This is a genomic window from Thioalkalivibrio thiocyanoxidans ARh2 (assembly GCF_000385215.1).
GTDB lineage: Bacteria > Pseudomonadota > Gammaproteobacteria > Ectothiorhodospirales > Ectothiorhodospiraceae > Thioalkalivibrio > Thioalkalivibrio thiocyanoxidans.
In genome coordinates this window covers 1-43,327 of sequence record NZ_ARQK01000031.1, presented here as the reverse complement: position 1 = coordinate 43,327, position 43,327 = coordinate 1, and the positions used below count along the sequence as shown (strand labels likewise).

The window sequence follows — 43,327 nt, the reverse complement described above, 5'->3', positions numbered from 1 at the left end:
AGCCGCGGGCAGTAGACATGTCCGGGGCCGCGATCAGCTGGATGGTGAACGCATCGGAGGACTGGTTGCCGAGCCACTCCAGGTCGCCGCGCAGGCGCTCGCTGTCACCATCCTCGTCGGCCAGGGCCTCGGTCGTCGTCTCCGGTTCCGGCTCGGGCTCTGGCTCGGGCTCTGGTTCTGGCTCTGGTTCTGGTTCTGGCTCTGGTTCTGGCTCTGGTTCTGGCTCTGGTTCTGGTTCTGGCTCTGGTTCTGGCTCTGGTTCTGGCTCTGGTTCTGGCTCTGGTTCTGGCTCTGGTTCCGGCGCAGGCTCGGGTTGTGGCTCAGGTTCCGCGGCTGGTTCGGCCTCGATGCCGGCGATTGGGTCACCGCTCGGGGGTTCCCGGCCAGGCAGGGGCTCGACATCCGGGCCGGTCAGCGTGTCGTCGGTATGCTCCAGCGGGTCGGGGGCGACCTGGTCGTCCTCCCCCGGGGATGCTGGGGGCCTGGTTTCGGGTAGCGGGAGTTCGACGACCTCCTGTTCCGCCTCGGTTTCGCGGCCGTCCATCAGCTGCAGGGCGACAGGGGCGGCGATACCGATCGCGACCGTGGCCGCGACCGCCGGCACGAACCATCGCTGATTCCAGAAGGGGGCGGTGCGCTGGTCCCCCTTGGGTTCGTCCAGTTCGTGCTCGGATTCCGGTGGTCGTTCCGGCTCGTCCTCGCTGTCGGTTTGTGCAAGGGCCTCGGCGGCCGGGGTGAACTCGTCTTCGTCGCGCTGGGCCCGCAGCATCGGGCCGCTGTCGCGATCGAGGTCGGCGTCGGAGTCGAGGGTGACGCCCGTGGCCTCCGATGCCGTGGGCGACGGTTCATCCTCGCGTTCGGCCTCGTCACCCAGCGCGATGCCGGAAGCGGTGGCGCCCGGTGCCGTGGATGCGCCGGCCGCACTGGCTGCATGGCGCTCACTGCGGCAATGGCGTTCCAGGACCTGGTTGGCTTCGCGGTTCAGGTTGCCGGGCAGGCCCTGGCTGGTGGTCTGCAGGTGGTGGATCGTGTCCTGGTCGAGCAGGCGCTCCGGATCGTCGAGGCCTGCCGCCTGCAGACGGTGACGCAGGTACGCGGCTGTCTGCTCCAGATTGAAGGCACGCAGGTTGACGCGCGTGACCTGGTCTTCGTCGGAGGGGTCCGGCAGGTACAGGCGGCGGCGGAGCAGGCCGCCGGAGCCCACCAGCACGATGCGCGGTGCGCGGCCCTGGGACTCGAGTACCTCGCTGCGCATGCGCATCAGGTTGTTCACGATGTCGGTGCCCACCAGATGGGCGTCGTCCATCGCGATTACCGGGTCCATGCCGATCGCCACGCGTTCGGCCAGCAATTCGGTCAGGGGTCGATCGGGGTCGTCCGCGTTCTGCGAGCGCAGGTAACTGCGAATGGTGTGATCGACCGACTCGAACTGGGTGTTGATGCGCGCGCGAAAGGCGATCAGTTCGAAGGGTTCTGGCAGCATGGCCAGCAGGCGCATCAACTGCAGGCTGCGCCCGGAACCGTTCTCGCCGGTCATGATCACGATGGCGCCCGGGGCATCGAGGGCGGCGCGCGCCGATTCCAGCAGGCCGTCCAGCAGCGGATCGGTGTAGATGAAATGTTCGTCGGGCGTCTCGTCGAACGGCGCCGTGTGCAGGCCGAGCTGTTTCAGGCATTGGTCGGAAAGCGCCATGGGTCTCAGTCTCAGGTCAGCGTGCCCAGATCGAACAGGCGGTGGTGTTCACGGATGGCGTGGCGGTCGGTCATGCCCGCGATGTAGTCGGCAATCGCGCGCTGCGGCGCATGCGGGTCGGTGCCCGCCAGTTGTTCGGCGTGCCGCTGGAAGCGTTCCGGCATCAGCCGCTGCTCGGAGTCGAACGCGGCGAACAGGTCCTGAATCAGCTGGCGTGCCTTGTGCATCACCGCGTGCACCTGATGGTGGTGGTACAGGTTCTCGCGCAGGAAGACCTTCAGCTCGTGCGCCTGGTCCGCCATCTCCGGGCTGAAGCGGATCAGGGACTGGCCAGCCTGACGGACATCGTCCGGGCTTTGCACCCGCTGATCATCAATCGCGGCCTGGCTGGTCTCGATCAGGTCGGAGACCAGGGCGTCGATCATGCGGCGAACGGTTTCGTGCTGAACCCGTCGCGGCTCGAGGCCCGGGTAGCGTGCGTGCACTGCCTCCAGGCATTCGCGGAACAGGCTCACCTCGGTCAGCTGGTCCATGTCGAGCAGTCCGGAGCGCAGGCCGTCGTCGACATCGTGGTTGTTGTAGGCGATCTCGTCGGCCACGTTGGCGAGCTGCGCCTCCAGCGAGGGCTGCTGCTTCTCGAGAAATCGCCGCCCGATTGCGCCCAATTCCAGCGCCCGTTGCGGCGAGCAGTGCTTGAGGATGCCCTCGCGTGTCTCGAAGGTCAGGTTGAGGCCGTCGAATTCCGCGTAGTGGCGCTCCAGCAGGTCGACGATGCGCAGCGACTGCAGGTTGTGCTCGAAGCCGCCGTACGCCTTCATGCAGTCGTTCAGGGCATGCTGGCCGGCATGGCCGAACGGGGTGTGGCCGAGGTCGTGCGCCAGGGCGATGGCCTCGACCAGGTCCTCGTTCAGGCGCAGGGCACGGGCGATCGAGCGACCGATCTGCGCGACCTCCAGCGAGTGGGTCAGGCGGTTGCGGAACAGGTCGCCCTCGTGGCTGATGAAGACCTGGGTCTTGTATTCCAGGCGGCGGAACGCGCTGGAGTGCACGATGCGGTCGCGATCGCGCTGGAAATCGCTACGGTGGCGTGGCGGCGCTTCCGGGTGGTTCCGGCCGCGCGAGGCCGCGGGGTCGGCGGCGTACGCCGCGAGCCCGGAGGCCCGGTCGACCCGGGGTGTGGTGGCCAGGGCCTCAGGCGACACGGGTGCCCTCGTGCAGGGTCGCGTCCAGCGCCGACACGTCGAACTGGTCGGTGAGTTCGGCCTGGCCGATCCCCCGCAGCAGCACCAGACGCAGACGGCCGCTGGCGACCTTCTTGTCGATCGCCATCAGCTCGCGGAAGCGCTCCGCGGTCATGGGGTCCGGCGGATCCAGTGCCAGGCCGGCGCGCTGGATCAGGGCCTCGGCGCGTTCGCGCTCGGCCGTGCTCAGCCAGCCCATGCGCTCCGACATGCGCGCGGCCATCGCCATACCCGTGCCCACGGCCTCGCCGTGCAGCCATTCGCCGTAGCCCATGCCGGCCTCGATTGCGTGGCCGAAGGTATGGCCCAGGTTCAGCAGGGCGCGGATGCCGCCTTCGCGTTCGTCGGCGGCGACGATCTCGGCCTTGCAGGCGCAGGAGCGGTGAATGGCCCGGGCCAGCGCCTCGGGCTCCAGGGCGCGCAGCTCGTCGATATGCGCCTCCAGCCAGGCGAAGAACTCGGCGTCGCGGATCAGCCCGTACTTGATGACCTCGGCGAGCCCGGCCTGCAGCTCGCGCTCGGGCAATGTCTTCAGGGTGTCGGTGTCGATCAGCACCGCGCGCGGCTGGTGGAAGGCGCCGATCATGTTCTTGCCCAGCGGGTGGTTGACCCCGGTCTTGCCGCCCACCGAGGAGTCGACCTGGGCCAGCAGGGTGGTCGGCACCTGCACAAAGTCGATCCCGCGCTGGTAGATCGCCGCGGCGAAGCCGGCGATATCGCCCACCACGCCCCCGCCCAGCGCGACGATGCGGCTGCCTCGGTCGAGCCGGGCCTCCAGCAGGCGGGTGATGATCGATTCCACCGTGGCCAGGGTCTTGTGGGCCTCGCCATCGGGCAGCTCGATCCAGAGGGGCTCGCCCGCGATCCCGCACTGGCCGAGCGTTTCGCGCAGGGCCTCGCCGTACAGCGGACCCACGGTGGTGTTCGTCACCACCGCCACGCGGCGGCCCTCGAGCGCCGGGCGCAGGGTGTCGGCGGCGGCGAGCTGGCCCGGTCCGATCCGGATGGGGTAGCTGCGCTCGCCCAGCTCGACGTTCAGGTTTTGCGTGCCGGGTGCGTTCATCAGGAGCATCATAGCGTGCGTGCCGCTTTGGGCGTAAGCGTGCGCGCGGTCAGGATGGGCATCGCTTCACGGACTTTTGCAAATGGCGCCGGTTGGATTACCATAGGGAGTTCTGCATGGCTGCCCGGAGTGTTTCGGGTGGCGTTTTTGTTTTGGTAGACGAATCAGCATTCGCATCCGGAGATTGTATGCCGCACGTACGAGTTCGCGAGAATGAGCCCTTCGAGGTTGCCCTGCGCCGTTTCAAGCGCACCTGTGAGAAGGCCGGCGTGGTCGCGGAAGTCCGCCGCCGCGAGTACTACGAGAAGCCGACCACCGAGCGCAAGCGCAAGGCCGCCGCAGCGGTGAAGCGCCAGCTGAAGAAGAACTCCCGCGACATGACCCGTCGGGTGCGTCTGTACTAAGAATCGCCTTTCGGGCGTCAGGCCCGGATCGAGGACCCTTCCAATGTCGCTCAAGGCCCGGTTGCAGGATGACGTGAAGCAGGCCATGCGGGCCCGGGAGAAGGAACGCCTTGCGGCGCTGCGCCTGATCCAGGCCGAGGTCTCGCAGTTCGAGGTCGACGAGCGGCGCGAGGCCGACGACGACGCGGTGCTGGCCATCCTCAACCGGATGCTCAAGCAGCGTCGCGACTCCATCGACCAGTACCGCAAGGGTGGCCGCGAGGACCTGGCCGAGCGCGAGGCCGCCGAGATCACGGTGATCGAGGCGTACATGCCCGAGCCGCTGGGCGACGCCGAGCTGGAGCAGATGATTGGCGAGGCGATTGCCGAAACCGGCGCCGCCGGTCCCAGCGACATGGGCAAGGTAATGGGCGTGCTCAAGCCCCGGGTCTTCGGCCGCGCGGACATGGGCGTTGTCAGCCAGAAGGTCCGTGCAGCGCTAGGGTAACGCGGGTGAATGTACGCATTCGCGTTGGTGCTGCCTGTTTCCCGAGACAAGGCGCGTCGTGCAGCGGGTAGTGGTTCTACCCGCAAGTGGCGCAACGCTGTATCGGGGAACAGGCAGCTCCAACCCCACCATTTTGTTGGGCGAAGGGGCTCGGCCGATTTTGCCTGCTGACGGCGTTGCGGCTCGCTTATGTAGCTCGGCTACACCGCGCTCACCGCGCCTTGTCAGCAGGCAAAATCGACTCGAGCGCGAATGCGTACATTCACCCGCGTTACCCTGGAGATTTCTTGACCGTTGCGCTTGGTTGAGCGAAACGTTCCTTTCCTGAACGCATGAACGGTTGAACCCCGTGGCGTCATGCCGCCGGTTCCCGTCGGAGCGAGTGATCCATGGCTTCCAATCCGATGCAGTTCCTGGACCTGCCGCGCCAGGACCCTCAGAAGACCCCTGCCGAGATCCGTATCCACGAGTTCGGCGAGATCATCGGTCAGTTCGATCCGGCGACCGCGGGTCAGCAGGCGGGCCGCTGCCTGGCGTGTGGCAATCCGTACTGCGAATGGAAATGCCCGGTCCACAACTTCATCCCGAACTGGCTGAAGCTGGTGGAAGAGGGCAACCTGTTCGCCGCCGCCGAGCTCTCGCACAAGACTAATTCCCTGCCCGAGGTCTGCGGCCGAGTCTGCCCGCAGGACCGCCTGTGCGAGGGTGCCTGCACGCTGAACGACGGTTTCGGTGCGGTCACCATTGGCTCGGTGGAGAAGTACATCACCGACGAGGCCCTGAAGGCCGGCTGGCGCCCGGACCTGTCCGATGTCACCCCGACCGACAAGCGCGTGGCCGTGATCGGCGCCGGGCCGGCCGGCCTTGGCTGCGCCGATATCCTGGCGCGCAACGGCGTGCAGGCAGTGGTCTATGACCGCTACCCGGAGATCGGCGGCCTACTGACCTTTGGCATCCCGCCGTTCAAGCTGGAGAAGCAGGTGATCCGCACCCGCCGCGAGATCCTCGAGGGCATGGGCGTGGAGTTCCGCCTGAACACCGAGATCGGCCGCGACATCCAGATGGAGACCCTGCTGGAGGAATACGACGCCGTGTTCCTCGGTATGGGCACGTACACCGCGATGCAGGGTGGCTTCCCCGGCGAGGACCTGCCGGGCGTGTACCCAGCGCTGCCGTTCCTGATCTCCAACATCCGCCAGGTGATGGGCTGGGAGCACGATGAAGACGGCTTCATCGACGTGGCCGGCCAGCGTGTGGTGGTCCTCGGCGGTGGCGACACTGCGATGGACTGCAATCGCACCTCAATCCGCCAGGGTGCGGCCTCGGTGACCTGCGCCTATCGTCGCGACGAAGAGAACATGCCCGGCTCGCGCAAGGAGGTCGTCCATGCTCGCGAAGAAGGCGTGCAGTTCGAGTTCAACGTGCAGCCGGTCGAGATCGTCGGCGACGGCAAGGTCGAGGGCGTGAAGGTCGTGCGTACCCAGATGGGCGCGCCGGACGAGCGCGGCCGCCGCCGTCCCGAGCCCGTGCCGGGCTCCGAACACGTGATCCCGGCCGATCGCGTGCTGATCGCCTTTGGTTTCCGTCCGTCCCCGGCGGACTGGTTCGCCGAATACAAGATCGGCGTAGACGAGGGCGGGCGTGTACAGGCCGTCGGTGAGCACGCCTTTCAGACCGGCAACCCGAAGGTCTTTGCCGGCGGCGACATGGTGCGCGGCTCGGACCTGGTCGTAACCGCCGTCTTCGAGGGTCGCGAGGCCGCCGAAGGCATTCTTGAATACCTCGGCGTTTGAGCTTTTCGATGTCCCAGACCCTGAAGAATGACCGTCTGCTGCGTGCGTTGCTGCGCGAGCCCGTGGATCGCCCACCGATCTGGATCATGCGCCAGGCCGGCCGCTACCTGCCGGAGTACCGCGAGACCCGCGCCCAGGCCGGCAGCTTCATGAACCTGTGTCAGAACCCGGAGCTGGCCTGCGAAGTCACGATGCAGCCGCTGCGCCGGTTCCCGCTGGACGCGGCGATCCTGTTCTCGGACATCCTCACCATCCCGGATGCAATGGGGCTGGGACTGTACTTCGAGACCGGCGAGGGGCCGCGTTTCCGCGACCCGGTCCGTTCGCTCGAGGCGATCGAGAACCTGCCGGTGCCGGATCCGGAGCAGGAGTTGCGCTACGTAATGGACGCGGTGCGCCTGATCCGCCGCGAGCTGAATGGCGAGGTGCCGCTGATCGGCTTTGCCGGCAGTCCGTGGACGCTGGCCACCTATATGGTCGAGGGCCAGGGCTCGCGCGACTTCGCCGAGACCAAGCGGCTGATGTACGGCGAACCGCAGGCGATGCATGCGCTCCTGCAGAAGGTCGCCTCCTCGGTCACCGAATATCTGAACGCGCAGATTCGCGCCGGTGCGCAGGCCGTGATGGTCTTCGATACCTGGGGCGGCTCGCTGACGCCGCGTGGCTATCGCGAGTTCTCGCTGGCCTACATGCAGCGCATCGTCGATGGTCTGATCCGGGACCACGACGGCCGCCGCGTGCCGGTCACGCTGTTCACCAAGGGTGGCGATGCCTGGCTCGAGGCGCAGGTCGAGACCGGCGCCGATGCGCTGGGGCTGGACTGGACGATCGAGATTGGCGAGGCGAGCCGCCGCGTGGGCGACCGCGTGGCGCTGCAGGGCAACCTGGATCCGTCGGTGCTGTACGCGCCGGATGCGGTCGTGCGGGAGGAGGCCCTGCGGGTGCTGGACGGGTTCGACCGCGATACCGGGCATGTCTTCAACCTGGGGCACGGGATTCATCCGGGCATCGACCCGGATCGGGTTGCGACACTGGTCGAGACCGTCACCTCCTACCGGCGCGATTGATTCAGTGCATTCTCAAGCCTGGAGCGCCCTGATCAGGGCGGCCTGATCAGGGCGCGCTGGCGGTCGCGGGTGCGTCGGCGTTTGCGACCGCCAGCAGCTGATCGACCTCCGCGCGCCCGGCGCGGGGCATGGGTTTGCCATCCACCGGCGATGGCGGCGCCTGGCGCAGCCCGTCCAGCGGGAACACGGTCAGTTCGATGTCCGTGTCGTGTGGCCCGCGAAAGCTCAGAAACGGCACACGCTGTTCGCGCCCCTGGCGACTGCGATAGCGGCGTTCGCCGGTCTGACACCGGATCCCGCGCTCGCCCAGATCGAGGATGACCTCCTCCACCGTCTCCGCAAACGCGTGCAGATTGACCAGTGGCTGGCGCTCGACGATACCGTCCAGTAGCGGCCCGACCAGGCGCGGTTCCAGCTCCGCCAGCCGTTCCATCACGATCCGAGCGGCCTCGAGGCGGTCGCGATAGGCCTGACGACTGTCGTCGGTTGCGAACAGGCGACTGCGCTCGATCGCGGCCGCCTGGATCTCGCTGTTGCGCGGCATCTCGTGGCGGGAATCGACACCCAGATGCTCGGCCGCCTTGCGCTTGGCCAGCGCAAAGTCCCGGACCCCATCGTCCAGCAGGATCCTGGCGGCCTCCTGGGCCAGTTCCTGACGTATACGAGAAGGATTCATCAGAACACCGATTCGGGTGGGCTTTGGCCGTTCTCCCCGCTGGGACCCGAGGGTGCCTGGCCGCGCTCCGGCACCTGTTGCGGGATCAGCCACTGGATGTTGGCTCCCGGGGTCTCCTCGCTTGGTGCGCGACGGCCGTCGGGCAGGATGGCTACACGCTGCAGGTCATCCGGCCGCTCGACCGGTCGCTCCGGCGCGTCGGTCAGGACCGAGTCCATGAACCGTACCCAGAGCGGGAGCGCTGTGCGTCCACCGCTCTCGCGCCGGCCCAGTTCACGGTTGTCGTCGAAGCCGACCCAGGCGGTGGCCACGATGTCGGCGTTGAAGCCCGAGAACCACGCATCGCGATAGCTGTTGGTGGTGCCTGTCTTGCCTGCCAGGTCCGAGCGCCCCAGCTGCTGCGCCTGGCGCCCGGTGCCGGCGGTGATCACGTGCCCCAGCATGTTGCTCATTTGCCAGGCGGCACCCGGCTCCAGGACCTGTGCCGGGTCGGTGTACTGCAGCGGGCCCCCGCTGGCGTTCAGGTACAGATCCTGGCCGGGCGGGTCCTCGCAGGGGTCGGGGCAGGCCCGCTCCGTTGGGGCCTTGTAGAGCAGTTCGCCGTCGCCCGTCTCGATGCGCGTGATCATCCACGGGCTGTGCAGTTTGCCGCCGGAGGCGAACACGCTATAGGCATTGTTCAGTTGCAGGGGTGTAACCCCGCCGGTGCCGAGCACCATTGACAGGTTGCTCGGGTGCTGGTCCGGGTCCAGGCCGAAGCGTGGCAATTGTTCGTGCACGCGCTGCGGCCCGAGGCTGTTGAGCAGGCGGATCGATGCCAGGTTGCGCGACTGGGCCAGGGCATCGCGCATGCTCATCTCGCCCTGGAACTGGCGAGAGTAGTTCTGCGGTCGCCACTCGGCCCCCAGCGCGGGATCGTCGAAGACCATCGGCGCGTCCACCAGCATACCTTCCGGGCGATAGCCTTCCTGTAGCGCCAGCGCGTACACCAGCGGCTTGAACGCGGAGCCTGGCTGACGCTGGGCCTGGGTGCTGCGGTCATACCGGTTCTCGAAGAAGTCGAAACCGCCGGCCAGGGCGACAATGGCCCCATCCTCGGGCGACTGGGCGATGACTGCGCCGGTTACTTCCGGTTTTTGTGCCAGACGCCAGCGCCCATCCGTGTAGGGGCGGACGCGAACCACGTCGCCCACCTCGAACTCGGGGTTGCGTGCCCATTCCTGGTCGCGCGGTTCGATGGTGAGCTCGCCGATCTGGCCGCCGTCGACGTGCAACGTGCCGTCGCCTTCGCGTTCCATGACGACCACCGGGAACAGCAGGCGCCCGTGCACGCCGCGCGCCTTCAGGGCGCGCATGCGCGACTCGGCGTCGGCCATGCTCTCCTCGCCCAGTCGATCCTCCGGCCCGCGATACCCGTGGCGTTCGTCGTATTGCAGCAGGCCCTCGCGCAAGGCCTGGTTGGCGGCCTCCTGGTAGCGGGAGTCGATGGAGGTATGCACCTGCAGACCGCGCCGGTAGGCGTCGTCGCCCCAGAGGTTAAACACAATCTGGCGGGCCGCCTCCGCCACCCAGTGGGCATCGACCTCGGTGGCGGCCACGTGCCGCTCGGACGATACCGGGCGGGCCACTGCCTCCTCGTATTCCGACTCGCTGATCGCGCCAGTATCCAGCATGCGCCGCAACACATAATTGCGACGAATCTCGGCGCGCTGGGCGCTGGCGACCGGGTTGGTCGTGGAGGGGGCTTTGGGCAGTGCCGCGAGGACAGCGATCTCGTCCAGCTCCAGCTCGTCGACCGAGCGGTCGAAGTAGACCCGTGCGGCTGCCTCGATCCCGTAGGCGCGCTGGCCCAGGTAAATCTTGTTGAGGTACAGCTCGAGGATCTCGTCCTTCGTCATCTCCTGTTCCATGCGAATGGCCAGGAAGATCTCGCGCAGCTTGCGTTCATAGGTACGGTCGCGTGTCAGAAAGACATTGCGCGCCAGCTGCATGGTGATCGTGGATCCCCCCTGACTGCGGTCGCCGCGCGTGGAAATCTCGTTGATCGCCGCCCTTGCCAGACCAACAATGTCGACCCCGGGATGATCGTAGAACCGCTCGTCCTCGGCCGCGATGAAGGCCTGGCGGACGCGTTCGGGGATTTCGTCGATTGGCAGCGGGATGCGGCGTTCCTCTGCGAATTCGCCCATCAGCAGACCATCGGCGGTGCGGACCTGTAGCGGGGTTTGCAGACGTACATCACGTACGGCCTCTGCCTCCGGGAGGGTCGGGGCATAGTGCACGTAGAGCGCCGCAATGGCCGCGGATACGCCGATTCCGGCCGCCAGAACCAGGGCCAGTAACGCCGCAAAAATCTTGAGAATCGGCTTCATGACTGTAAAAAAAGTGGGGCCAAGGTAAGAAGTAGCTTTCAAAGCAACTTGCAACCCGGATTTCGCAGTGTATATTGTGAACGAGCTAGCATACTTGATTGTAACGCTACCAGTTACTTTCATCGGGGTATACAGGGGGACGTGTGCTGAGTCTCGGAAAGAGCAAGCAGGGACTGCTGGGTGTGGATGTCAGTTCCGCCGCGGTGAAGGTGCTGGAGCTCGCCCGCCAGGGTAAGGGCTACCGGGTCGAAGCCTTTGCGGTGGAGCCACTGCCGGACGGTGTGATGGTGGACAAGGTCTGCCAGGACACCGAGGCGGTGGGGAACGCGCTCGCGCGCGCGGTCAAACGCTCCGGCACAAAGCTCAAGCACTGCGCAATGGCCGTGCCGTCCTCGGCGGTCATCACCAAGACCATCCAGATGCCGGCCACGCTCAGCGACCCCGAGCTCGAGGGCCAGGTCTTCGTCGAGGCCGACCAGTACATCCCCTACACGCTCGAAGAGGTCAATCTGGACTTCCAGGTCCTTGGCAAGAACGAAAAGAACCCCCAGCTGGTCGACGTCCTGGTCGTCGCCTCGCGGCGCGAGAATGTCGACTCGCGCGTGGCGATCGCCGAATCCGCCAAGCTGACCCCCGAGCTGGTCGATGTCGAGGCCTACGCGATCGAGCACGCCTCCGGACGTCTGATGGAGCAGATTCCCGATCGCGAGAACAAGCCTGTCGTCGCCATCGTCGACGTCGGTTCCTCGGTGACGGCGGTCTATGTCGTCAGCCAGACCGAGGGGGTGGTCTACACCCGCGAGCAGAACTTCGGCGGGCGTATGCTTACCGAGGAGATCATGCGCCGCTACAGCATGAACTATCAGGAGGCCGGTTCCGCCAAGATGAGCGGCGACCTTCCGGCCGACTATGTCAGCAATATCCTCGAACCCTTCAAGCAGACGATGATGGACCAGATCCAGCGTCTGCTGCAGTACTTCTACGTGACACGCCCGCAGGATTCGATTGACCACATCCTGCTCGGTGGCGGTTGCGCGGCGATCGCGGGTGTCGACGAGATGCTCGAGGAAAGCTCCGGGACGCCGGTATCCATTGCCAATCCGTTTCGCGGGATGGCGCTTTCCCGCCGTGTGAATCAGCAGCGCTTCGCCAATGATGCCCCCGCGCTGCTTACGGCCTGTGGCCTGGCCCTCAGGGGGTACGCCGGATGATCCACATCAATCTCCTCCCGTGGCGCGAGAGGGCTCGCGAGCAGCGACGCAAGCAATTCTTTGGTGCCGTGGGCGGCGCAGTCGTGGTCGGGATACTGCTGGCGTTCGGCGGGCATACCTTCATGAGCGCGCTGATCGATCACCAGCAGTCGCGCAACCAGATGCTGGAGAGCGAGATCCGCGAGCTGGACCGCAAGATTGCCCGCATCCGCGACCTGGATGAGCAGCGCGAGGCCCTGATTGCGCGCATGGAGGTCATCCAGACGCTGCAGGCTCGCCGCCCGGAGGCCGTGCACCTGTTCGATCAGCTGGTCGAGACGCTGCCGGATGGCACGTATCTCAACGAGGTGCGCCAGGAAAGCGAGCACATCAGCCTGACGGGGCGTTCCGAATCCAATACCCGGATCTCCGCTCTGATGCGTCGTATCGACGCCTCGCCGTGGCTGGCTGACTCCAACCTGCAGATTATCGAGCGGCGCGAAGAGGGGCGCCTGCAGGTACGTGACTTCCGCCTCGACGCCACCCAGACACGGCCGGCGGATGTCGAGGAGGATTCCTGATGAATATCAAGGAACTCAATGAAATCGACCTCAACAACATTGGCGAGGCGTCCGGGGGTGTCAAGGCGCTGATCCTCGTTGTGATCGTACTGCTCATCCTGGGGCTGTCCTATTACTTCTTCATTGGCGAGCAGCGTACCGAGCTGGAACGCGAGGAGAATCGCGAGCAGCAGCTGCGCGCCGAGTTCGAGGAGAAGCAACAGCGTGCCGCCAACCTCGAGGCCTATGAGGAGCAGCTCGAGGAGATGGAACGCATGTTTGCCTCGTTGCTGGAGCTGTTGCCCAGCAGCGCCGAGATTCCCAGTTTGCTGGTGGATATTTCACAGACCGGTTTGCAGGCCGGGCTCGAGATCGAACTGTTCGAGCCGCGTGGGGAAAACCGCCGGGACTTCTACGCCGAGGTCCCGATCCGCTTGCGGGTACGCGGCGACTACGAGGAGCTTGCCGAGTTCGTCAGCGGGACCTCGGCCCTCCCGCGCGTGGTGACCATGCATGATATGCACATCCGTCGGGGCGATAACGATGACGACCTGCTGATGGACGCCACCGCGCGCACTTACCGCTACCTGGAGGACCACTGATGCGGAACCCTGCACAGCGATCCCTGGGAGCGGCACTCGCACTCGGCCTGCTGGGCACACTTGTCCTGTCGGGTTGTGCCCCGGACAAGAGTGACCTGGAACACTACGTCGCGGAGGTCAACGAGCGCCCGGGCAGTGGCATCGATCCGATCCCGACGCTGGAGCCGCACGAGCCGTTCCTGTACCCCGGGCATACCCGCTCCCCGTTCGACTCCTCCGTGATCGCGCAGCCCGACCTGGCGGTGGCCGAGGGCGAGCCCGGCGATGCCGAGATCGATCCCGATCGCCCGCGTGAATTTCTCGAGAGCTTCCCGCTCGATTCGCTGCGGATGGTGGGCTCGTTGGAACAGGACGATGTGCGTTATGCCCTGGTGCGTACGCCGGATCGGGGCATTCAGCGCGTGACCGTTGGCAATTACATGGGCGAGAACCACGGCCGGATCGTCGAGATTACCGCCACCCGGGTGAAGCTGGTCGAGGTGGTCCCGGATGCCTTCGGTGGGTACGTGGAACGCGAAAACTCCGTGGCGCTGGCCGACTAGCGGTCGGGGGGAGCGATAACGATGATGAACCGAATGGGCCGCTATACCGGCAACAACTACAGGGGATTACACATGGGTTCTTCCATGCGCGCGCTGGCGGGCACCGTGATGGCGGGTTTGCTGTTCATGGTTTCGCAGGGGGTGGCGGCGACCGAACTGGAAGAGATTCGGGCGGCCAGCATCAGTGGTGACCGGGTGCAGGTCAATCTGCGCTTCTCCGATACGCCCCCTGAAGATGTCCGGGCCTTCGCCATCGACTCCCCGCCGCGGATCGCGCTCGACCTCCCCGACGCCGGGAACGCACTGCGCAGCCGCGAGACGGATCTCAACGTCGGGCCGTTGCTGACCGCCACCGCCGTCGAGTCGGGCGACCGCACCCGCGTGGTGCTGAACCTTACCCAGCCCTCCGAGTATCAGACCCGGGTGGATGGTAACAACCTGATCCTGACCCTGGGGCGCGGGGTCTCCGAGGCTGACACCGACGTGGAGCAGGTGGCCGAGCGAGTCGGCGAGCCGACCGAGCGGACCGCGCGCAGCGCGCGCCCGGTCGAGATCACGGGCATCGATTTTCGCCGCGGCTCCGAGGGCGAGGGGCGAGTCGAGATCGACCTCTCGCGCTCGGGGGCCGAGGTCAACGTGCGCGAGCAGGCGGGCAAGGTCGAGCTGACGTTCCCGCGCGCCCGGGTGGACGAATCCCTCGAGCGGCGTCTGGACGTGCTCGATTTCGCCACACCGGTTCGTACCGTCGATACCGTTGCCGAGCGCGAGCGTGTGCGTATGGAAGTCGACGCGCACGGGGAATACGAGGTTCTCTCCTACCAAAGCGACCGTCGCTTCGTGCTCGAGGTGGCACCGATTACCGAAGCCGAGCGCGAGGCCCGTCGTCGCGAGGAAGAGCAGTTCGAGGGCGAGCGCCTGTCGCTGAACTTCCAGGACATCGAGGTACGCTCGGTCCTGCAGCTGCTGGCCGATTTCACCGACCTCAACATTGTCGTGAGCGATACCGTTGACGGCAACATGACGCTGCGGCTGAACAATGTGCCCTGGGATCAGGCGTTGGACATCATCCTGCGCTCTCGCGGGCTCGATAAGCGCATGGACGGCAACGTGATCTACGTCGCTCCGAGCGACGAGATTGCGGCTCGCGAGCGTCTGGAACTGGAGGCACAGCGTGATCGCCAGGAACTGGAACCGCTGCGCACCGAATTTGTGCAGATCAATTTCGCTCAGGCGGAGCAGATCGCCTCGCTGATCCGCGGTGACGAGACCGGCCAGTTCCTGTCCGAGCGTGGCAGCATCACCATCGACAGCCGCACCAACACGCTGCTGGTGCAGGACACGCAGAGTCGCATCGAGGACGTACGTCGTCTGGTGCAGACCCTCGATGTGCCCGTGCAGCAGGTGCTGATCGAGACCCGCATCGTGATTGCGGAAGACACCTTCAATCGCGAGCTGGGGGCCCGTTTCGGCATCAGTGGCACGCGTGGTGACCGCCGCACCCAGGTCGGCGGGGCGGGCTCGATTGAGGGCGCAGATGATGCCCGTGGCCGGGCAACCGGTGATTTGGGTGGCGTCGCCATTGGCGACCGTCTGAACAGTTCGTTGCCGGCTGCCGGCAATGCCGGTCAGGCCGGGATCAGCATCTTGCGCAGTGGTGTACTGCTCGATCTGGAGCTGTCGGCCCTGCAGGTCGAAGGGCGTGGCGAGATCATTTCCAGTCCGCGTGTGATTACCGCCAATGGCCAGACGGCTTCAATCCGGCAGGGCGAGGAGATCCCGTATCAGGAGGCTACCGCCTCCGGTGCGACCTCCACCCAGTTCATCGAGGCGGTGTTGTCCACGGAGGTGACCCCGCAGATTACCCCGAACGGCAACGTGATCCTGGATATCAACGTGACCAAGGACGAGCCCAGTCAACGCGAGGTCCTGGGTGTGCCGGGAATCAACAAGCGCGAGGTGCAGACCCAGGTATTCGTCGGCAATGGCGAGACGGTGGTTCTGGGTGGCGTTTACGAAATTACGAGCAGCGCGTCTTTGGAGAAGGTCCCGTTCTTTGGGGATATCCCGTTCCTGGGCAACCTGTTCCGCAACCGCTCCACGGAGAATACCAAGGCGGAGCTGCTGATCTTCGTGACCCCGCGCGTGCTCGACTAGGCGCGGGTGCTCTACCGGCCTTTGGATGGGTCGGCAGCAAGGTGCGAAAAAGCTGGGGCCTTGTCCCCGGCTTTTCTTTGTCCGGCTGGGCCAGTAGCCTTGCCGCCATGCAGAACATTGTCCTGGTAGGGCCCATGGGGGCCGGCAAGAGCACAATCGGGCGCGGGCTGGCGGGGCTGCTGCGGCGGCCGTTCTTCGATACCGATCAGGAGATCCAGCGCCGTACCGGCGTGGATATCCCCACGATCTTCGAGTTCGAGGGCGAGGCGGGATTTCGCAAGCGCGAGTCTGCGATGCTGCAATCGCTGCTGGAGCGCGATGGTGCGGTGATCGCCACGGGCGGCGGGATTGTCGAGCGCCCGGAGAACCGCGACCTCTTGCGCCAACACTTCGTGATCTACCTGCGCGTCCCGGTGGAGGAGCAGTTCCGGCGCACGCGCCGCAATCGCAAGCGCCCGCTGCTGAACGAGGTGGCGGATCCGCGGGCCAAGCTGCAGGAGTTGTTCGAGCGCCGTGATCCGCTGTATCAGGAGGTTTCGAGTATGACGCTGGAGGGACGAGGTCGACGCGTGCGCGATGCCGTTCGCGGGGTCTGTGATGCCCTCAAGGTCCAGCGTCCGGATCTGTGCCAGCCCCGTTCCGAGGGTTGAACTTCTGGCGTCAGCACCGCTTGCACGTCAGTGCCGGGTGGAGCCGCCCCCATCCGGCACGAACATTCCCTGCTGGGAGGGCGGGGCGCGGCGACCGTGCGAGGCGTGGTGAAACTGCAGGCGCCAGCCCCCTTCGCTACGGCGCCAGGTCTGGCTGATCAGGATGGTCCCGGTGGCCGCCACATCGCCAGGGCGGGTAATCGCCTCCTCGATCACGAGACTCAGGCTATCGGCCGTTTCCTGGCGCCCGACGATGCGCGGCTCGATCCCGATATTCAGCTCGCGCGCGAATACCAGCAGCCAGCTCTCCATCACCTCGGCCACCCCGCGATGAGCGCGCGGGCTGCCCGGGTGGACGCAGACGATATCCGGACGTTCTGCCCACAGTCGCATCATCTGTTCGATGTCCGCGGCGCGAAAGGCCTTGTAGTAGGCCGCCATGCATTCGTCACTCGTGTTTCCCATCAGTGAATCCGCCCCGCATCCCGGGCCGGCGGCGGATCCGGGTCGGGGCTGGCGTGGTGCAGAAACATCCGCCAGCTGTCCCCTTCGAGCCGGAAACCGTTCGTGGCCAGCATGACGCCACGGCGTTCGCCACTGACGTACAGGTTTTCGCGCAGGGTGTGGATCACCAGGTCCTGCCCCGCGATCACGTTCAGCTCGGTGCGCTGGATTACCACGCCGCGCATGTTCGGCAGGATGTCATCCCAGCTCTCGAGGATGACGTCGGTGCCCAACAGGCGTTCGCCCCCGGGGTGTATGCAGACGCACTCGGGGCTGTCCTGCCAGATCTCGCGCATGGCGTCAGGGTCGCCGGCCTGAAAGGCCTCGTAGAACGCCGCTTCGGCGCTTTCCGGAGAGGGGAAGGTAGCCATTACCGCTCGTCGTGCTCGGGTGAGGCCACATTGTCGCAGCCTGTCGCAGGGATGTCGCGGATGACGCGGCGCGTCGCGGCCAGCACAATACGCCCCCGGTCGAATGACGAGAGCAACCATGGCGCGCATCCTGACTACGGGCATCGCAACGCTTGATCACACCCTGGACGTCGAGTGCTATCCGTGCGAGGACGACGAGGTTCGCGCGCTGGCCAGCTCCTCCCAGCCCGGGGGGAACGCGACCAACACCGCCCGTATCCTTGCGCAGTTCGGTCACCGCGTCGCGCTAGCGGCCGTTCTTGCGGAGGATCGGGCGGGTGACTGGCTGCGCGAACGGCTGGTCGCCGCCGGCATCGACATCGGTGCCTGTCCGCGGTCTCCGGGCGCGACCCCGACATCGCATATCCTGCGGTCGCGCGCGTCGGGCAGCCGCACGATCGTACATCATCGTGACCTCCCCGAGCTGAGCGCGGCCGAGCTTCGCCGGATCGCCTGGGAGGAGTACGACTGGTTGCATTTCGAGGGGCGCCAGCCGGGGACCCTGAGCGAGATCCTGCCCCGGGTCCGCGAAGCCGTGACGGATCAGCCGATCTCGCTGGAACTGGAGAAACCACGTCCGGGGCTGGAGGCGTGTCTGGAGTGGGCCGATGTCCTTATGCTGTCGCGGGACTGGGCAGAGGGGGTTGGCGCCCGCCCTGAAGAGGCTGTGGCCGAGCTGGCGCGCCGTTACCCCGGGCGTATTGTCACGGTGACGGCCGGGGCCGAGGGTGCCTGGCTCGCCCAGGATAACCACCAGGTGTACTGCGCCCCCACCCCGGGTTTGCGCGTCGTCGACAGCGTGGGCGCTGGTGATACTTTCAATGCCGGGCTGATTAACGCGCTGGTTTCGGGTGAGCCCCCCGAGCAGGCGCTGGTCGCGGCCGTGCGCCTGGCGGAGCGCAAGCTCCAGCAGGCGGGATTCAATGACCTGGCAGCGGCTGACGCCGCACACCCTTACAGGTAATCGTCCAGCCAGGCCTGCAGGTCTTCTTCTTCGACCTCGCCGCGATGGGTGTCGCGGATGATGCCGTCGCGGTCGATCAGTACCGTGTAGGGCAGCGCCCCGATGCGGTTTCCGTACTCGCGACCGACTTCCACGGCCTCGTCCTGACCGATCAGGATCGGAAATTCGATCCCGAAGTCGTCGACGAAGTGCTGGGTCGCGCTGAGTTCGTCCACGGCGACCGCGACGATGGTGAAGCCATCGTCGCGGTGTTCTTCCCAGGTCTCCTGGAACAGCGGCATTTCCTTCTTGCACGGTGGGCACCAGGTGGCCCAGAAATTCAGCACGACCAGGTCGCCGTCCCATTCGCTCAACTGGCGTTCGTTGCCCTCGAGGTCCGGCAGGGTGAAGTCGATGCGGCGGTTACCCTGGGTATCCTCGGCGGCGGCTTCCGTGGCCCCGTTTCCGTTGGCCCCGGCGGTATCCATCTCGGGCGTGGGTTCCTCGCAGCCTGCCAGCACAAGGGCGCTGGCCGCCACGAGGGCGACCCAGCCGAACGGATGCGAACGATGCTTCATGGCGTTACCCCGATTGCGTTTTCGACGTGGGCCAGGAAGCGGTCGGCGTTCAGATAGCCCACGTTGCGATAGTTGCGCAGTTCGTTGCCGTCCCGGTCGTAGAAGATCATGGCCGGCGGCCCGAACAGATTGAAGTGGCGCATCAGCTCGCGGTGCTCCGAGGTGTTGTCGGTCACGTCCGCCTTGAGCAGGTGTACATCCGCCATGGCATTGATTACGCGCTGGTCCTGGAACGTAGTGCGTTCGAGCCGCACGCAGTCCACGCACCAGTCGGCGTAGAAGTCCACGAACACCGGCTGGCCGTTTTCGCGCGCGCGGTCGACCTCGCGCTCGAGGTCTTCAAGGCTGTGGATGTAGGTGAACTCCATCTCCGTCGGGCCCTGCTCGGCCGTGGGGGGAGCCGCGGGCTGGGTCAGGCTGGCCAGCGGCCGGAACACGTCCTTGCCGCCGGTAGCCGCGCCGATCATCAGCAGGATGCCGTAGATGAGGATCACCACGCCCAGCCCCTTCCACAGGCTGTACCAGCCCGAGGTGCCTTCCGGCAACGAGCGCAGGGCGCCCATGTAGATCGCGGTGACGATCAGCAGAGTGGCCCACAGGAACATCGCCACCTGGCCCGGGATCACCCGTTCCAGCAGCCAGATGCCGATCGCGAGCAGACCGACGCCGAATGCTGCCTTGATGGTATCCATCCACGGACCGGCCTTCGGCAGCAGGCGGCCGGCCGAGGTGCCGATCGCCAGCAGCGGGGCGCCCATGCCCATGCTCAGGGAGAACAGGGCGATGCCGCCCAGTACCGCATCGCCGGTGTGGCTGATGTAGAGCAGGGCGCCAATCAGCGGTGCGGTTACGCACGGGCCGACAATCAGGGCCGAGAGGAAGCCCATGATCCCGGCGCCCATGTAGGTGCCGCCTTCCTGGCGGTTGCTGATCTGCGACAGCTTGCTCTGCACGCCGGCCGGCATCTGCAGTTCGTAGAAGCCGAACATCGACATCGCCAGTGCGATGAAAATCGCGACGAAGGTGCCGATGATCCAGGGGTTCTGGAACGCGGCCTGCAGGTTGGCCCCGGCCAGCCCGGCGAAGACCCCGGCGATGGTATAGGTCAGCGCCATCGCCAGCACGAACACCAGCGAGATCAGGAATGCCTTGCGCGTGGTCAGGTTCTTCTGCCCGATGATGATGTTCGACAGGATCGGGATCATCGGGAACACGCAGGGGGTGAACGTCAGCAGCAGCCCGAAGCCGAAGAAGGCCAGGGCCACCAGCCAGATCTGGCCATCGGCCAGCTGGGCCGCGATGCGGTCCTGCTGCGTGACAGGGGCGGCCTCATCTTCTTCCTCCGGGACGACCTCCTCTTCGGGCGGGGCGGTCTCGATCTCGTCCAGGGCCTCGTCGCCGGTCTCGGGCAGTGCGTCCTCGTCGGCTTCGACGGCCAGGTCGTCAGCGAAACTGACCGATACCTCCTGGGTCAGCGGGGGGTAGCACACCCCTCCGTCCCAGCAGCCCTGGTAGTCGATCGCCAGCGTGATTTCGGAGACGTCGTCCTCGTCGCGCAGCACCGGGACCAGGATCTCCACCTCGTCGCGGTAGATCTCGGTTTCCCCGAAGAACTCGTCCTCGTGCATTTCGCCCTCGGGCGGATTGACGGGGCCCAGCTCGATACCGTCGCCCTCGGCGATGCGGACATCGAGCTGGTCGCGATAGAGGTAGTAGTCCTCCGCGATCTCGAAGCGCAGGATCACGGCATTCTGGCTGATCGCCTCGAGCGAAGCGGCAAAGGCCTCTTCCGGTTCGAGCAGGTCATCGGCCGCGCCCAGGTCGCCGGTCAGATCGCCCATCTCGTCCAGGGCGCTGCGTTCCTCTTCGACCGCTTCGTCTTCGGCGGCCTCCTCTTCGACCGCCTCTTCGCCGTTTTCGCCCGGCAGGCCCGGGAGCTCCAGCGAGACCGTCTGGAAGTGCGGCGGGTAGCACACGCCGATGTCCGCACAGCCCTGCGAGCGCGCGGTCAGTTCGATCTCGGTGCTGTCGGCCGCGAGGATGGGCAGCTCGATGCTGACCTCGTCGCGATAGGTCTCGACCTCGCCGAAGAACTCGTCGGTCTTCTTCTCGCCGTCCGGGATGTCCGGTTCGCCGAGTTCCAGCCCTTCGCTCTCGGGCTCGAACTCGAACTGCTCGCGATACATGTAGTAGCCGTCCGCGATCTCCCAGGTCAGGCGGATCGTGTCGGCATCAATGGCCTCGGCGCTTAGGCTGAACGCGTCATCCGGGTCCAGCAGATCGTCATCGAAGATGGCATGTGCCAGCCCCGGGGTCAGCAGGAATGCGACCAGCAGGGTCGCCAGCCAGTTGCGCAGTTTCAGGAGGTGCATTGCGTTATCCAGTCCAGGTAATCCGGGGATCCGTGCGTGATCGGCACGGCAATGATCTCCGGGGTTTCATAGGGGTGGTATTCCGTCAGGTGGGCCTGCAGGTCATCGCGGGCATCGACGGAGGTCTTGATCAGCAATGTGACTTCGGGATCGGTCTCGATATTCCCTTTCCACAAATAAACCGAGCGTCCGGCAGGGAGGATGTGCACGCAGGCCGCAAGCCCGCGTTGAACCAGATCACCCGCCAGACTCTCCGCCTCGGCGGCGTCGTCCAGGGTGGTGAGCACCAGCCAGGCGCGCACGTTCGTGTTGTCGGTTTCCTTCTCCGGCATGATCAGTTCTTGGGCATCAGGAGTCTGTGCGAAGTTCGATCCGGGCCGGCTGGCCGGGGCGCAGCACGGCATCGTCGCCTGGCGAGAATTCGGCCTCGACCCGGTACCCCTGATCCTCGTTGTCGCTCACAAGTTCCCAGCCGATCCTGTCGATCGTGCCGGAAAACTCGTCGTCGCCAACGGTAATGGTGACCGCCTGCCCCTCGCTGAGAGAGGCGACACGCTCCGGCGCCACCAGCGCGCGAGCGCGCATGGTGTCGCCGTGCCCCAGTACCGCCAGTACCGCCGGCGCCAGTGCGGGGTTTACGAACTGACCGGGGGAGACATCAATGCGCGTGACACGGCCGCTGGCCGGTGCGCGGACGGTGGCATCGTCGCGGTCGGCACGCGCTCGGTCGCGCTGGGCGCGGGCCTCGGCCAGCCGCGCGGCCACAGTGGCCTGTTCGATGCGGGCCAGTTCCACCTCGCGCAGGGCAATCAGGGTCTGGTCGTACAGGTCCTCCGCCTTTTCGACCTCCCGGTCGGCCTCGTCCAGTTCCAGCTGCAGGCGATCGATCGCCGCCTGGGCCGCGCGCAGATCGGCCTCGACGCGCCGGGTATCCAGGCGGAACAGGGTGGTGTCCTGGTCGACGTGCTCGCCCGGGCCGACCTCGATTGACTGGATCTTGCCGGCGACCGGGGCCGTAATGCGATAGGTCTGTCCCCAGTCCAGTTGACCCTCCAGCGTGCCGTCTTCCTCGGCCGCCGATCCAGCGGGGATCAGCAACAGCAGGGTGCAGCAAGCGATGGCCGAGAGCAGCAGCCGGCGACGGGGCCGGCCCGGCATCAGGCGATCAATGGACATCGGGTGTTCTCCCTTGGGGCGCCTTTGGACGCATATTTGTTACTCCGATTCCGCCATGGCCGTACCGGCTAGGCGAAAGGGGCTGAGGTCGCGACGGCCGGTCAGCAGGGCCAGGCGCTCGTAGACCATGGCCAGCTCGAGTTCGGTCTGGGCATTGAAGTAGGCCGCGGCACTTTGCTGCACCATCGAGTCGCCGAGATCGGCCTGGTCCTCGATGTCGTACAGGTAGCGCGCGCGGTCGATATACAGCTGGCGATAGTCCATGCGCCATTCGGCCTCGTCGCGCTGCATGCGCAGGGCCTGGGCCTCGTGATAGAGCTCGCGCAGGCGATTGCGGACCTCGATCCGGGTCTGTCCCATATCGGCCTCGGCGCGCTGGCGCGCCGCGACGGCATGCCCGACCCGGCTGTCCTGACGACGCCCCTCGTACAGCGGGATCTCCAGCACGAGGCCCGCCGCAAACGGGTTGCGATCGCCACCGAACTCGCGGTTCCAGTAGCCCGTCTCCGCCTCCGCATACAGACGCGGGCGTCGCTGGGCGCGTGCCGCGTCCACGCCGCGCGCGGCGGCCTCCACCTGCAGGCGCTCGGCGGCGAGCGTTGGATTGGCGCTTTCGAGCTCGGCCATCAGTTCGTCCAGATCCGGGAGGTCCGGCAGATCCAGCGGCAGGGCGGGGGCGAGTACGGTGCGGATGCGCTCGCCGGGCCGGTTCAGGGCCTCGGCCAGTTCGTCGCGCGCGCGGCGCTGATTCTGCAGGGCGCGCTGGCGCTGCACGCGCAGGGTCTGGTACTCCGACTCCAGGCGAAAGACCTCGATGTCCGATACCTGCCCGCGCTCGGCGCGTTCTTCCGCACGCTCCTTGGTGACGAACGCGGCCGCCATCGCCTCGGTGTCGCGGGCGAAGCCAAGGTCGGCGAGCAGGACGTTGAAGTAGCGGTCCATCACGTGAAGCGCGTGCCGCGCGTGCGCCAGGGTCTCCATCTCCCGGGCGGCCTCGAGGCGCTGGGTGCCGGCGGCCTCGCGGGCACTGGACTGGCCGAAGTCGCTCAGCAGCTTGCGCGCGACAATGGCGGCACGGGAGTCGTTGCGGCTCTGGTCCGGTGCGAGGTCGTTCGGCTCGACCCAGCGGGCCTCCAGCCGCGCGTTGACGGTCACGTCCCGTTCGGCCTGGGTCCCGGCGAGCTCCTGTTCCGCGATCTCGCGTTCCGCGCGGGCGCGCCGGACCTGGGGATGAAGGGCGTCGACCGCGCTCAGCGCGTTCTCCAGCCGCAGCGGTTCGGGCAGCGGTTCGGCATCGACAACCCCGTCGGCCGGAACGTCCTGCGCGGCCGTGATCACTGGCAGAGGTAGCAGGGCGGTTGTGATCAGGCTGGCCAGAATGGGCGCTGCGATTCGGCGCCGCCCGTTCCGGTGCGTCGCATGTCCTGGGTGCATTGGGCTACCTATCGTCCGGCGTGTTCGCGGCGGAAGCGGGTGAAGTTTCCGTCTTCGTAATGCCCCTCGGCGACGAACTCGCCCAGTAGCAGGAACTCGTCGACATCCCGGGTGGCCCCGGTGAATCGGGCAATGGGCTCGCCGTCCAGGTTGAAGAACTGGAACACCGGTGTGGCACGCACGCGGAAATCGCGGGTCGCGAAGTCCCGCATCGTCTTGGTCTCGCCCTCGAACGTCACCACCTCGATTGCGCCCTCGACGTCCACGGCAAAGATGCTGAACCGGTCCTTGAAATATTCCTGCACCTCCGGCTGGTTCAGCACCTGGTTCTTCATGCGGTGGCAGAACGGGCAGTCATCCATCTCGAAGAACAGCAGGATGCCCTTCTTGCCGGCGTCGCGGGCCTCATCCAGCTCTTCCTGGAAGTCGCCAAAGGTCGGATCGAAGAAGTGATGGTCAGGGTCGCGCGGGTCTTCCACGACGGCACTGCCCAGCCCCGGGAGCACCAGGAGCAGGGCAGCCAGCAGGGCGGGAAGCAGGGTGACGATACGGCGTGGTGTCATGCGGCTGGGCTCCGGAATTCTGAAGTCGTTCACAAACAAGACGGGCAGAAGCCTCCCTCAATTCCCTCCTGAATGCAAGGAAAACGAGAGCGAGTCCGAGCGTGGCGGCATACCGCTGGGAGGGCGGTTCGACAGGGGGGTGGGGGCGTGTTCCAATGGCTTTTTCGTCCTGTTCTGGAACCCGTTATTCATGCGCAGCCCCTTCCTCCCGTTGTTCGTTTTTCTCGGGCTGGTATTGCTCGAGATCTTCGGTTTCGCCTGGGTGGGTGACGCCGTCGGGGCGCTGGCCACGGTGGCGCTGGTGGTCGCGACGGCCGCTGCGGGACTTCTGTTGTTTCGTCTGCAGGGGTTCTATCACTGGCGGCGCCTACAGCAGAGCCTGGCCCGCGGCGAGATGCCCGCGCGTGGGCTGGTCGAGGGCTGGCTGCTGATGTCGGCGGCGGTCCTGTTGCTGCTGCCCGGGTTTTTCACCGATGCGGCCGGCTTTGTGCTGCTGGTGCCGCCCCTGCGTCGCTGGGCGGCCGAGGGCATCCTGCGCCGGGGCATGATCCGGGCGCGGACGAGGGGCTCCGGCGCGGCTGGGCCGGGTGACCCGATCGAGGGGGAGTTTCGTCGCCACGACGGCAGTGACGACTCTGCCCCCGACGAGCGCCTGGACCACGACGACCGCCGCTGAGATTTCTCCCTCCTCGCAGCCCTTGACTCGGCTTGGTGTGTCCCTATTATTAGCACTCGTTCGGGGTGGGTGCTAACAGGGCTCCTACCCGACATCCTCCAACCTGTTAAGAACATCGATATAAGGAGTTCGCACCATGAACCTGCGGCCTTTGCACGATCGCGTCATCGTGAAGCGTATGGAAGAAGAGCGCACCAGCCCCGGCGGGATCGTGATCCCGGACTCGGCGGCCGAGAAGCCGATCCGCGGCGAGGTGGTTGCGGTCGGTAACGGCAAGATCCTGGAAAACGGCGACGTCCGCGCGCTGGACGTGAAGGCCGGCGACAAGGTGCTGTTCGGCAAGTATTCCGGCACCGAGGTCAAGGTCGAAGGCGAAGACGTCCTGGTGATGCGCGAAGACGACATCATGGCCGTGATCGAGGGCTAAGCCCCGGCGATCCGCCCCTATCCCCACATTTTCAGGAGTAGAACGAGACATGAGTGCAAAAGAAGTCCGTTTTGGCAACGACGCCCGTACCCGCATGGCGAAGGGCGTGAATACCCTGGCCAACGCCGTGAAGGTGACCCTGGGCCCGAAGGGCCGCAACGTGGTCCTCGACAAGGCCTTCGGCGCCCCGACCGTGACCAAGGACGGCGTGTCCGTGGCCAAGGAGATCGAACTGGAAGACAAGTTCGAGAACATGGGTGCCCAGCTGGTGAAGGAAGTCTCCTCGCAGACCTCCGACGCCGCCGGTGACGGCACCACCACCGCGACCGTGCTGGCCCAGTCCATCGTCCGCGAAGGTATGAAGGCGGTCACCGCCGGCATGAACCCGATGGATCTCAAGCGCGGTATCGACAAGGCCGTCAAGTCGGCGACCGAAGAGCTGAAGAAGCTGTCCAAGCCGTGCACCGAGCACAAGGCGATCGCCCAGGTGGGCTCGATCTCCGCCAACTCCGACGTCGCGATCGGCGAGATCATTGCCGACGCGATGGACAAGGTCGGCAAGGAAGGCGTGATCACCGTCGAGGAAGGCTCCTCGCTGGAGAACGAGCTGGACGTCGTGGAAGGCATGCAGTTCGACCGCGGCTACCTGTCGCCCTACTTCATCAACAACCAGCAGAGCATGAGCGCCGAGCTGGACGACGCCTACATCCTGCTGTTCGACAAGAAGATCTCGAACATCCGTGATCTGCTGCCGATCCTGGAAGGCGTGGCCAAGGCCAACAAGCCGCTGCTGATCATCGCCGAGGACATCGAGGGCGAGGCCCTGGCCACGCTGGTGGTGAACTCCATGCGCGGCATCGTGAAGGTCGCCGCGGTGAAGGCCCCGGGCTTCGGTGACCGCCGTAAGGCCATGCTGCAGGACATCGCCGTTCTGACCGGTGGCCAGGTGATCTCCGAAGAGGTCGGCCTGTCGCTGGAGAAGACCACGGTGGAAGACCTGGGTCGAGCCAAGAAGGTGCAGGTGACCAAGGAAAACACCACGATCATCGACGGCATGGGTCAGAACAAGGACATCAAGGCCCGCGTCGACCAGATCCGCGCCCAGATCGAGGAAGCGACCTCCGACTACGACAAGGAAAAGCTGCAGGAACGCGTGGCCAAGCTGGCCGGCGGTGTTGCGGTGATCAAGGTCGGCGCCGCGACCGAGGTCGAGATGAAGGAGAAGAAGGCCCGCGTCGAGGACGCCCTGCACGCCACCCGTGCGGCGGTCGAGGAAGGCGTGGTCCCCGGTGGTGGCGTGGCCCTGCTGCGTGCCTGTGCCGCGATCACCAAGCTCAAGGGCGAGAACGAAGAGCAGACCGCTGGCGTCAACATCGCCCGCCGCGCAATGGAAGAGCCGCTGCGCCAGATCGTCTACAACTCCGGTGACGAGCCGTCCGTGGTCCTGAATCAGGTCCTGGAAGGCAAGGGCAACTACGGCTACAACGCGGCAACCGGCGACTTCGGCGACATGATCGACATGGGCATCCTGGATCCGACCAAGGTGACCCGCTCGGCGCTGCAGAACGCTGCTTCCGTGGCCGCCCTGCTGATCACCACCGAGGCCATGGTGGCCGAGCTGCCGAAGAAGGACGACGGTGGCGGTGCCGGCGGCGGCATGGACGACATGGGTGGCATGGGCGGAATGGGAGGCATGGGCGGCATGATGTAAGCCGCTCGGCCTTTGTATTTTGCCCGACACAGGCGAGACCCCGCTTCGGCGGGGTCTTTTTGTCTGGATTGAGCCAGGCTGTTCTTGTAGACCGGAACCCACAAGCAATCTGTGTGTCCTTAAGGGAACAAGGTTTTTCGTGAGGATGGCGTGCTTGTCGGCTGGCAGTGGTCCTGCGCAGACAAAAGAAGGGAGTCGCCTGATCACAGACGGGTGTTTCCTTAATGTGACAACGTTGTGATGCCGATACAATTCTTGGCTGGAATGCGTGCAAAACCGGAAAGCATGTGCCACTATCAAGCTGCTGTAGAGGGCTTGGCGCTCGCTGCTCCAGATTCCGGTCGGGAGTCAACCGTTCGGCAACGCGCTTGTCTCTGATCAGTCGTCGTTTGTTTTTACAAGGAGGCTATGAACATGAATCACAAGCTGGTTAAGAATCTTCTGGCCGCGTCCGTGGCCACGCTGCTGATCGGTACCGCGAGTCAGGCCATGGCTCAGGAACCGCCGGCGGCCAATGTCACCGACCGTAGCGGCAACGTCGTGATGGATCGCTCCGGCGAGTGCGTCCGCACCCGCTCCTGGGCCCCGGAAAACGTGAAGCATTCGCAGTGCGCCGGTTACATCGAAGAGACCGTCGAGGCCCCCGAGCCGGATCCGGCTCCCGAGCCCGAGCCCGAGCCCGAGCCGGAGTTCGAAACCACCACGCTGAGCGCCCAGGCCCTGTTCGACTTCGACAGCGCCGAACTGCGTCCGGAAGGCCGCGACGCCCTGCGTGAGCTGGCCCGCAGCCTGACCGCCGATGACGCCGAGTACAGCTCGGTGCTGGTCGAAGGTCATACCTGCACCATCGGTCCGGCCGAGTACAACCAGGGCCTGTCTGAGCGTCGTGCCCAGTCCGTGGCCGACTTCCTGGCCAGCGAGGGCGTGCGTGAAGACGACATCCGCACCGTGGGCCACGGTGAGGAACGTCCGACCGCCGACAACGCCACTCGCGAAGGCCGCGAGGCCAACCGCCGCGTGGAAGTGACCTCCGACGTGCGCCAGCGCGTCGACTAAGGTCCTCCGCCTGTCGGAAACCGGCCATCGGCGTGCCCGATGACCGGGACCAAGGCCCCGCCTCGGCGGGGCCTTTTTTATGAAGGGCACCGGAGCTTCGGCCAGGTGACCATGGTTCGGGGTCGTTAAGCTTCGGTTAAGCCTTCCGTCCTAGCCTAAGTCCAAAATCAAGAGGACCGTAACGATCATGAAGATGCATACGCTCAAGCTGCGCAAGGGGATGCGTCTGGCCGGCCTGGCAGTGGTTCTGATGCTCGGCGGGCTGTGGCTGTCCGGTACCGCCTCCGCGCACGGTATCGAACGGGCCACTGACCTGCAGTCTCTGGTGCAGGACGGAGAGGGCAAGCCGACTCTGATCATGTTCGCTTCCGACAGCTGCCCCTACTGCGATCGGGCGGAGAACCAGCACCTGGGTCCGATGAGCGAAGACGCGAACTTCGAAGGCATCCATATCCGCAAGGTCATGCTCGACCGCGAAGAGGTGCGGGACTTCGATGGCGAGGTGCGCCGTGGTCACGAGCTGGGGCGTGCCTACGGGGCCCGTGTCGTACCGACGATCGTGGCCTTTGACGCCGAAGGGAAGCCGGTGGGCGAGCCGCTGGTCGGCATCCCCAACGAGCAGCTCTATCGCAGTCAGATTCGCCAGCGCATCCAGCGGGCTCTGCGTGACAACGGGGAATCGAGCTAGGCAGATGCGCACCAGGCCGGGACCCGCGCAGCCCCAACGCTCCTGTGTGCGCCGGAGTTTGGCCCGGGCTCAGCGCTCGATCCGGTAGATCAGGTCCACGGTCTGCTCGGTGGTTCCGGAGGAGGTCTCCAGCGTCAGACGTCGGCTGAGCTCATAGCTGAGCAGTACGCGTGAGGTGTTGTCGAACAGGCCGACCGAGTAGCGCAGCAACAGGCGCGGGGACAGGTACAGCCCCAGGGTCAGGGCGGTCTCCTCAATGCCGCCCTCTGTATCGATGGCCACCTCGTCCAGCCCCAGTTCGGTCCCGATCCGCTGGGTGATCAGTGCACCCTGCTCCAGGCCGTAGGCCGCCGCCGCGGAAGCGATCAGGTTGCCGTCCGACTCCGTTGCACCTGACAGGGGCCGCCCCGTCAGCAGGAACGCCATGGCCTCGGTCTCGTCCATTGCCGGGTCCGAAAACACCCTGGAACGCAGGTTGTCCGGGGTGCCGCCGATCTCGAGCCCGACGGTGACGTTGTATTCGCGCACCGTACGCACGGCGCGCAGGTCCAGTTCCGGTGTTTCCGCGGGACCCTGGAACAGCAGCACCCCCCGGTCCACCCGCAGGTCCTGGCCGTAGGCATCGAAGCGGCCCTCGGGGATGCGGATCTCGCCAAACAGCTGGGTCGGGTGCCCGGCGATCTCCTCCACGTCCACCTCGCCGGCAAAGCGGGCGGTGAGCCCGTGACCGTCAAAGCGCACGTCATCGCCCAGACGGATGCGGATGCGGATATCCGTCTTCAGGGCCTGCGCCTCTTCCAGTTCCTCGCCGAGGATGATCTCGTCACCGGATACCCGGATCGCGCCCGGGGGGAGATCCGGCGGACGGAGTCGAGCCCACGGCAGCAGCACCTCGCCGCGCACACGGATGCCATCCTCGGGAATGAATACCAGTTCCAGGTCGGGGGTGATGGTGGCTTCCGCATCGACGCGGTTCACGGCGAGGAAGTCTTCGCCACGAATCTGCATCTCCGCGCGCGGGCCGTCCCCGCCCAGGTCTACGCGACCCGTCAGATCGATCGCGCCATCGCCCGATTCGAGCCGTCCGTCCAGGGTCATCTCCTCCGCGGAGACGACGTTGGCGGTCATCTGGGGGATCAGGATGTCGATCCCGGCCTCCGGGATCAGGACACCCCCGTCACTAAAGCGCACGGCGCCCTCGACCAGCGGGGCGTCCAGGTGCCCACCGAAGGTCAGCCGGGTATCGAGCACGCCGCGCAGGCGCTGGATGTCGGGGCTTGCCGCCGCGATCCAGGACAGGTCATCCAGGCGCGCCTCGAAGTCGCCGTCGATCCGCATGTCGTCGCCATCCGGACGCAGTTCCAGCGCCGCCCGTGCGATACCGCCGTCGAGAAAGCCGAGCCGAAAATCGACATCCACGTCACGGTCGCGTACGCGCGCGTCGAGATGGGCATCGCGATAGGGCACATCCTGCAGTTCGCCATCCTCGTCGCGCACCATCAGGCGCCCATCTGTCGGGCGCACGGCCAGATCGGCCTCGATGCGGCCCCGGTCATCCAGACGGCCGCTGGCCTCGGCATTGATCTGGCCCTCGATGCCCAGCTCGGGTGGCAGCAGGGGGTCCAGCCAGCCAAGCTCGAGGTCCTGCATCAAGGCACTGAAGTTGCCGCCAGTCGCCGCCTCCCAGCGCCCGTCCGCGCACACGCGCCCGCCTTCCCGGGTCAGGCACAGGCGCTCCAGGCGGGCGGACTCCGGGCCCCCTTCCAGAGCGACCGGGGCGGGCAGTGACCAGTCGCCGGCCTGGGGCTGCGTCAGGTCCAGTCGGGTCAGTTGGCCGCTCCAGTGCGTGGTCTCGAGATCGAAGCCGCCGGCCAGCGCCAGTGCCAGCGTACCCAGTTCCTGCCCGTCCACGTCGAGCTCCAGGCGATGATCGTCGATGGTCCCCGTGCCACCCAGGCGCAGGCTGGCCAGGTGAACCCCTGTGGCCGGCTCCAGATCCTCGAGCCGCAGATCCAGCCGGGCGGGGGCATCCTCGGCCAGCCCGGCCTCGGCGCTCAGGTCCAGCCGGCCCAGCGCGATGTCCCCCAGCCGAAGTCCGGCACCGTCGCCCTCGGCGGCCACCCGAGGCGCGTCCGGCGATCCGGTTACGTGTGCATCCAGGTTCAGGCGTCCCGCGAGGTCGGGCCATAGCTGCTGCAGTTCCGGGGCATCCACCCGCAGGCGGAAATCCAGCGCGTCGGTCCAGTGGCCCTGAGCGCTCAGGGTGTTGGCGCCGAGTGCCAGCTCCAGTTGTTCCACGGTCAGGGCGTCGCCTTCCAGCTCGGCCCGGCCGCGCCCTTCGACTGGCTGCTCGCGCAGGGTACCGGACAGGTGTTCCAGTTCGGCCTGCAGATGCAGTACGCCGTCCTCGGCCTGCCGGCCGCGCGTGGTGAGTGCGAGATCCAGATGCCCCGGCGCCTCGGGTGTGATGATGGCCGGGTCCAGCGCCTCGGCCTGCAGCGCGAGGTCCCAGTCGAGACCCTCGGCCCAGCCCACGTCCCCCGCCAGGTCCAGACTCCCGCCGTCGTCCATCGCCAGGCGCAGGCGATCGATCCGGGCTCCGGTCTCGGTCAGGTCCATGCGTCCGTCGCCGGTCACGGCGATGCCATGGCTTTCGGCCCGCAGGGGGTCCAGTCTCAACTGGGCCCGAAGCTGTCCCGAGGCGGGGGCGAAGTGACCGCTGGCGGCCAGCCGTAGCTGTTCCAGGTGGCCCTCCAGCTCCTCATGCAGGCGGGCGAGATCCGGGGCCTCCAGTGCCAGATCCAGTGCGAGATCCAGCGCGTGCCCCGGGTCCGAAAGATCACCCTCCAGCCCCGCGACCTGGCCGTTCAGGGTGGCCGTCAGGGCGTCTTCGTCGACCTTGAGTTCGCTGTCGCGCAGGCGGGCCGTGCCGTCCGCTAGGGTCAGGCCCAGCTGCCCGGTCAGGACATGGTCCTCGAAGCGTCCCCGCAGCTCGTCGATGTCGACGGTCGCTTCCAGTGCCGCGAGCGGTGGCTGTCCGGTGTCCAGTGGGAGGCGGCCCCGCAGGGTGGCCCGCAGCCGTTCCAGGCCCGCGTCGAGTTCCAGACCCAGGGGGCCGGGGTCGAGGTCGTCGAGTGCCAGTTGCAGATCCCAGTCGAGGGCCTCGTCGAAGCGGATGGGACCGGCGAGCCCCAGCCGTCCGGCCTCGGAATCCAGCCGCAGTGTCTCGATCTCGGCCATGGACAGGTCGCCATGGGCCTGCAGCACGAGTTCGACTGCTGGCATGTCGTCCAGCCGGGCGCCGCCATCCAGGCCCAGCGACCAGGAGTCGGGTTTGCCGGAGGCATGGAGCCGGCCCGTGGCGACATGCGCGGCCTGGTCCGGGGCGAGCCGGTAGGCGAACGGGCCCCAGGTGATCTCGGCGTCGAAGCGCGGGTCCTCCAGCGCATTGACCACCTCGGCCTGCAGGGTCAGATCCACCCCAGCGCTCAGGACATGATGCAGCCGCAGGCGTTCTCGCAGGTGTCCGTCCAGCTCCAGTCGCCCCTGGGCCTCGCTGGCATCGAGGCCTGCGGCCACGGCGTCCGGCAGGGGCGCGGTCCAGGTGCCCTCGGCGTTCACCGCGTAGTCATCTTCGGTCTCGACCCGCGCCTGCAACTGCGCCCGGATCTCCGGCATGTCCAAGTCGAGCTGCTGGAGTTCGACTCGGGAACCACTGGCCCGCGCCCGGGCTGCGATCTGCGTGATGGCGACCAGGGGCGTGCCTTCGCGGTACACCCGCAGGTCGCTCAGCAGGACATCCTCCAGCTGCACCGCCAGCGGGAGGCGGATCGCATCGGGCAGTTCGAAGGGCTCCTCGTCGTCATCGAGCGCCTCGGGTGGCAGGTCGATCAGCAGCCCGGTCGCATGAACGACCGGGATCCGCAGCTCGCCGCGCAGTCCCGCGCGGGCGTCGATGCCCAGGCGACCTTCGTCCAGTTCGATGCGGGGGCCGTCCGGCAGGGACAGGTAGAGACCGTGGATTGCGAGCTCGGTGAACAGCGTGCCCTGGACTCGTTCGATGCGCAGATCCACCGGGGCGTGCCGCTCGGCCTGTTCGGCCAGCCAGCGCGTACCGCTCTCGGAGGCCAACAGCGCGATCACGGATCCCGCCGCGAGGATCAGGAGCAGCAGGACCCCGCCGATCAGCCACAGCAGTGCCTTGCCCAGACGCCTCACAGGTCCGGCCCCATGGAGAAGTGGATGCGGAAGTCGTCGTCCGAGTCCGGGCCGTGGGCGATATCGACGCGGATCGGCCCCACCGGAGAACGCCAGCGCACGCCCACGCCCACGCCGTAGACGGGATCGAACTCGGTCCATTCGTTGACGACGTTGCCTGCATCGACAAAGGCGGCGGCGCTCCAGTTGCCGCGTACCGGGATGTCGTACTCCAGGCTGCCAACCACCTTGTGGCGCCCGCCGATCACGTCACCATCCTCGTTGGTCGGGCCGACCTTCTGGTAGCCATAGCCACGGATGCTGGCGTCCCCGCCGGCGAAGAAGCGCAGGGAGCTGGGCAGCTCGTGGATCGAATCCACCTCCGTAAACCCGGCATCCGCCCGGGCCAGCACGCGTCCGGGACCCATCGCGCGCACGAACTTGCCGCTGGCCAGTACCTGCGCGAACGAGGTGCTGGACAGGAGCTCTTCCTGGGCCCCCTGGACGGTGACGTCGAAGCGGTAGCCGCGACGCGGAGTCATCGGGTCGTCCGCTTCCATCCGGCTGACCCGATAGGACGGGATCAGCAGGCGGCTGCGATCCGTCTCGTCGCCGACGGTGTAGTCCTCGTATTCGTAGCGCAGGCCCTCGGTGGTCTGCCAGCCCCCGGTTCGCTGCAGCACGCGGTTTGCCCCGATCTGGAAGCGGTCCGACTGTTGGGAATCGGTGTCCTCGGTGCGGTAGGTCGTGAACAGGTTCAGCTGCTCGCGCAGCGGGTCACGCAGCGGGATCGCATAGTTGAAGCCCACACCGGAGCGTACCGGGGAGGCCTCCAGCTCCGCGTGATAGCGGTGACCGCGCTTGTTGGCATAGCGGTTCTCGAAACGAAAGCGCAGGCGCGGGCCGATATCGGTGGAGTAGCCGATGCCGGCCTCGTAGCTGTGCCGCCGGCGGGGCTCGAACTCGGCCACGATCGGCACGTGGCGGTCCTCCGCCTGGTCGCGCAGGGGGCGCACCCGTACGCCGGAAAAATACCCCGAGTCGTTCAGGTTCCGCTGTAGCGCGATGATCTGCGAGGAGCTGTAGGGATCGCCCTCCTCGAACGGGATCATGCGTTCGACGAATTCCGGCGCCAGGATGTCCTGGTCCAGTGTAACCCGCCCCATGCGGTAGCGATCGCCCGTGTCCATGTGCAGGCGGATGGTCGCGGTGCGGTGCTCGCGGTCGACCTCCAGGCGGCGGGTGTGAAGGTCCGCGTCGAAATAGCCGCGATCCGCGGCAATCCGCGTCATGCGATTGCGCAGGGTGTCATAGCGGTCATGGCGCAGGACATCGCCCTCCTGGATGTCGGTCTGGCTGAGCACGGCCTCGAAGGCGAGATCGCCAACCCCCTCGCCGGTGACCTGGATATCGATGGTCTCGACCGTGGTGGGCGGACCCGGCTCGAAGCTCAGGTGCAGGTCCCAGCAGGCATCGTCGCGCTCCAGACTCAGGTCCAGTTCGGCGTCGTAGTGGCCGACGGCGCGCAGGGCGTTGCGCGCGCGTTCTTCAGAGTCGCGCAGCAGGCGGCGCTCGCGAAAGCCGGGCAGCTCGCAGGGATGGCGCGCCAGGTTGAGGCTGTTGCGGATGTTTTCGCGCTGGAACTCCGTGCCGCCCTGGAGCACCAGACCCGGTACCGGGCCATTGTCCTCGTCGGCCGCCAGGGGAAACGCCAGCAGCACCAGGAGCACCCCGATCCAGCTTGCCCGCCGAGCCGCGTGCGCATGCAGCAGGGGAAACGGATGCGGGCGAGGAAGAAGGCTCATGGATCGATAATAGCGGGTAGCCGCAGGGCTTCGGGAAAGGGGATGTCCCTATCAGTGTCTTGCCGCGGACGTGAGTTCCCGGCAACGACTGCGTCCGTGTCTCCCCCAGGCTCAGGCGCCCGGGCAGTCCACTCCGCTCCCGCGCGAGAACACCACCAGGTGTGTGAAATCCAGGCGCAGGCGCACATGCTCGCCGATCACGAAGTTGTCGTGGCTGGGCGCCATGCACAACACGTTGATTCCGTCGGGGAGCTTCAGGGTGTAGAGGAAGTCGGCCCCGCGGAAGGCCTTGTCGAGGATCTCGGTGCGCACCGTGCCCTGTTCGTTGTCGATGGCGATATCGTCCGGGCGTACCAGCACGTCCACCGCGGTCCCCGGCGGGAGCTGTTCGGACATCGAACCCTGGATCTCGCCAAAGGCCGTGTCGACCCGGTCTTCGGTGCAGACCATGCCGGGGATCAGTGTGCCCTCGCCGACAAAGTCCGCGACAAAACGGTCGGCCGGGCGGTGGTAGAGGTTGTACGCGGTATCCCACTGGGCAATGCGGCCCTGGTGGATCACCGCGATGCGGTCGGCAAAGGCAAAGGCCTCGTGCTGGTCGTGGGTCACGAGGATCGCGGTGGTGTGCTCCGCGCGCAGGATGCGCCGCACCTCGCGGGCCAGGTCGCCGCGCAGCTCTACGTCCATGCTGGAGAAGGGCTCGTCCAGCAGCAGGAGTGCCGGCTTCGGCGCCAGGGCGCGTGCCAGTGCGATGCGCTGCTGCTGGCCGCCGGACAGGGCATGCGGATAGGCCTCGCCGTAACCGGTCAGGCCGACGAGCTTCAGCAGCGTCCGGACGCGATCGGTGCGCGCGTCGCGGCTCCAGTCGCGGATACCGAAGGCGATGTTGTCGGCGACATTGAGGTGCGGGAACAGCGCAAAATCCTGAAACACCATGCCGACGCCACGGCGCTCCGGGGGCACCGTATGCCCGGGCTCGCTCACGGCCCGCCCGCCCAGGTGGATGGCCCCGCGCATCACTGGTTCGAATCCCGCGATCGCGCGCAGCAGCGTGGTCTTGCCGCAGCCGGAGGGGCCCAGCAGGCAGCCGATCTGCCCCTCGGGCAGGGCCAGCGAGACCCCGTGCACCACGGCCTTGCCGTCGTAGCCGATGTCGATATCGTCGAGTTCCAGCAACGGCGTATGGGGTACCTGGATCGCGGCGGTGGAGATGGCGGCTTGAGTCATGTCAGGTCGTACCGGCGGGCATGGGGAGCGGCTTTTGCGGCTTGTCAGTCTCGGGGTCCGGGCGCTGGTTGGGCGCGCCCTGACCGGGCCGCGAGCGGCCGATGGTCATCGACAGCAGGATAACGGGAACCAGTCCGACCAGCACGATGGCCAGGGCGGCACTGGAGGATTCGGCCAGTCGCTCGTCACTCGCCAGTTCGAAGGCACGCACCGCAAGGGTGTTGAAGTCGAACGGGCGCAGGATCAGCGTGGCGGGCAGTTCCTTGAGCACATCGACAAAGACCAGCAACAGCGCCGTCAGCAGAGTGCCGCGCATGATCGGCAGGTGCACGCGAGTCAGCGTCTGCAGCGGGTGCATGCCCAGCGATCGCGCGGCGTCGTCCATGCTCGGCTGGATCTTGCCGAGGCCCGCCTCCACGGTCTGCAGGGAAACCGCGAGAAAGCGCACCGCGTAGGCGAACAGCAGGGCGAACACGGTGCCGGACAGCAGCAGCCCGGTCGACAGCCCGAAGGTGTCGCGCATAAAGCCGTCCAGCGCGTTGTCGAAGGCGGCGAACGGGATCATCACGCCAATCGCAATGACCGTGCCGGGGATCGCGTAGCCCATGCCCGCCACGCGTACGGCCAGGTTGGTAAAGGTCCCGCCCTGCATGCGTTTGGCATAGGCCAGCACCAGCGCCAGGACAACGGCGATCACGGCCGCGGCCACGGCCAGCCAGAAGGTGTTGAACACCAGCTCGGCGAAGCGGGCATTCATCCAGTGGTCGGTGGTCTGGACCGCCCAGATCGAGAGTTGTGCGGCGGGCAGCAGGAACCCCAGCACCACCGGCAGCAGGCAGGCGGTGAACGCCGCCGCGGCCTTCCAGCCCTGCAGGCGGTAGCGCGGCAGGGTGGAATAGCGGCGGCTGGTGTGGTGGAAGCGCGCCTTCGCGCGCGACCAGCGCTCCAGCACGATGAGGATGAACACAAAGGTCAGCAGTACCGCCGATAGCTGCGCGGCGGCGGCCGGGTCACCCAGCCCGTACCAGGTGCGGAACACCCCGGTGGTAAAGGTGCTGATGCCGAAATAGGCGACCGTGCCGTAGTCCGCGAGCACCTCCATCAGCGCAAGGGTCAGCCCGGCGATGATCGCCGGGCGGGCCAGTGGCAGGGCCACGCGGCGGAACCCGCCGAACGGCCCTTGGCCCAGCGTGCGCGAGACCTCCAGAACACACACCGACTGCTCCAGAAAGGCCGCGCGGCTGAGCAGGTACACATACGGGTAGAGCACCAGCATCAGCATGACCATCGCCCCACCGAGCGATCGGATCTCGGGGAAAAAATACTCCCCGTAGCCCAGCCCGGTCAGCTCGCGGATCAGGCTCTGCACCGGTCCGGAAAAGTCCAGCATGCCGGTATAGGTGTAGGCGATGATGTAGGCCGGCATCGCCAGCGGCAGCATCAGCGCCCACTGGAAGATCCCGCGTCCGGGGAACTCGCACATGCTGACCAGCCAGGCGACCGGGACGCCGATCAGCAGCACCCCGATGCCGACGCCGACCACCAGCGCCAGGGAGTTGGTGACGTAGTCGGCCAGTACCGTCTGGCGCAGGTGTTCCCAGACTTCGCCCGCCGGAATGAATACATGCCCGAAGATCACCAGCACCGGCAGCGCGAGTACCAGCGCCACCGTGATCGCCACCACGGACCACGGGCTGAACGACAGTCGCGGCCTGCCCCGGGAAGTGGTGCGCGTACCGGGCGCGGCTGGGTTGGAGGGCTGGGCGCTCATGGAGTGCGAATAATAAAGGTTCTTGTTTCGAATACCACCAAGACCGTTCCCTGGCTACCGGCTTCGCACAAACAGCGAGCCCCCGGCCAAGGCCGGGGGCTCGTGAATCCAGGGCATCAGCGCCAGCGGACGCGGTCCATGATCCGCACGGCCTCGCTGTTGTTGTCACCCAGAAGGTGCAGCTCGATGTCGTCGGATTCGAACTCGCCAAAGCCCTGCAGGATCTCGCTGGCCGGCACGTCATCCCGGATCGGGTATTCCTGGTTGGCCTCGGCGTACCACTGCTGCGCCTCCTGCGAGGTCAGAAACTCGAGCAGCCGGATGGCGTTCTCGCGATTCGGGGCGTGGGCGGTGACACCGGCACCGCTGATATTTACATGCGTGCCGCGGTCGTCCTGGTTGGGCCAGAAGACGCCAATCTGTTCGGCGACCTCGCGGTCGCGGCCGTCGCCGTCCAGCATCAGGCCAAGATAGTACGTGTTGGCGATGGCGATATCGCACACGCCGTCCGCCACCGCGCGAATCTGGTCGCGGTCGCCGCCCTGCGGGCGCCGTGCCATGTTGTTCACGATGCCCTCGGCCCAGGCCTCGGCGGCCTCCGCGCCCTCGGTGGCGATCATCGCGGCCACCAGCGACTGGTTGTAGACGTTGTCGGAGGAACGCACGCAAATGCGGTCTTCCCATTTTTCGTCGGTCAGGGCCCCGTAGGTGGACAGGTCCTCCGGGTCGACCCGGTCCTTGTGATAGAGGATCGGGCGCGCGCGCAGCGACAGGCCGTACCATTCGCCCTCCGGGTCGCGGTAGCGCTCGGGGATGTTCTCGTTGAGCACATCGGATTCGATGGCCTGCAGCACACCCGTTTGCTTCGCCTGGTGCAGGCGGGCGGCGTCGGCCGTGATCAGTACATCGGCCGGCGAGTTGCGCCCCTCGTGGCGCAGGCGCTGCAGCAGGCTGTCCGCGCTGCCGGTCACCAGATTGACCTGGATACCCGTCTCCTCGGTGAACTGCTCGAGCAGGGGCTGGATCAGGTTTTCCTGCCGCGCCGAGTAGAGGTTGACTTCGTCTTCGTCGGCCGGGCTGCAGCCGACCAGGGGCATGGAGACGGCGACGGCCGCGGCGGCCATCACCAGCCAGGAAAGGGGTCGAAACGACATGCTGAATCTTCCATGTGATTAATTAGACGAGAACGATTGTTATTTGTGTTCGCATCCGTGTCAACGATTCCCGGCCGCGGCCTTGGGGCTTTGCGTCACGTTCGGGGCCGGTATGCACATTGATCACTGTTTCCCTAAGCTTGGCCCATGGACAAGCCCCTGCCCGAGACCCCGGAAGCCCTGCCCCCCTTCCTGGAGGAGGAGGTCGAGCACCTGTTGCAGGACCTTGGCGAAAAGGCCGACTGGCCCGGCAGCCTGTCGGGCCAGTCGGCCAGCCCGCTGGCCTTCAGCCACTACCTCGCCCAGACGGTGGGGCGGCATCCGGACTATCTGCTCGATACCCTGGATGACGAGGGGCGCGTGCCCGAGCGCGACGACGACGCGTTTGCCGCGATGCTGAGCACCGCGTTGCAGGACGTCGACAGCGAAGAGCAACTGAAGCAGGCGCTGCGCGAGCTCCGCCATCGCGAGATGATCCGCATCGCCTGGCGGGACCTGGAGGGGCGGGCGGACCTGGACGAGGTGATGCACGACCTCAGCCGTCTTGCCCAGGGCCTGATCCAGGGGGCACTGGACTGGCTCGACCGTCACTACCAGGGCCGCCACGGGCAGCCGCGGGGAGCCAACGGCGCAGCGCAGTCGCTGGTCGTGCTGGGGCTGGGAAAGCTCGGCGGGGGCGAGCTCAACTTCTCCTCCGATATCGACCTGATCTTCGCCTACGCCGAGTCCGGCGAGACCGATGGCGAACGGGTGCTGGACAACGGTGCCTACTTTCAGAAGCTGGGGCGTGCCCTGATCGCGGCGCTGTCCGAGGTAACCGCGGATGGCTTTTGCTATCGCGTCGACATGCGCCTGCGCCCGTTCGGCGACTCGGGCCCGCTGGTGATGCACTTCGATGCGATGGAGGACTACTACCAGGCGCATGGCCGCGAATGGGAACGCTACGCCCTGATCAAGGCGCGCCCGCTGGCAGGGGACGCGGCCGCGGGGGATGCGCTGATGAAGCGCCTGCGCCCGTTCATCTACCGCCGCTATCTGGACTACGGCACGCTCGCGAACCTGCGCGAGCTCAAGCAGATGATCAACGACGAGTCCGCCCGGCGCGGGCGCTACGAGGACGTGAAGCACGGCGAGGGCGGGATCCGCGAGATCGAGTTCATTGCTCAGTCGTTCCAGCTGATTCGTGGCGGACGTGACCAGGCCCTGCAGCGGCGGGACCTGCTGGGGGTGATGGAGGTGTTGCGCGAGCGCGAGCTGCTGCCGGCCTACGCGGTCGACCAGCTGGAGCGCGGCTATCGCTTCCTGCGCCGGATCGAGAATCGCCTGCAGATGCTCAATGATCAGCAGACGCACCGGCTGCCGCGTGCCACTGGCGACCGGACCCGCCTTGCCCTGTCACTCGGATTCGACAGCGAGGTGACGTTCGAGGCGGCACTGGTACGCGAGCAGCGCCGGGTGCATGCGCACTTCGAGCAGGTGTTTACCGCCCCGCAGCGTGACGACGCCGAGTCCATGGACAGCTCGCCCGAGGCGGACCGCGAACAGCAGTCGCATCGCCTGTGGCAGGGCTCGCTGGACGATGACGTGGCACGGGAGGCCCTGTCCTCCCTCGGCTTCGACGACCCCGGAGCGGCCCTGGTAGGGCTGGTGGACCTGCGCGACAGCCCCGGCGTGCGTGCGATGAGCACCACCGGGCGCCAGCGACTGGACCGCCTGATGCCGCTGCTGATTGGGGCCCTGGCCGAGATGGATGCCCCGGACACGGTGCTGCCCCGCGCCCTGCAGATGGTGCGCACCATCGCCCGGCGCTCGGTGTATCTGTCGTTGCTGGTCGAGAATCCGCTGGCGCTGTCACAGCTGGTCAAGCTGGTCGCGGCCAGTCCCTGGATCAGCGAGCAGCTGACGCGCTTCCCCGTGCTGCTGGACGAGCTGCTCGACCCGCGTGCCCTGTATGCCCCGCCGGACCGGGACGGGCTGCGTGAAGAACTGGAGGCCGAGCTTGCGCAGTTCCCGGGCGAGGATCACGAGCAGATGCTGGATCGCCTGCGCCAGTTCAAGCAGGTGCAGACGTTGCGCGTGGCGGCGGCCGACATCATGGGGTTTCTGCCGTTGATGAAGGTTTCCGATCACCTGACCTGGCTGGCGGAGGTGATGCTCGAACGGGTGCTCCAGCTGGCCTGGGACAAGCTGATCGAACGTCATGGTGAGCCGCGCTGTGGCGAGGGCGCCGGCATGCGCCCGGCGCGTTTCGCGGTGATTGGTTACGGCAAGCTGGGCGGCTTTGAGCTGGGCTATGGCTCCGACCTGGATGTCGTGTTCCTGCATGACTCCGAGGGCGAGGATGCGCAAACCGCCGGGCCCAAGTCGATCGACAACACCGAATTCTTCGCGCGGGTCGCGCAGCGTGTGGTTCACCTTCTGGGGGCGTTTACCGCCGCCGGCAGGCTGTACGAGGTGGATACGCGGCTGCGCCCGAGCGGCACGTCCGGTCTGCTGGTCAGCGGGCTTCGGGCCTTCCGCCGTTATCAGGACGAGTCCGCCTGGACCTGGGAGCATCAGGCACTGGTACGCGCCCGCTTCGTCGCCGGCGATGCCGAGCTGGGGGAACGGTTCGATGACCTGCGCCGCGAGGTGCTGACGCGCAAGCGCGACGCCGATGCCCTGTGTGCCGAGGTCGTCGAGATGCGCCAGCGCATGCTGACAGAGCATGCCTCGAAAAAGGGCCAGGGCTTCCATCTCAAGCGCGACCGGGGCGGTATCACTGATATCGAATTCATGGTTCAATACTGGGTTTTGGTATCCGCCCACGACCATCCCGCCGTCTGTGACTGGCCGGACAAGATCCGCACGCTGGAGACCCTCGGGCGCGAGGGCGTGATCGGCGAGGACTTGAGCGAGGCGCTGGCGGATGCCTATCGGGATTTGCGCAACCGCATCCACCGCCTGACGCTGGCGGGCCGGGACGCCCGGGTCGAGGAGCCGGACGACGAGCTGCTGGCGGTGCGGGACCGCGTAATCGAGACCTGGAATGACCTGTTCGGCGCGCCGGATCCGGTCGCCAACAAGAACGCCTAGAGGGATACAAGACATGTCGATGGCCGACCGCGACGGGGTGATCTGGCTGGACGGGCAGATGGTGCCCTGGCGCGAGGCGCAGACCCACGTACTGACCCACACCCTGCACTACGGCATGGGCGTGTTCGAGGGCGTGCGCGCCTACCAGACCGAACGCGGTCCGGCGATCTTTCGGCTACAGGACCATACCCGGCGCCTGTTCAACTCGGCCAAGATCCTTGGCATGACCATCCCGTACTCGGCCGACGAGCTGAACGATGCGCAGATCGCCTCGGTGCGCGACAACGGCCTGGAGAGCGCCTACCTGCGCCCGATGTGTTTCCTTGGTTCCGAGGGCATGGGCCTGCGCGCGGACAACCTGAAGGTGCACGCGATGGTCGCGGCCTGGCACTGGGGCAGCTATCTGGGCGACGAGGGGCTCCAGAAGGGCATCCGTATCCGCACCTCGTCCTACAGCCGGCACCACGTGAACGTGACCATGTGCAAGGCCAAGGCCAACGGCAACTACATGAACTCGATGATGGCCCTGCAGGAGGCGACCCGCTGCGGCTATGACGAGGCCATGCTGCTGGACACCGAGGGCTACGTGGCCGAGGGCAGTGGCGAGAACATCTTCCTGGTTCATGACGGTGTGCTCTACACACCGGATCTGACCTCCGCGCTGGACGGCATCACCCGCCGCACGGTCATTACCCTGGCCGAGGAGGAAGGCCTGCGCGTAGTGGAGAAGCGCATCACACGCGACGAGGTCTACATCGCCGACGAGGCCTTCTTCACCGGTACCGCCGCCGAGGTGACCCCGATCCGCGAGGTCGACGATCGCCCGATCGGCTCCGGCACCCGCGGACCGATTACCGAACGCCTGCAATCGCGCTATTTTGATGTCGTACAGGGCCGCGACCGTCAGCACGACGGGTGGCTGACCTACCTCTAGGGAAACACTGATTAATGCACACGCTCGCGTTGGCACCCCAGGTTTTCCGAGACAAGGCGCGTCGTGCAGCGGGTAGTGGTTCTACCCGCAAGCGGCGCAACGCAGGATCGGGGAACCTGGGGTGCCAACCCC

At 66.5% G+C, this 43,327-nt stretch carries 36 protein-coding genes; 18 read left to right on the top strand and 18 right to left on the bottom strand.

The annotated features are described in order from the left end of the window. From G372_RS0102075 to aroB, 3 genes are all read right to left on the bottom strand, one after another. The coding region (locus G372_RS0102075; protein WP_020008815.1) for an AAA family ATPase at window positions 1-1,693 on the bottom strand (1,693 nt) is incomplete at its 3' end. Window positions 1,694-1,704: 11 nt separating this feature from the next. After that, window positions 1,705-2,895 (bottom strand): deoxyguanosinetriphosphate triphosphohydrolase, encoded by a 1,191-nt coding sequence (locus G372_RS0102070; RefSeq protein ID WP_019624848.1) that lies wholly within the window; start codon window positions 2,893-2,895, stop codon window positions 1,705-1,707. After that, entirely contained in the window at window positions 2,885-4,009 is a 1,125-nt protein-coding gene (gene aroB / locus G372_RS0102065; RefSeq protein ID WP_020008814.1) for a 3-dehydroquinate synthase, read from the bottom strand. Before aroB ends, G372_RS0102070 begins: the two co-directional genes overlap by 11 nt. Window positions 4,010-4,185: 176 nt before the next feature. On the opposite strand from aroB, the gene rpsU reads away from it, so the two are divergent. From rpsU to hemE, 4 genes are all read left to right on the top strand, one after another. Beyond that, window positions 4,186-4,401 (top strand): 30S ribosomal protein S21, encoded by a 216-nt coding sequence (rpsU, locus tag G372_RS0102060; RefSeq protein ID WP_012981683.1) that lies wholly within the window; start codon window positions 4,186-4,188, stop codon window positions 4,399-4,401. Window positions 4,402-4,444: 43 nt separating this feature from the next. Then, window positions 4,445-4,888: a GatB/YqeY domain-containing protein gene (locus G372_RS0102055; RefSeq protein ID WP_018863069.1), complete on the top strand. Its 444-nt coding sequence runs from the start codon at window positions 4,445-4,447 to the stop codon at window positions 4,886-4,888. Between the two features lie 389 nt (window positions 4,889-5,277). Beyond that, a complete protein-coding gene (locus tag G372_RS0102050) occupies window positions 5,278-6,681 on the top strand; it encodes an FAD-dependent oxidoreductase (RefSeq protein ID WP_018175249.1) in 1,404 nt (467 codons plus the stop codon). A gap of 8 nt (window positions 6,682-6,689) precedes the next feature. Continuing rightward, on the top strand, window positions 6,690-7,748 hold the full coding sequence (hemE, locus tag G372_RS0102045; protein WP_019624850.1) for a uroporphyrinogen decarboxylase: 1,059 nt from the start codon (window positions 6,690-6,692) through the stop codon (window positions 7,746-7,748). Between the two features lie 46 nt (window positions 7,749-7,794). Here the strand turns inward: hemE and G372_RS0102040 are convergent, their stop codons facing one another. Further along, on the bottom strand, window positions 7,795-8,424 hold the full coding sequence (locus tag G372_RS0102040; RefSeq protein WP_018863066.1) for a hypothetical protein: 630 nt from the start codon (window positions 8,422-8,424) through the stop codon (window positions 7,795-7,797). Then, window positions 8,424-10,796, bottom strand: a complete 2,373-nt coding sequence (locus G372_RS0102035) for a penicillin-binding protein 1A (RefSeq protein WP_019624851.1) — start codon at window positions 10,794-10,796, stop codon at window positions 8,424-8,426. Before G372_RS0102035 ends, G372_RS0102040 begins: the two co-directional genes overlap by 1 nt. A 143-nt stretch (window positions 10,797-10,939) precedes the next feature. Between G372_RS0102035 and G372_RS0102030 the strand changes: the two genes are divergently transcribed. From G372_RS0102030 to G372_RS0102005, 6 genes are all read left to right on the top strand, one after another. Then, window positions 10,940-12,007, top strand: coding sequence for a pilus assembly protein PilM (locus tag G372_RS0102030; RefSeq protein WP_018863064.1), 1,068 nt, complete (start codon window positions 10,940-10,942; stop codon window positions 12,005-12,007). After that, a complete protein-coding gene (locus tag G372_RS0102025) occupies window positions 12,004-12,567 on the top strand; it encodes a PilN domain-containing protein (protein WP_019624852.1) in 564 nt (187 codons plus the stop codon). The genes G372_RS0102030 and G372_RS0102025 overlap by 4 nt, the downstream gene beginning before the upstream one ends. Next, the gene (locus G372_RS0102020; RefSeq protein ID WP_019624853.1) at window positions 12,567-13,148 is read left to right on the top strand and encodes a type IV pilus inner membrane component PilO; all 582 of its coding nucleotides are present in this window, start codon (window positions 12,567-12,569) and stop codon (window positions 13,146-13,148) included. Before G372_RS0102025 ends, G372_RS0102020 begins: the two co-directional genes overlap by 1 nt. Continuing rightward, window positions 13,148-13,690 carry a pilus assembly protein PilP gene (locus G372_RS0102015; protein ID WP_019624854.1) on the top strand — a complete coding sequence of 181 codons (543 nt, stop codon included), beginning with the start codon at window positions 13,148-13,150 and terminating at the stop codon, window positions 13,688-13,690. The genes G372_RS0102020 and G372_RS0102015 overlap by 1 nt, the downstream gene beginning before the upstream one ends. 33 nt (window positions 13,691-13,723) lie before the next feature. After that, the gene (locus G372_RS0102010; protein ID WP_167539413.1) at window positions 13,724-15,844 is read left to right on the top strand and encodes a type IV pilus secretin PilQ; all 2,121 of its coding nucleotides are present in this window, start codon (window positions 13,724-13,726) and stop codon (window positions 15,842-15,844) included. A gap of 107 nt (window positions 15,845-15,951) precedes the next feature. Continuing rightward, on the top strand, window positions 15,952-16,494 hold the full coding sequence (locus G372_RS0102005) for a shikimate kinase (RefSeq protein WP_018863059.1): 543 nt from the start codon (window positions 15,952-15,954) through the stop codon (window positions 16,492-16,494). Window positions 16,495-16,521: 27 nt separating this feature from the next. Here G372_RS0102005 and G372_RS0102000 read toward each other — a convergent pair whose 3' ends face one another. Together G372_RS0102000 and G372_RS0101995 are read right to left on the bottom strand one after the other, a co-directional pair. Further along, window positions 16,522-16,959, bottom strand: a complete 438-nt coding sequence (locus G372_RS0102000; protein WP_026340449.1) for a nuclear transport factor 2 family protein — start codon at window positions 16,957-16,959, stop codon at window positions 16,522-16,524. Further along, a complete protein-coding gene (locus tag G372_RS0101995) occupies window positions 16,959-17,369 on the bottom strand; it encodes a YybH family protein (protein ID WP_018863057.1) in 411 nt (136 codons plus the stop codon). Before G372_RS0101995 ends, G372_RS0102000 begins: the two co-directional genes overlap by 1 nt. 118 nt (window positions 17,370-17,487) lie before the next feature. Here G372_RS0101995 and G372_RS0101990 point away from each other — a divergent pair, with 118 nt between their 5' ends. Then, window positions 17,488-18,372, top strand: coding sequence for a PfkB family carbohydrate kinase (locus G372_RS0101990; protein ID WP_019624858.1), 885 nt, complete (start codon window positions 17,488-17,490; stop codon window positions 18,370-18,372). Here G372_RS0101990 and G372_RS0101985 read toward each other — a convergent pair. The 6 genes from G372_RS0101985 to G372_RS0101960 are packed head-to-tail and all read right to left on the bottom strand — an operon-like array spanning window position 18,363 to window position 24,474. After that, a complete protein-coding gene (locus G372_RS0101985; RefSeq protein WP_018863055.1) occupies window positions 18,363-18,929 on the bottom strand; it encodes a peroxiredoxin family protein in 567 nt (188 codons plus the stop codon). The genes G372_RS0101990 and G372_RS0101985 overlap by 10 nt on opposite strands. Next, a complete protein-coding gene (locus G372_RS0101980; RefSeq protein ID WP_019624859.1) occupies window positions 18,926-21,301 on the bottom strand; it encodes a protein-disulfide reductase DsbD in 2,376 nt (791 codons plus the stop codon). Before G372_RS0101980 ends, G372_RS0101985 begins: the two co-directional genes overlap by 4 nt. Then, window positions 21,289-21,633 (bottom strand): divalent-cation tolerance protein CutA, encoded by a 345-nt coding sequence (gene cutA, locus G372_RS0101975; protein WP_018863053.1) that lies wholly within the window; start codon window positions 21,631-21,633, stop codon window positions 21,289-21,291. The genes G372_RS0101980 and cutA overlap by 13 nt, the downstream gene beginning before the upstream one ends. A 16-nt stretch (window positions 21,634-21,649) precedes the next feature. After that, window positions 21,650-22,477, bottom strand: coding sequence for an efflux RND transporter periplasmic adaptor subunit (locus G372_RS0101970; protein WP_019624860.1), 828 nt, complete (start codon window positions 22,475-22,477; stop codon window positions 21,650-21,652). Window positions 22,478-22,516: 39 nt separating this feature from the next. Beyond that, window positions 22,517-23,911, bottom strand: a complete 1,395-nt coding sequence (locus tag G372_RS0101965; RefSeq protein WP_038070697.1) for a TolC family protein — start codon at window positions 23,909-23,911, stop codon at window positions 22,517-22,519. Window positions 23,912-23,919: 8 nt separating this feature from the next. After that, window positions 23,920-24,474, bottom strand: a complete 555-nt coding sequence (locus G372_RS0101960; RefSeq protein WP_019624862.1) for a thioredoxin family protein — start codon at window positions 24,472-24,474, stop codon at window positions 23,920-23,922. Between the two features lie 190 nt (window positions 24,475-24,664). On the opposite strand from G372_RS0101960, the gene G372_RS0101955 reads away from it, so the two are divergent. The 5 genes from G372_RS0101955 (at window position 24,665) to G372_RS0101935 (ending at window position 29,032) form a co-directional block, all read left to right on the top strand. Continuing rightward, window positions 24,665-25,150, top strand: a complete 486-nt coding sequence (locus G372_RS0101955; protein WP_019624863.1) for an FxsA family protein — start codon at window positions 24,665-24,667, stop codon at window positions 25,148-25,150. Window positions 25,151-25,286: 136 nt separating this feature from the next. Then, window positions 25,287-25,577 (top strand): co-chaperone GroES, encoded by a 291-nt coding sequence (groES, locus tag G372_RS0101950; RefSeq protein ID WP_018863048.1) that lies wholly within the window; start codon window positions 25,287-25,289, stop codon window positions 25,575-25,577. A gap of 49 nt (window positions 25,578-25,626) precedes the next feature. Continuing rightward, the gene (groL, locus tag G372_RS0101945; RefSeq protein ID WP_018863047.1) at window positions 25,627-27,288 is read left to right on the top strand and encodes a chaperonin GroEL; all 1,662 of its coding nucleotides are present in this window, start codon (window positions 25,627-25,629) and stop codon (window positions 27,286-27,288) included. A gap of 414 nt (window positions 27,289-27,702) precedes the next feature. Next, window positions 27,703-28,344: an OmpA family protein gene (locus G372_RS0101940; RefSeq protein WP_026278862.1), complete on the top strand. Its 642-nt coding sequence runs from the start codon at window positions 27,703-27,705 to the stop codon at window positions 28,342-28,344. A gap of 187 nt (window positions 28,345-28,531) precedes the next feature. Beyond that, entirely contained in the window at window positions 28,532-29,032 is a 501-nt protein-coding gene (locus G372_RS0101935; RefSeq protein WP_018863045.1) for a thioredoxin family protein, read from the top strand. Window positions 29,033-29,101: 69 nt separating this feature from the next. On the opposite strand, the gene G372_RS0101930 is transcribed toward G372_RS0101935, so the two are convergent. The 5 genes from G372_RS0101930 to G372_RS0101910 all read right to left on the bottom strand — a co-directional run bounded on the left by G372_RS0101930 (window position 29,102) and on the right by G372_RS0101910 (window position 39,186). Continuing rightward, a complete protein-coding gene (locus G372_RS0101930; RefSeq protein WP_019624865.1) occupies window positions 29,102-33,250 on the bottom strand; it encodes a translocation/assembly module TamB domain-containing protein in 4,149 nt (1,382 codons plus the stop codon). Then, window positions 33,247-35,034, bottom strand: a complete 1,788-nt coding sequence (locus G372_RS0101925; protein ID WP_244263179.1) for an autotransporter assembly complex protein TamA — start codon at window positions 35,032-35,034, stop codon at window positions 33,247-33,249. The genes G372_RS0101930 and G372_RS0101925 overlap by 4 nt, the downstream gene beginning before the upstream one ends. A 111-nt stretch (window positions 35,035-35,145) precedes the next feature. Continuing rightward, window positions 35,146-36,261, bottom strand: a complete 1,116-nt coding sequence (locus G372_RS0101920) for an ABC transporter ATP-binding protein (RefSeq protein WP_019624867.1) — start codon at window positions 36,259-36,261, stop codon at window positions 35,146-35,148. A 1-nt stretch (window position 36,262) separates the two neighbouring features. After that, window positions 36,263-38,032: an ABC transporter permease gene (locus G372_RS0101915; protein WP_051080823.1), complete on the bottom strand. Its 1,770-nt coding sequence runs from the start codon at window positions 38,030-38,032 to the stop codon at window positions 36,263-36,265. A 116-nt stretch (window positions 38,033-38,148) separates the two neighbouring features. Next, window positions 38,149-39,186, bottom strand: a complete 1,038-nt coding sequence (locus G372_RS0101910; protein ID WP_019624869.1) for a Fe(3+) ABC transporter substrate-binding protein — start codon at window positions 39,184-39,186, stop codon at window positions 38,149-38,151. A gap of 147 nt (window positions 39,187-39,333) precedes the next feature. Here G372_RS0101910 and glnE point away from each other — a divergent pair, with 147 nt between their 5' ends. Both glnE and G372_RS0101900 read left to right on the top strand, forming a co-directional pair. Beyond that, window positions 39,334-42,261 (top strand): bifunctional [glutamate--ammonia ligase]-adenylyl-L-tyrosine phosphorylase/[glutamate--ammonia-ligase] adenylyltransferase, encoded by a 2,928-nt coding sequence (gene glnE, locus G372_RS0101905; protein WP_019624870.1) that lies wholly within the window; start codon window positions 39,334-39,336, stop codon window positions 42,259-42,261. Between the two features lie 13 nt (window positions 42,262-42,274). Further along, complete coding sequence (locus tag G372_RS0101900; protein ID WP_018863038.1) at window positions 42,275-43,195, top strand: branched-chain amino acid transaminase; 921 nt, start codon at window positions 42,275-42,277, stop codon at window positions 43,193-43,195. Window positions 43,196-43,327: the final 132 nt, after the last annotated feature.

Coding starts and splice junctions, on each gene's coding strand:
- G372_RS0101970 (WP_019624860.1), bottom strand. CDS start 22,477: ATGTCCATTGATCGCCTGATGCCGGGCCGGCCCCGTCGCCGGCTGCTG.
- G372_RS0102035 (WP_019624851.1), bottom strand. CDS start 10,796: ATGAAGCCGATTCTCAAGATTTTTGCGGCGTTACTGGCCCTGGTTCTG.
- G372_RS0102010 (WP_167539413.1), top strand. CDS start 13,724: ATGGGCCGCTATACCGGCAACAACTACAGGGGATTACACATGGGTTCT.
- aroB (WP_020008814.1), bottom strand. CDS start 4,009: ATGATGCTCCTGATGAACGCACCCGGCACGCAAAACCTGAACGTCGAG.
- G372_RS0102040 (WP_018863066.1), bottom strand. CDS start 8,424: ATGAATCCTTCTCGTATACGTCAGGAACTGGCCCAGGAGGCCGCCAGG.
- G372_RS0102020 (WP_019624853.1), top strand. CDS start 12,567: ATGAATATCAAGGAACTCAATGAAATCGACCTCAACAACATTGGCGAG.
- G372_RS0101985 (WP_018863055.1), bottom strand. CDS start 18,929: ATGAAGCATCGTTCGCATCCGTTCGGCTGGGTCGCCCTCGTGGCGGCC.
- G372_RS0101920 (WP_019624867.1), bottom strand. CDS start 36,261: ATGACTCAAGCCGCCATCTCCACCGCCGCGATCCAGGTACCCCATACG.
- G372_RS0101915 (WP_051080823.1), bottom strand. CDS start 38,032: ATGAGCGCCCAGCCCTCCAACCCAGCCGCGCCCGGTACGCGCACCACT.
- G372_RS0102000 (WP_026340449.1), bottom strand. CDS start 16,959: ATGGGAAACACGAGTGACGAATGCATGGCGGCCTACTACAAGGCCTTT.
- G372_RS0102050 (WP_018175249.1), top strand. CDS start 5,278: ATGGCTTCCAATCCGATGCAGTTCCTGGACCTGCCGCGCCAGGACCCT.
- G372_RS0101935 (WP_018863045.1), top strand. CDS start 28,532: ATGAAGATGCATACGCTCAAGCTGCGCAAGGGGATGCGTCTGGCCGGC.
- G372_RS0102015 (WP_019624854.1), top strand. CDS start 13,148: ATGCGGAACCCTGCACAGCGATCCCTGGGAGCGGCACTCGCACTCGGC.
- hemE (WP_019624850.1), top strand. CDS start 6,690: ATGTCCCAGACCCTGAAGAATGACCGTCTGCTGCGTGCGTTGCTGCGC.
- G372_RS0101955 (WP_019624863.1), top strand. CDS start 24,665: ATGCGCAGCCCCTTCCTCCCGTTGTTCGTTTTTCTCGGGCTGGTATTG.
- G372_RS0101990 (WP_019624858.1), top strand. CDS start 17,488: ATGGCGCGCATCCTGACTACGGGCATCGCAACGCTTGATCACACCCTG.
- cutA (WP_018863053.1), bottom strand. CDS start 21,633: ATGCCGGAGAAGGAAACCGACAACACGAACGTGCGCGCCTGGCTGGTG.
- groL (WP_018863047.1), top strand. CDS start 25,627: ATGAGTGCAAAAGAAGTCCGTTTTGGCAACGACGCCCGTACCCGCATG.
- G372_RS0101980 (WP_019624859.1), bottom strand. CDS start 21,301: ATGCACCTCCTGAAACTGCGCAACTGGCTGGCGACCCTGCTGGTCGCA.
- G372_RS0102025 (WP_019624852.1), top strand. CDS start 12,004: ATGATCCACATCAATCTCCTCCCGTGGCGCGAGAGGGCTCGCGAGCAG.
- G372_RS0101925 (WP_244263179.1), bottom strand. CDS start 35,034: ATGAGCCTTCTTCCTCGCCCGCATCCGTTTCCCCTGCTGCATGCGCAC.
- G372_RS0102005 (WP_018863059.1), top strand. CDS start 15,952: ATGCAGAACATTGTCCTGGTAGGGCCCATGGGGGCCGGCAAGAGCACA.
- G372_RS0101910 (WP_019624869.1), bottom strand. CDS start 39,186: ATGTCGTTTCGACCCCTTTCCTGGCTGGTGATGGCCGCCGCGGCCGTC.
- G372_RS0101960 (WP_019624862.1), bottom strand. CDS start 24,474: ATGACACCACGCCGTATCGTCACCCTGCTTCCCGCCCTGCTGGCTGCC.
- G372_RS0101940 (WP_026278862.1), top strand. CDS start 27,703: ATGAATCACAAGCTGGTTAAGAATCTTCTGGCCGCGTCCGTGGCCACG.
- G372_RS0101995 (WP_018863057.1), bottom strand. CDS start 17,369: ATGGCTACCTTCCCCTCTCCGGAAAGCGCCGAAGCGGCGTTCTACGAG.
- rpsU (WP_012981683.1), top strand. CDS start 4,186: ATGCCGCACGTACGAGTTCGCGAGAATGAGCCCTTCGAGGTTGCCCTG.
- groES (WP_018863048.1), top strand. CDS start 25,287: ATGAACCTGCGGCCTTTGCACGATCGCGTCATCGTGAAGCGTATGGAA.
- G372_RS0101900 (WP_018863038.1), top strand. CDS start 42,275: ATGTCGATGGCCGACCGCGACGGGGTGATCTGGCTGGACGGGCAGATG.
- G372_RS0102055 (WP_018863069.1), top strand. CDS start 4,445: ATGTCGCTCAAGGCCCGGTTGCAGGATGACGTGAAGCAGGCCATGCGG.
- glnE (WP_019624870.1), top strand. CDS start 39,334: ATGGACAAGCCCCTGCCCGAGACCCCGGAAGCCCTGCCCCCCTTCCTG.
- G372_RS0101965 (WP_038070697.1), bottom strand. CDS start 23,911: ATGCACCCAGGACATGCGACGCACCGGAACGGGCGGCGCCGAATCGCA.